At 61.8% G+C, this 57,671-nt stretch carries 52 protein-coding genes, 2 tRNA genes and 1 other RNA gene (1 of these 55 running past the window's edge); 22 read left to right on the top strand and 33 right to left on the bottom strand.

Translation table 11 applies throughout. The annotated features are described in order from the left end of the window. The 9 genes from DMX12_RS18200 to DMX12_RS18160 all read left to right on the top strand — a co-directional run. On the top strand, window positions 1-481 hold the final stretch of the coding sequence (locus tag DMX12_RS18200) for a sigma-54 dependent transcriptional regulator (protein ID WP_054913922.1). It extends 965 nt beyond the left edge of the window; only the last 481 of its 1,446 coding nucleotides appear in the window; its start codon lies off the left edge, out of view; it ends in the stop codon at window positions 479-481. An 829-nt stretch (window positions 482-1,310) separates the two neighbouring features. Further along, window positions 1,311-2,699: a polynucleotide adenylyltransferase PcnB gene (locus DMX12_RS18195; protein ID WP_110679066.1), complete on the top strand. Its 1,389-nt coding sequence runs from the start codon at window positions 1,311-1,313 to the stop codon at window positions 2,697-2,699. Further along, window positions 2,696-3,175 carry a 2-amino-4-hydroxy-6-hydroxymethyldihydropteridine diphosphokinase gene (folK, locus tag DMX12_RS18190; RefSeq protein ID WP_110679065.1) on the top strand — a complete coding sequence of 160 codons (480 nt, stop codon included), beginning with the start codon at window positions 2,696-2,698 and terminating at the stop codon, window positions 3,173-3,175. The genes DMX12_RS18195 and folK overlap by 4 nt, the downstream gene beginning before the upstream one ends. Window positions 3,176-3,437: 262 nt before the next feature. After that, complete coding sequence (panB, locus tag DMX12_RS18185; protein ID WP_009685363.1) at window positions 3,438-4,238, top strand: 3-methyl-2-oxobutanoate hydroxymethyltransferase; 801 nt, start codon at window positions 3,438-3,440, stop codon at window positions 4,236-4,238. Beyond that, on the top strand, window positions 4,235-5,098 hold the full coding sequence (panC, locus tag DMX12_RS18180; RefSeq protein ID WP_054913925.1) for a pantoate--beta-alanine ligase: 864 nt from the start codon (window positions 4,235-4,237) through the stop codon (window positions 5,096-5,098). Before panB ends, panC begins: the two co-directional genes overlap by 4 nt. Before the next feature lie 148 nt (window positions 5,099-5,246). Continuing rightward, window positions 5,247-6,911, top strand: a complete 1,665-nt coding sequence (gene pgi, locus DMX12_RS18175) for a glucose-6-phosphate isomerase (protein ID WP_110679064.1) — start codon at window positions 5,247-5,249, stop codon at window positions 6,909-6,911. A gap of 197 nt (window positions 6,912-7,108) precedes the next feature. Next, entirely contained in the window at window positions 7,109-9,043 is a 1,935-nt protein-coding gene (gene acs, locus DMX12_RS18170; RefSeq protein ID WP_110679063.1) for an acetate--CoA ligase, read from the top strand. 42 nt (window positions 9,044-9,085) lie between these two features. Then, a complete protein-coding gene (locus DMX12_RS18165) occupies window positions 9,086-9,955 on the top strand; it encodes an oxygenase MpaB family protein (protein WP_110679062.1) in 870 nt (289 codons plus the stop codon). A gap of 78 nt (window positions 9,956-10,033) precedes the next feature. Continuing rightward, entirely contained in the window at window positions 10,034-12,970 is a 2,937-nt protein-coding gene (locus tag DMX12_RS18160) for a DUF748 domain-containing protein (RefSeq protein ID WP_110679061.1), read from the top strand. 154 nt (window positions 12,971-13,124) lie between these two features. Here DMX12_RS18160 and DMX12_RS18150 read toward each other — a convergent pair whose 3' ends face one another. Further along, complete coding sequence (locus DMX12_RS18150; protein WP_110679059.1) at window positions 13,125-13,538, bottom strand: VOC family protein; 414 nt, start codon at window positions 13,536-13,538, stop codon at window positions 13,125-13,127. A 60-nt stretch (window positions 13,539-13,598) separates the two neighbouring features. On the opposite strand from DMX12_RS18150, the gene DMX12_RS18145 reads away from it, so the two are divergent. Beyond that, window positions 13,599-13,901, top strand: a complete 303-nt coding sequence (locus tag DMX12_RS18145; RefSeq protein WP_110679058.1) for a putative quinol monooxygenase — start codon at window positions 13,599-13,601, stop codon at window positions 13,899-13,901. A 68-nt stretch (window positions 13,902-13,969) separates the two neighbouring features. Here DMX12_RS18145 and DMX12_RS18140 read toward each other — a convergent pair whose 3' ends face one another. From DMX12_RS18140 to rlmE, 16 genes are all read right to left on the bottom strand, one after another. Further along, window positions 13,970-14,320: a BON domain-containing protein gene (locus DMX12_RS18140; protein WP_110679057.1), complete on the bottom strand. Its 351-nt coding sequence runs from the start codon at window positions 14,318-14,320 to the stop codon at window positions 13,970-13,972. A 264-nt stretch (window positions 14,321-14,584) separates the two neighbouring features. Beyond that, window positions 14,585-16,690 (bottom strand): polyribonucleotide nucleotidyltransferase, encoded by a 2,106-nt coding sequence (gene pnp / locus DMX12_RS18135; protein ID WP_110679056.1) that lies wholly within the window; start codon window positions 16,688-16,690, stop codon window positions 14,585-14,587. A 250-nt stretch (window positions 16,691-16,940) separates the two neighbouring features. Next, window positions 16,941-17,210 (bottom strand): 30S ribosomal protein S15, encoded by a 270-nt coding sequence (gene rpsO, locus DMX12_RS18125; protein WP_009685353.1) that lies wholly within the window; start codon window positions 17,208-17,210, stop codon window positions 16,941-16,943. A gap of 147 nt (window positions 17,211-17,357) precedes the next feature. Continuing rightward, the gene (gene truB / locus DMX12_RS18120; protein ID WP_009685352.1) at window positions 17,358-18,275 is read right to left on the bottom strand and encodes a tRNA pseudouridine(55) synthase TruB; all 918 of its coding nucleotides are present in this window, start codon (window positions 18,273-18,275) and stop codon (window positions 17,358-17,360) included. Window positions 18,276-18,278: 3 nt separating this feature from the next. After that, the gene (gene rbfA / locus DMX12_RS18115; protein WP_009685351.1) at window positions 18,279-18,677 is read right to left on the bottom strand and encodes a 30S ribosome-binding factor RbfA; all 399 of its coding nucleotides are present in this window, start codon (window positions 18,675-18,677) and stop codon (window positions 18,279-18,281) included. Between the two features lie 116 nt (window positions 18,678-18,793). Further along, complete coding sequence (gene infB / locus DMX12_RS18110; RefSeq protein WP_009685350.1) at window positions 18,794-21,322, bottom strand: translation initiation factor IF-2; 2,529 nt, start codon at window positions 21,320-21,322, stop codon at window positions 18,794-18,796. Between the two features lie 27 nt (window positions 21,323-21,349). Further along, window positions 21,350-22,831: a transcription termination factor NusA gene (gene nusA, locus DMX12_RS18105; protein ID WP_009685349.1), complete on the bottom strand. Its 1,482-nt coding sequence runs from the start codon at window positions 22,829-22,831 to the stop codon at window positions 21,350-21,352. A 59-nt stretch (window positions 22,832-22,890) separates the two neighbouring features. Next, complete coding sequence (gene rimP / locus DMX12_RS18100; RefSeq protein WP_009685348.1) at window positions 22,891-23,349, bottom strand: ribosome maturation factor RimP; 459 nt, start codon at window positions 23,347-23,349, stop codon at window positions 22,891-22,893. Window positions 23,350-23,478: 129 nt separating this feature from the next. After that, a tRNA-Met gene (locus DMX12_RS18095) sits at window positions 23,479-23,555 on the bottom strand. Window positions 23,556-23,655: 100 nt separating this feature from the next. Next, a tRNA-Leu gene (locus DMX12_RS18090) sits at window positions 23,656-23,741 on the bottom strand. Window positions 23,742-23,762: 21 nt separating this feature from the next. Then, window positions 23,763-24,164: a preprotein translocase subunit SecG gene (gene secG / locus DMX12_RS18085; protein ID WP_009685347.1), complete on the bottom strand. Its 402-nt coding sequence runs from the start codon at window positions 24,162-24,164 to the stop codon at window positions 23,763-23,765. Window positions 24,165-24,168: 4 nt separating this feature from the next. Then, a complete protein-coding gene (gene tpiA / locus DMX12_RS18080; RefSeq protein ID WP_110679055.1) occupies window positions 24,169-24,924 on the bottom strand; it encodes a triose-phosphate isomerase in 756 nt (251 codons plus the stop codon). 65 nt (window positions 24,925-24,989) lie between these two features. Further along, window positions 24,990-26,330 (bottom strand): phosphoglucosamine mutase, encoded by a 1,341-nt coding sequence (gene glmM, locus DMX12_RS18075; protein WP_009685345.1) that lies wholly within the window; start codon window positions 26,328-26,330, stop codon window positions 24,990-24,992. A 16-nt stretch (window positions 26,331-26,346) separates the two neighbouring features. Next, complete coding sequence (gene folP, locus DMX12_RS18070) at window positions 26,347-27,198, bottom strand: dihydropteroate synthase (protein WP_029885742.1); 852 nt, start codon at window positions 27,196-27,198, stop codon at window positions 26,347-26,349. Between the two features lie 8 nt (window positions 27,199-27,206). Next, a complete protein-coding gene (ftsH, locus tag DMX12_RS18065) occupies window positions 27,207-29,111 on the bottom strand; it encodes an ATP-dependent zinc metalloprotease FtsH (RefSeq protein WP_110679054.1) in 1,905 nt (634 codons plus the stop codon). Window positions 29,112-29,314: 203 nt separating this feature from the next. Continuing rightward, window positions 29,315-29,941, bottom strand: coding sequence for a 23S rRNA (uridine(2552)-2'-O)-methyltransferase RlmE (rlmE, locus tag DMX12_RS18060; protein WP_009685342.1), 627 nt, complete (start codon window positions 29,939-29,941; stop codon window positions 29,315-29,317). Window positions 29,942-30,043: 102 nt separating this feature from the next. Here rlmE and yhbY point away from each other — a divergent pair, with 102 nt between their 5' ends. Next, window positions 30,044-30,352 carry a ribosome assembly RNA-binding protein YhbY gene (gene yhbY / locus DMX12_RS18055; protein WP_009685341.1) on the top strand — a complete coding sequence of 103 codons (309 nt, stop codon included), beginning with the start codon at window positions 30,044-30,046 and terminating at the stop codon, window positions 30,350-30,352. A 159-nt stretch (window positions 30,353-30,511) separates the two neighbouring features. Here the strand turns inward: yhbY and DMX12_RS18050 are convergent, their stop codons facing one another. From DMX12_RS18050 to grpE, 8 genes are all read right to left on the bottom strand, one after another. Continuing rightward, a complete protein-coding gene (locus tag DMX12_RS18050; RefSeq protein WP_110679053.1) occupies window positions 30,512-30,952 on the bottom strand; it encodes an MFS transporter in 441 nt (146 codons plus the stop codon). Beyond that, window positions 30,930-31,412 carry a transcription elongation factor GreA gene (gene greA, locus DMX12_RS18045; protein WP_029885744.1) on the bottom strand — a complete coding sequence of 161 codons (483 nt, stop codon included), beginning with the start codon at window positions 31,410-31,412 and terminating at the stop codon, window positions 30,930-30,932. Before greA ends, DMX12_RS18050 begins: the two co-directional genes overlap by 23 nt. Continuing rightward, window positions 31,409-34,630 (bottom strand): carbamoyl-phosphate synthase large subunit, encoded by a 3,222-nt coding sequence (gene carB / locus DMX12_RS18040; protein WP_110679052.1) that lies wholly within the window; start codon window positions 34,628-34,630, stop codon window positions 31,409-31,411. Before carB ends, greA begins: the two co-directional genes overlap by 4 nt. A gap of 105 nt (window positions 34,631-34,735) precedes the next feature. After that, window positions 34,736-35,872 (bottom strand): glutamine-hydrolyzing carbamoyl-phosphate synthase small subunit, encoded by a 1,137-nt coding sequence (gene carA / locus DMX12_RS18035; RefSeq protein ID WP_003249935.1) that lies wholly within the window; start codon window positions 35,870-35,872, stop codon window positions 34,736-34,738. A 316-nt stretch (window positions 35,873-36,188) separates the two neighbouring features. After that, window positions 36,189-36,992, bottom strand: coding sequence for a 4-hydroxy-tetrahydrodipicolinate reductase (gene dapB / locus DMX12_RS18030; RefSeq protein WP_009685336.1), 804 nt, complete (start codon window positions 36,990-36,992; stop codon window positions 36,189-36,191). Window positions 36,993-37,005: 13 nt separating this feature from the next. Next, window positions 37,006-38,130: a molecular chaperone DnaJ gene (dnaJ, locus tag DMX12_RS18025; RefSeq protein WP_009685335.1), complete on the bottom strand. Its 1,125-nt coding sequence runs from the start codon at window positions 38,128-38,130 to the stop codon at window positions 37,006-37,008. A 196-nt stretch (window positions 38,131-38,326) separates the two neighbouring features. Then, window positions 38,327-40,252 carry a molecular chaperone DnaK gene (dnaK, locus tag DMX12_RS18020; protein ID WP_054912825.1) on the bottom strand — a complete coding sequence of 642 codons (1,926 nt, stop codon included), beginning with the start codon at window positions 40,250-40,252 and terminating at the stop codon, window positions 38,327-38,329. Window positions 40,253-40,353: 101 nt separating this feature from the next. Further along, window positions 40,354-40,911: a nucleotide exchange factor GrpE gene (gene grpE, locus DMX12_RS18015; protein ID WP_009685333.1), complete on the bottom strand. Its 558-nt coding sequence runs from the start codon at window positions 40,909-40,911 to the stop codon at window positions 40,354-40,356. A gap of 193 nt (window positions 40,912-41,104) precedes the next feature. Between grpE and recN the strand changes: the two genes are divergently transcribed. Continuing rightward, complete coding sequence (gene recN / locus DMX12_RS18010) at window positions 41,105-42,778, top strand: DNA repair protein RecN (RefSeq protein WP_110679051.1); 1,674 nt, start codon at window positions 41,105-41,107, stop codon at window positions 42,776-42,778. A 158-nt stretch (window positions 42,779-42,936) separates the two neighbouring features. Here the strand turns inward: recN and fur are convergent, their stop codons facing one another. Further along, the gene (gene fur, locus DMX12_RS18005; RefSeq protein ID WP_009685331.1) at window positions 42,937-43,341 is read right to left on the bottom strand and encodes a ferric iron uptake transcriptional regulator; all 405 of its coding nucleotides are present in this window, start codon (window positions 43,339-43,341) and stop codon (window positions 42,937-42,939) included. Between the two features lie 97 nt (window positions 43,342-43,438). Here fur and DMX12_RS18000 point away from each other — a divergent pair, with 97 nt between their 5' ends. Further along, complete coding sequence (locus DMX12_RS18000; RefSeq protein WP_009685330.1) at window positions 43,439-43,975, top strand: outer membrane protein assembly factor BamE; 537 nt, start codon at window positions 43,439-43,441, stop codon at window positions 43,973-43,975. A gap of 57 nt (window positions 43,976-44,032) precedes the next feature. Here the strand turns inward: DMX12_RS18000 and DMX12_RS17995 are convergent, their stop codons facing one another. Then, on the bottom strand, window positions 44,033-44,467 hold the full coding sequence (locus tag DMX12_RS17995) for a type II toxin-antitoxin system RatA family toxin (RefSeq protein WP_009685329.1): 435 nt from the start codon (window positions 44,465-44,467) through the stop codon (window positions 44,033-44,035). A gap of 163 nt (window positions 44,468-44,630) precedes the next feature. Here DMX12_RS17995 and smpB point away from each other — a divergent pair, with 163 nt between their 5' ends. Beyond that, window positions 44,631-45,113: an SsrA-binding protein SmpB gene (gene smpB, locus DMX12_RS17990; protein ID WP_029887491.1), complete on the top strand. Its 483-nt coding sequence runs from the start codon at window positions 44,631-44,633 to the stop codon at window positions 45,111-45,113. Between the two features lie 169 nt (window positions 45,114-45,282). Here the strand turns inward: smpB and DMX12_RS17985 are convergent, their stop codons facing one another. Then, the gene (locus DMX12_RS17985) at window positions 45,283-46,050 is read right to left on the bottom strand and encodes a GntR family transcriptional regulator (protein ID WP_054881451.1); all 768 of its coding nucleotides are present in this window, start codon (window positions 46,048-46,050) and stop codon (window positions 45,283-45,285) included. A gap of 255 nt (window positions 46,051-46,305) precedes the next feature. On the opposite strand from DMX12_RS17985, the gene DMX12_RS17980 reads away from it, so the two are divergent. From DMX12_RS17980 to DMX12_RS17945, 8 genes are all read left to right on the top strand, one after another. Further along, window positions 46,306-47,976 carry a lactate permease LctP family transporter gene (locus DMX12_RS17980; protein WP_009685324.1) on the top strand — a complete coding sequence of 557 codons (1,671 nt, stop codon included), beginning with the start codon at window positions 46,306-46,308 and terminating at the stop codon, window positions 47,974-47,976. 63 nt (window positions 47,977-48,039) lie between these two features. Beyond that, on the top strand, window positions 48,040-49,185 hold the full coding sequence (gene lldD / locus DMX12_RS17975) for an FMN-dependent L-lactate dehydrogenase LldD (RefSeq protein WP_009685323.1): 1,146 nt from the start codon (window positions 48,040-48,042) through the stop codon (window positions 49,183-49,185). 75 nt (window positions 49,186-49,260) lie between these two features. After that, a complete protein-coding gene (locus DMX12_RS17970; protein ID WP_110679050.1) occupies window positions 49,261-52,071 on the top strand; it encodes an FAD-binding and (Fe-S)-binding domain-containing protein in 2,811 nt (936 codons plus the stop codon). Between the two features lie 274 nt (window positions 52,072-52,345). Further along, entirely contained in the window at window positions 52,346-52,636 is a 291-nt protein-coding gene (locus DMX12_RS17960; RefSeq protein WP_009685320.1) for a hypothetical protein, read from the top strand. A 99-nt stretch (window positions 52,637-52,735) separates the two neighbouring features. Further along, window positions 52,736-53,134, top strand: a transfer-messenger RNA (tmRNA) gene (ssrA, locus tag DMX12_RS17955). Window positions 53,135-53,266: 132 nt separating this feature from the next. Further along, a complete protein-coding gene (locus DMX12_RS29625) occupies window positions 53,267-54,112 on the top strand; it encodes a hypothetical protein (protein ID WP_218187177.1) in 846 nt (281 codons plus the stop codon). A gap of 197 nt (window positions 54,113-54,309) precedes the next feature. Continuing rightward, the gene (locus DMX12_RS29335; protein WP_156089073.1) at window positions 54,310-54,462 is read left to right on the top strand and encodes a hypothetical protein; all 153 of its coding nucleotides are present in this window, start codon (window positions 54,310-54,312) and stop codon (window positions 54,460-54,462) included. Between the two features lie 64 nt (window positions 54,463-54,526). Beyond that, window positions 54,527-55,183 carry an AbiV family abortive infection protein gene (locus DMX12_RS17945; protein ID WP_054881453.1) on the top strand — a complete coding sequence of 219 codons (657 nt, stop codon included), beginning with the start codon at window positions 54,527-54,529 and terminating at the stop codon, window positions 55,181-55,183. Here DMX12_RS17945 and DMX12_RS17940 read toward each other — a convergent pair whose 3' ends face one another. From DMX12_RS17940 to DMX12_RS17920, 5 genes are all read right to left on the bottom strand, one after another. Further along, window positions 55,184-55,468 (bottom strand): hypothetical protein, encoded by a 285-nt coding sequence (locus tag DMX12_RS17940; protein ID WP_054881454.1) that lies wholly within the window; start codon window positions 55,466-55,468, stop codon window positions 55,184-55,186. After that, window positions 55,465-55,842: a hypothetical protein gene (locus DMX12_RS17935; protein WP_054881455.1), complete on the bottom strand. Its 378-nt coding sequence runs from the start codon at window positions 55,840-55,842 to the stop codon at window positions 55,465-55,467. The genes DMX12_RS17940 and DMX12_RS17935 overlap by 4 nt, the downstream gene beginning before the upstream one ends. Next, on the bottom strand, window positions 55,839-56,285 hold the full coding sequence (locus tag DMX12_RS17930; RefSeq protein ID WP_054881456.1) for a structural protein P5: 447 nt from the start codon (window positions 56,283-56,285) through the stop codon (window positions 55,839-55,841). The genes DMX12_RS17935 and DMX12_RS17930 overlap by 4 nt, the downstream gene beginning before the upstream one ends. A gap of 231 nt (window positions 56,286-56,516) precedes the next feature. After that, window positions 56,517-56,747 (bottom strand): hypothetical protein, encoded by a 231-nt coding sequence (locus DMX12_RS17925; RefSeq protein ID WP_054881457.1) that lies wholly within the window; start codon window positions 56,745-56,747, stop codon window positions 56,517-56,519. Further along, on the bottom strand, window positions 56,744-57,493 hold the full coding sequence (locus DMX12_RS17920) for a hypothetical protein (protein ID WP_054881458.1): 750 nt from the start codon (window positions 57,491-57,493) through the stop codon (window positions 56,744-56,746). Before DMX12_RS17920 ends, DMX12_RS17925 begins: the two co-directional genes overlap by 4 nt. Window positions 57,494-57,671: the final 178 nt, after the last annotated feature.

The following is a 57,671-nucleotide window of genomic DNA, read 5'->3' as shown; positions in this document are numbered from 1 at the left end:
GCTGCGCGAGCGCGGCAGCGACGTCAATGAAATCGCCAGTGCCTTCCTGGCCCGCCAGAGTGCGCGCATTGGCCGTGATGACCTGCACTTCTCTGCCGAAGCCGAACAGGCCATTCGTCACTACAGCTGGCCGGGCAACGTACGTGAGCTGGAAAACGCCGTGGAGCGCGCGGTCATTCTCAGCGAGAGCGCAGAAATTTCTGCCGACCTGCTGGGTATCGACATCGAGCTGAGCGACCTGGAAGAAGACGATATTCTCGACAACGCCCTGGCGGTGGCCAGCGCGGCCAATGCCAGCCACGAGCCGACCGAGGACTTGTCCCTGGAAGACTACTTCCAGCACTTCGTGCTCGAGCACCAGGACCACATGACCGAGACCGAACTGGCCCGCAAGCTCGGCGTCAGCCGCAAATGCCTGTGGGAACGCCGCCAACGCCTGGGCATTCCGCGGCGCAAGAGCAACGCCACCAGCGATAACTGACCCGCATGGGTGGGAGGTTCCTCCTACCCCTTCTCTACCAGCCTCACCGGCCTGTTCGCGGGCTTGCCCGCTCCCACAAGCACAGCGCAACCTGGCAGCCACGGTGATCCTGTGGGAGCGGGCAAGCCCGCGAAACGGCCAGCCACCACACCCCAGGTAACACATCCGCCGCCGCAGAAATCTGTTACCCACCCTCTGCGCCGTAACAGTCACCGAGGCGTACGGTAACGAAATTTCCACATTTCGGGCCTGCCACAAACCTGCAGAATCCAGCAAACCATTGATTTTACTGGTTTTTCAGAAGTTGGCACGGCACCTGCTATATCTCTGGTACAAGAACAATAACAAGCACTGCAACTCATAATAAGAACAAGACGAAACGGCTCACGCACAATAAAAACAAGACGGCGGAGGCGCAGCTAACTGATTCTTTTGGAGAGGATGCGTGTTTGGGGCTTGCCCCACGACCAGGCAGAGAACAACAAAAACTGCACTAAAAAGCAGCGCCTGAACTGGTTGGATCAACAGATCAACGTGACATCAGCGGCCAAAGCAATCCGTTTGCTCTTTACCCCCGGTTTGGGGGTCGTCCACAAGCTTCAGGCTTTGTGGGCAGGGCACTCAACAAAAACAAAAAGCCCGGCAAAAAAATAATAAGAGCACGCAACGACACTTCTTGGGGAGCTTAGGCTCCCCTTGTCGTTTCTGCGATTCCCGCAGGCTTCCTGCTACCCGCCTACACCATTCCCTGAGTAAATGCTAGAATCCCCGCCCATCATGCGGCCATTCTCCTATTCTTGGCCGAACATTCCTTCAAACAGTGCATCCCATGCTGAAGAAGCTGTTCCAGTCGTTCCGCCCGCCCGTACCGGGCCAGCACCACAGGCGCACCACGCCTGAGGTGATCAACAAGAGCCAGCACTCGTTGCAGCGCCACCAGTTCAGCCGCCACGCGGTGAACATTGTCGAGCGCTTGCAGGCTGCCGGTTACCAGGCCTACCTGGTCGGTGGCTGCGTCCGCGACCTGATGCTGGGCATTACGCCGAAAGACTTCGACGTTGCCACCAGTGCCACCCCTGAACAGGTCCGTGCCGAGTTCCGTAATGCGCGCATCATTGGCCGCCGCTTCAAGCTGGTCCATGTGCATTTCGGCCGTGAAATCATCGAAGTCGCTACCTTCCGTGCCCCGCATACGGAAGATGACCAGAATGACAGCCACCGTTCGTCGCATAACGCCAGTGGTCGCATCCTGCGTGACAACGTATACGGCACCCTGGAAGAAGACGCGCAGCGCCGCGACTTCACCATCAACGCCCTGTACTACGACCCGGTCAGCGAGCGCATTCTCGATTACGCCAACGGCGTGCACGATGTTCGCAACCGCCTGCTGCGGCTGATCGGCGACCCGACGCACCGCTACCAGGAAGACCCGGTGCGCATGCTGCGCGCAGTGCGCTTTGCGGCCAAGCTGGACTTCGGTATCGAGAAGCATACCTTCAAGCCGATCCGCGAACTGGCCCCACTGCTGCGCGAAATCCCGCCAGCGCGCTTGTTCGAAGAGAGCCTGAAGCTGTTCCTGTCGGGCCAAGGTGCCATCGCCTTTGAAATGCTGGTCGACCTGGAGCTGTTCGAGCCGCTGTTCCCGGCCAGTGTGCACGCGCTGGAAGAGCGCCCGACCTATACCCACACGCTCATCAGCCAGGCACTGAACAACACCGACCTGCGGGTGAAGCAGGGCAAACCGGTAACGCCGGCGTTCCTGTTCGCCGCGCTGCTGTGGCCTGCCCTGCCAGCCCGCGTGCTGCATTTGCAGAGCCAGGGCGTACCCCCGATTCCGGCCATGAATGGCGCAGCCCACGACCTGATCGCCGAGCAATGCGCCCGCATCGCCATCCCCAAGCGCTTCACCCTGCCAATCCGGGAAATCTGGGACATGCAGGAGCGCCTGCCACGCCGCAGCGGCAAGCGCGCCGACATGCTGCTGGACAACCCGCGCTTCCGTGCCGGTTACGATTTCCTGCTGCTGCGTGAAAGCGCGGGCGAAGAAACCGACGACCTGGGGCAATGGTGGACCGATTACCAGGACGCCAACGACAGCGAGCGCCGCGAGATGATCCGCGACCTGGGCAACCGTGACGAAGGCAGCACTGCCGGCCCGCGTAAACGCAAGCGCAGCGGCAGCAAACGCAAGCGCGCTGGCGACGAGGCATTCGAGTGACGACGCGCGCCTACGTCGGCCTGGGCAGCAACCTGGCTGCACCGGCCGAGCAGTTGCGCAGCGCGTTGCAGGCGCTGGACCAGGTCGCGGCCACGCGCCTGGTAGCAGCCTCTGCCTTTTACACCAGCGATTCGCTGTTGCCCGGGCAGCCACGCTATACCAACGCCGTCGCGGCGCTGGACACCCAGCTGGCACCGCTGGCCTTGCTCGATGCCCTGCAAGCCATCGAGAACGACCAGGGCCGGGTGCGTGCCGAGCGCTGGGGCCCACGCACGCTGGATCTGGACATCCTGCTGTTCGGCGACCAGGTGCTCGACGAGCCCCGCTTGAAGGTGCCGCATTACCACATGCATGCCCGCCCCTTCGTACTGTACCCGCTGGCCGAGCTGGTACCGGGCGACTTCCGCCTGGCCGATGGCCGCGCCCTTGCGCAGCTGCTTGAGGCTTGCCCATTCGTCGGCCTGGAGCGCTTGTAAACCGGGTGCTCCAGCCCGTTGCACCGGCCCGGTAACGCCAGTAACACCCTGATCGTAACAATGCGGTAACAGGGTGATTGACTTCCCCCACCTCGCTCACGACTATAGGCGTCCCGTGTGGCAACTGACTGCCGCATACCCGTATTTAGGCCCGGACGGACCTGTGCCCGAACATCACGCGCGATGATGTGCCGCTCCGGAAGATGACTACACGCGTTGAATGCAGTCGTTTTTTACAGCGCCTGAACGAGGAATTTCCTACATGCCTGAAGTAACCCTGACCACCCTGCATGGCCTCAAGGCCAAGGGTGAAAAAATCACCATGCTGACCTGCTACGACGCGACCTTCGCCAAAGTCGCCAGCCAGGCCGGTGTTGAAGTGTTGCTGGTGGGCGACTCGCTGGGGATGGTCCTGCAGGGCCACGACAGTACCTTGCCGGTCACCACGGCCGACATGGCCTACCATACCGCCAGCGTCAAACGTGGCAATGACGGCGCGCTGATCCTGGTAGACCTGCCATTCATGGCCCATGCCACCCCGGAACAGGCCTTTGCCAACAGCGCCACGCTGATGCAGGCAGGTGCCCACATGATCAAGATCGAAGGTGCCGCCTGGCTGGCAGAAACCATTCGCCTGCTGGCTGAGCGTGGCGTACCGGTGTGTGCGCACCTGGGCCTGACCCCGCAGACCGTCAACGTACTGGGCGGCTATAAAGTGCAAGGCCGCCAGGAAGCCCAGGCCCGGCAGATGCGCGCTGATGCCATTGCCCTGGAACAGGCCGGTGCAGCCATGCTGCTGCTGGAGTGCGTACCCAGCGAACTGGCCGCGGAAATCACCAACGCGGTCGGTATTCCGGTGATCGGCATCGGCGCCGGCAGTGCCACCGATGGCCAGGTGCTGGTGCTGCACGACATGCTTGGCCTGTCGCTGAGCGGCCGGGTGCCCAAGTTCGTGAAGAACTTCATGCAGGGCCAACCGGATATCCACAGCGCCCTCGTTGCTTACGTCGAGGCCGTCAAGCAAGTCAGTTTCCCAGGCAGCGAACACGGGTTCAGTGCATGAATACAGTCAAGACCGTCCGCGAACTGCGCGCAGCAGTAGCTCGTGCCCGCGGTGAGGGCAAGCGCATCGGTTTCGTGCCGACCATGGGCAACCTGCACAGCGGCCACGCGGCCCTGGTCACCAAGGCCGCGCAGCGTGCCGATTTCGTGGTCGCCAGCATCTTCGTCAACCCGCTGCAGTTCGGTGCCAACGAGGACCTGGACAGCTACCCGCGTACCTTGGCCGCCGACCAGGAGCGCCTGCTGCAAGCCGGCTGCAACCTTTTGTTCGCACCCAGCGTGGCAGAGATGTACCCCGACGGCATGAGCGTGCAAACCCGGGTCAGTGTTCCCCAGCTTTCCGAAGGCTTGTGCGGCGCCAGCCGGCCAGGGCATTTCGAAGGTGTGGCCACCGTGGTCACCAAGCTGTTCAACATGGTCCAGCCAGACCTTGCGGTGTTCGGTGAAAAGGACTTCCAGCAACTGGCAGTGATCCGCGCCATGGTCCGCGACCTGAACATGCCGATCCAGATCATTGGCGAGCCCACCGTGCGGGCCGACGATGGCCTGGCGCTGTCGTCGCGTAATGGTTACCTCACGCCCGAGCAGCGGGCCACCGCGCCCGCGCTGTACCGTACGCTGCAGCATATCGCTTCGGCCATTGGCCGCGGGCAGCGGGATTTTGCCGCGCTGGTTGCCCAAGGGCAGGCGCAGCTGGTTGCCGCGGGTTTGCGTCCAGATTACCTGGAAGTGCGCCATGCCGTGAGCCTGCGCCCGGCGGTGATCGATGATCGCGACCTTGTGGTGATTGCGGCGGCTTACCTGGGTAACACCCGGTTGATCGACAATCTGTACCTGCATGTGGAAGAGAAAACCGCATAAAGGCCTTGGGGGCTGCTTTGCAGCCCCCTCAAAATCCCCGTCCCACAGCCATTCCCAGCGCGTGACCTTTGCCTATAATGATGCAGCCTGAACCCGGCAATGACTGCCGTGTCCAAGGCCTCACCACGCATTAAGGGAACCCCGCGCAATGGCGTATTACCGTACACCCCACGATGTGACGGCGCTGCCCGCCTGGCAGGCGCTTCAGCAACACCGCGACGCCATGCAGAGCTTCAGCATGCGCGACGCCTTCGCCGCCGATGCCCAACGCTTCGACCAGTTTTCCCTTAGCGCTTGCGGCCTGTTTCTCGATTACTCGAAAAACCTGATCACCGAGCAAACCCGCGATCTGTTGGTCAACCTGGCCAACGAAGTGGGCCTGCAGGACGCTATCAAGTCGATGTTCAGTGGCGAAATCATCAACGCCTCCGAAGGCCGCCCGGTGCTGCATACCGCATTGCGCCGGCCGGTTGGCGACAAACTCAGCGTCAACGGCGTGAACGTCATGCCGGAAGTGCACAAGGTACTCAACCAGATCACTGAACTGGTTGGCCGCATCCATGACGGCCTGTGGCGTGGCTACAGCGAAAAGCCGATCACCGACGTGGTCAACATCGGCATCGGCGGCTCGTTCCTCGGCCCGGAGCTGGTTTCCGAAGCCCTGCTGCCCTACGCGCAGCGCGGTGTACGCTGCCACTACCTGGCCAACATCGACGGCAGCGAGTTCCACGAACTGTCGGCCAAGCTGCGCGCCGAAACGACCCTGTTCATTGTTTCGTCGAAGTCGTTCAACACCCTCGAAACCCTGAAAAACGCCATGGCTGCGCGTACCTGGTACCTGGCCCAGGGCGGTTCGGAGGCCGAGCTGTACCGCCACTTCATTGCGGTTTCCAGCAACAAGGCTGCCGCGGTGGCCTTCGGTATCCGCGAAGAGAACATCTTCCCGATGTGGGACTGGGTGGGGGGGCGCTACTCGCTGTGGTCGGCCATCGGCCTGCCGATCGCCCTGGCCATCGGCATGGCCAACTTCAAGGAGCTGTTGTCCGGCGCCTACACCATGGACCAGCATTTCCAGACCGCGCCGTTCGACAAGAACATGCCGGTACTGCTGGCCCTGCTGGGCGTGTGGTACGGCAACTTCTGGGGCGCCAGCAGCCATGCGATCCTGCCGTACGACCATTACCTGCGCAACATCACCAAGCACCTGCAGCAACTGGACATGGAGTCCAACGGCAAGAGCGTGCTGCAGGACGGCACCCCGGTCAAAGCCGAAACCGGCCCGGTAATCTGGGGTGGCGTCGGCTGTAATGGCCAGCACGCCTACCATCAGTTGCTGCACCAAGGCACCCAGCTGATTCCGGCCGACTTCATCGTGCCGGTCGTGAGCTTCAACCCGGTCGCCGACCATCACCAGTGGCTGTACGCCAACTGCCTGTCGCAAAGCCAGGCCCTGATGCTGGGTAAAACCCGCGAAGAAGCCGAAGCCGAGCTGCGTGGCAAAGGGCTGAACGAAGCAGACATCGAAAAGCTGGCCCCGCACAAGGTGATCCCGGGCAACCGCCCGAGCAACACCCTGGTGGTAGAGCGCATCAGCCCACGCCGTTTGGGGGCGCTGGTGGCCATGTATGAACACAAGGTGTTCGTGCAAAGCGTGGTCTGGGGCATCAACGCCTTCGACCAGTGGGGCGTCGAGTTGGGCAAGGAGCTGGGCAAGGGCGTGTACCAGCGCCTGGTCGGCAGCCTGGACGACAGCGCCGAAGATGGTTCCACCCAAGGCCTGATCAACTACTTCCGCGGCCGTCATCGCGGGTGATCTCAGGCCTGTGCCGGCCGCTTCGCGGGCACGCCCGCTCCCACAGCGATAGCGCCGCCCGCGAGTGGGGCGTAGTACCTGTGGGAGCGGGCATGCCCGCGAAGAGGCCGGCACAATTTGAACACCTCTCCCAGCTACACTGTCCTATCGAATAGCCGTTGCAGTCCCTCGCCCCTTACAAGAGCAGGACCACCGCCATGTTCGATATCCGCAACTATCCCCAGGCCCTGGCCGTCAGCCAGTCCGCCGCCCTCACACCTGACGACTACCAGCGCCTTTACCGCCAGTCGGTAGAAGACCCCGACGCCTTCTGGGCCGAGCAAGCCAAGCGCCTGGACTGGATCAAGCCGTGGTCAAGCGTGCAGCAGTGCGACCTGCGCTCCGGCGAGGCCCGCTGGTTCGACGGCGCACAGCTCAACGTCAGTTACAACTGCATCGACCGCCACCTGGCCCAGCGCGCTGAGCAGACGGCCTTGCTGTGGGAAGGCGACGACCCTAAAGATGCCAAAGCCATCAGCTACCGCGAACTGCACCGCGAAGTCTGCCGCCTGGCCAACGCCCTGAAGGCGCGCGGGGTGAAGAAAGGCGACCGCGTGTGCATCTACATGCCGATGATCCCCGAAGCAGCGTTCGCCATGCTGGCCTGCACCCGCATCGGCGCTATCCATTCGGTGGTGTTCGGTGGCTTCTCGCCGGACGCCCTGCGTGATCGTCTTCTCGATGCCGACTGCCGTACGGTGATTACCGCCGATGAAGGCGTGCGCGGCGGCAAGCGTATCCCGTTGAAGCAGAACGTCGACAAAGCCCTGGCCAGTTGCCCGGCCGTCAGCAGCGTCTTCGTGGTACGCCGTACCGCAGGCGCGGTGGACTGGGCCGAGGGCCGCGACCTCTGGTACCACGAGGCAACCGAACACGCCGGCGACGACTGCGCCCCCGAGCCCATGGCAGCCGAAGACCCGCTGTTCATCCTCTACACCTCTGGCAGCACCGGCAAACCCAAGGGCGTGCTGCACACCACCGCCGGCTACCTGTTGCAGGCAACCCTGACCTTCAAGGTGGTGTTCGATTACCGCGACGGCGAAGTATTCTGGTGCACCGCGGATGTGGGCTGGGTGACCGGGCACAGCTACATCGTCTACGGCCCATTGGCCAACGGCGCCATCTCGCTGATGTTCGAAGGGGTACCGAACTACCCAGACACCTCGCGCTTCTGGCAGGTGGTGGACAAGCACCAGGTCAATATTTTCTACACCGCGCCGACCGCGCTGCGGGCACTGATGCGCGAGGGCTCCGGGCCACTGCAGGGCACCTCGCGCAAAAGCCTGCGCCTGCTGGGCAGTGTCGGCGAGCCGATCAACCCGGAAGCCTGGGAGTGGTACTTCGAAGAGGTCGGGCAAAAGCGCTGCCCCATCGTCGACACCTGGTGGCAGACCGAAACCGGCGGCATCATGTTGACCCCCCTGCCCGGCTCGACCACGTTCAAGCCGGGCTGTGCCACCCAGCCCATGTTCGGCGTACAGCCCGCCCTGCTGGATGAAAAGGGCGAGGTGATAGACGGGCCGGGTGCCGGCCTGCTGGTGATCAAGGCCAGCTGGCCCGGGCAGATCCGCAGTGTCTATGGCGACCACCAGCGCATGGTCGACACGTATTTCAAACCCATGCCCGGTTACTACTTCACCGGCGATGGCGCCCGCCGTGATGCCGACGGCGACTACTGGATCACCGGGCGTATTGACGACGTGATCAATGTGTCAGGGCACCGTATCGGCACGGCCGAAGTGGAAAGCGCACTGGTGTTGCATGATCGCGTCGCCGAAGCTGCCGTGGTCGGCTACCCGCATGACCTCAAGGGCCAGGGCGTGTACGCCTTCGTCACGGCCATGAATGGCGTTACACCGGACGAAGCGCTCAAGGCCGAGCTACTCGCCATGGTCAGTAAGGAAATCGGCAGTTTCGCCAAGCCCGAGCTGATCCAGTGGGCCCCGGCACTGCCCAAGACCCGCTCCGGCAAGATCATGCGGCGTATACTGCGCAAGATCGCCTGCAACGAACTGGACAACCTGGGCGATACTTCGACGCTGGCCGACCCCGCCGTGGTGCAGGACCTGATCGACAAACGCCTCAACCAGTAACCGGCGGCCGCTGCTGATGGCCGCCCTGTATCGCAGGTCGCCATGGAAGCCCTACGCCGCCGTATCGAAACCCAGGTCATGAGCCTTACCGGGCTGGCCCTCGGCCAGCTCGACCTGGAGTCCCCCAAGGGTGACCCAGGGCTGTTCGGCCCGCACAGTGTCAGTTGGCAGGTGCATGGCGATTTTCCGAGCATGCTGGTCGGCGGCATCAGCGCACTCATGCTGCAGCTATTGCATCCGCTGGCCCTGGCCGGCGTGTGGGACCACTCCAACTTCCGCGAGGACTTGCTCGGCCGCCTGCGGCGCACCAGCCAGTTCATCTCCGGTACAACCTTCGGCGCGACCGGTGATGCCGAGTGGCTGATCGAGAAAGTGCGCACCATCCACCTGCAAGTGACCGGCACCGCGCCGGATGGCCGGCCCTACGCGGCCAGCGACCCAGCTTTGCTGACCTGGGTGCATGTGGCAGAGGTCAGCAGCTTTCTGGCCGCCCACTTGCGCTACCGTAACCCGCACCTGCCGCGCAGCGAGCAAGATGCCTACTACAATGAAATCGCCTTGATCGCCGAGCGCCTTGGCGCCCGTGACGTACCACGCTCGTGCCAGCAGGTGGATGCCTACCTGCAAGCCATGCGCCCGCAACTGCACTGTGATGCGCGCAGCCGGGAGGTCATGCGGATTCTGCTCGACGCCCCTGCCCCCAGCCGCCTGGCTCAACCGGTGGGCAAACTGATGCTGCACGCCGGCATCGACCTGCTGCCTGGCTGGGGCCAGAGCCTGCTTGGCCTGCAGCACCGGCCCTGGCAGCAGCGCCTGATCCGCCTGGGCCTCAAGCCCACGGCAGCGCTGCTGCGCTGGGCAATGCGCGACGGCTCCGCGCACCGCGCCAGGCGGCGCATGGGCATCGAGTGAGGGCAACAGGTCGCGCCTGCGGAACTGATTTAACGTGCCATACTCCAAGCACTCCTGCTCAGACCGACGAAGCGACACATGTACAAAGGATTGACTCGCGCCGCTGGCGCCATCGTGGCCCTGGTAGCCCTCTACAGCCTGCTTGGGTTCCTGATTCTTCCCGGCGTGGCGCTGCGTATCGCCAATCAGCAATTGGCCAAGTACGCTACCGTGCCCGCGCACCTTGAACGCATCGAACTCAACCCCTTCAGCCTCGAGCTGACCCTGTGGGGCCTGCAGCTTGGCGAGCCTGGCAAGGAGCAGATCGGTTTCGACCGGTTGTACGCCAACCTGTCGCTCGACAGCCTGTGGAGCAAGGCCCTGCACCTGGAAGCGGTCGAGCTCGACAAGCCCCGCAACCAGGTCCTGTTCGCCAAAGACGGCACACTCAACCTGACGACGTTGTTCAAGCTGCCGCCGAGCGAAGCCAAGCCCGACGAGCCACCCAGCGACCCCTTCCCGCTGCGTATCGGCAGCATCAAGCTCAAGCAAGGCTTGCTGCACTTCCAGGACATGCGCCCGAGCGAACCCATCGAGTTCCTCTACGACAACATGAACCTGGAGCTGAAGAACCTCAGCACCTTGCCTGACGACAACGCCGACATGACCCTGGTGGCCAACGGCCCCAACGGCGGGCGCATCGACTGGAACGGCACCCTCAGCCTATCGCCGATCGCCTCGCAAGGCACGCTGAAAGTCACCGACGCCAAGATGAAGCTGTTCTGGCCCTACGTGCGCGATGCCGTGCCCCTGGTGCTGCAGGACGGGCTGGTCAGCCTTCAGACCCAGTACAAGCTCAACCTCGCCAAGCAGACCGAGCTGCTGCTGGACAACGCCACGCTGCGGGTGGCCCCGTTCGCCATCAACGCGCCAGACGGCCGCCCGTTGGCGCGCCTGGCCAACCTGGAGGTGAGCGAGACGACCGTCGACCTGGTCAAGCAACAGGTCAGTGTGGGCAAGCTGCGCAGCGACAAGCTGGAAACCTGGGCTGCACTGGAAAAGGACGGCCAGCTCGACTGGCAGAAGCTGTTCGCCAGCCAACCGGCCAAAGCCACGCCGAAAGAAAAGGCCGAACCGGCTGCCGCCGGCCCTGCGCCTGAGCCGCAATCGGCCAACGAACCGGCCAAGCCTTGGCAGGTATTGCTCAAGGACGTGCAACTGCGCAACTACCTGGTGCACCTGGCAGATCGCAGCCAGAAAGAACCGGTAGCGCTCGATGTCGGCCCGCTGGATGTCGACCTGCAAGGCTTCGACAGCCTCAACCAGTCCCCCTTCACCCTCAAGCTCGATACCGGCGTAGGCAAGCAAGGCAAGCTGCAGGCCGCCGGCCAGGTGAACCTGGCGCCCATCCAGGCCAAGCTCGACGTCAGCACCCGCGACATCGACCTGCGCGTGGCCCAGGCCTACGTCAGCCCGTTCATCCTGCTGGAACTGCGCAGCGGCATGCTCGACAGTGACCTCAAGGTCGACCTGAAGAACACCACGCCACTGGCCTTCACGGTCACCGGCAAGGCCCAGGTCAGCCAACTGCATACGTTGGACACCATCAAGAGCCGGGACTTTGTGAAATGGCAACAGGTCAACGTAGACGGCTTGTCGTATGTGCACGGTGATGCCCTGTCGATCGACAAGGTGACCCTGCAGGAGCCCTACGCGCGCTTCATCATCAACGAAGACCGCACGACCAACGTCAATGACCTGTTGATCCCGCAACCGGCCGGCGCCAAGCCAAGCAGCCCGGCCACAACGGCCCCCGCCAGCAGCAACAAGCCGCTGGGCATTCATATTGGCCAGGTCGACATCAAGAACGGCTCGGCCAACTTTGCCGACCTGTCCCTTACCCCCAACTTCGCCACCGCCGTGCAGCAACTCAACGGGCAGATCGGCACCATCGACAACCGCAAGCCGGTGCCTGCCAAGGTGGATGTGAAAGGCAAGGTCGACCGCTACGCGCCGGTTACCATCAAGGGCGCCCTCAACCCGTTCAACCCGCTGGCCAGCCTGGACATCGCCACCAGCTTCAAGCGCGTCGAGCTGACCACCTTGACGCCCTATTCCGGCAAATTCGCTGGTTACCGCATTCGCAAAGGCCGGCTCAACCTCGACTTGCACTACCTGATCACCAATGGCCAGCTCAAAGCCGAGAACAAGGTAGTGGTGGAGCAACTGCAGTTAGGTGAGAAAGTCGACAGCCCGGATGCGGTCGACCTGCCGATCCGCCTGGCGGTGGCGTTGTTGAAGGACACTCAAGGCAAGATCTCGATCGAGCTGCCCGTGTCGGGCGACCTCAACAACCCGCAGTTCAGCGTGATGCCGATCGTCTGGCAAACCCTGCGCAACCTGGTGCTGCGGGCAGCCCAGGCGCCCTTCAAGTTCATCGGTGGGCTGATCACTGGCGGCGGTTCGCAAGACCTGGGTAACGTCGCCTTCGCCCCCGGTTCCAGTACCCTCAGTGGCGATGCCCAGGCGGCGCTGGACAAGCTGGCTTCCGCGCTTAAAGAACGCCCGGAGTTGCGCCTGGAAATCGAGGGCACCAGCGCCCAGGCCAGCGATGGCCCACTGATTGCCCAGCAACGCCTGGAACGTGAGTATCAGGCCACCTGGTACAAGATATTGCAGCGTCGCGGCGACAAGGTGCCTGCCAATGCCTCTATGCTGGTGGTCGACGACAGCGACAAACCCGCGATGCTCGAAGGCATCTACCGTACACGCCTGAAGCAACAACCGCCGGCCGAATGGGAGCAACTAAGCCGTGACGAACGCACGGCCAAGTTGCGCGATGCGGTGATCAAGTCGTGGGCGGAGAGTACTGCATTGTTGCGCACGCTGGGTCAGGAGCGGGCCAGCAGCATCAAGGATTACCTGGTCGACAAAGGCAAGCTGGAAGATGACCGGGTGTACTTCATCGACACCAGCCTGGGCCAGCCCGAGAAAGACGGCCGGGTGGTCACCCCGATGCATCTGGATGCTGAATAATTAGCAAGCCTGACGCGCACCTGTGGGAGCGGCCTTGTGTCGCGAAAGGGCCGCAAAGCGGCCCCAGCAATTGATAAATCGCTGCTGAAACCCTGGGGCCGCTGCGCGGCCCTTTCGCGACACAAGGCCGCTCCCACAGAGGCAGGCGCAGGCTTCAGACCAACCGCTGCCCCGACACCGCCGGGTGATACAGCGGCTGCACCTTGTTCCCCGCCGGGTCCAGCAGGTGGAAGCTGCGCGCGCCATCACCATGGTTGAAAGGCCGGTCGAGCAAGGTCACCCCTCGGGCCTTGAAGTACGCATACCAGGCCTCCAGTTCCTCGACGCTGTCCACGATGAACCCGTAATGATCCAAGGTCTGCAACCCGTTGGTAGCCCCTGCCCCGCGCCCCAGCGACATGTTGTCATTACCGCAGGTCAGGTACACCAAGTCTTCATTGGCGCGGCTCAGTACTTCCATACCCAGCACATCGACGTAAAAGCGTTCGCACTCCTCAAGGTTGGGTACCAGCAAGGCAATATGGCGCAGGCCATTCAGGCGGCCAGGACGGGCAGGCAATTCAGACATTGGCTAGGCTCCTTTTTTGTATACAATTCATCATTGAATTTAAAACAAAAGGAGCGCTTTGTGTATAGCCTGTTCATCAAGACCCGCGTGAAGCCCGGGTGTGCCGATGCTTTCCTTAGCGCGATCAAAGTCAATGCCGCTGCTTCGGTGGCCAGCGAGGCGGGTTGCCTGGTGTTCGATGTGTCGCAGGACAGGGTCGATCCGGATGTGATCTACCTGTATGAGATCTACCGCGATGATGCGGCGTATGAGGCGCATACCCAGACCGCCCATTTTCGAGATAGCCGGCCCCTGGTCGAACCGCTGATCATTGAGCAGGAATGCTTCGAGAGTGATGTGGTAGCGAGTAATCCGGCTTATTAAATAAAAGGGGCCGCGAAGCGGCCCTACAGCATTTGGTGGCCAAATCCGTTTGGCCGACGGGACATTCCTTATTCGGCTTTCAGGCCGTCAGCCGAAACGGCCTGTACGCCTTTGATCTTCTTGGCAATGCTGACTGCCAATTCTTTCTGGGTGTTAGTCACTTTCACGTCAGACGACAGCGAAACCACGCCTTTGTTGGTTTCTACCTTGATGTCGCTGCCTGGTACGCCTTTCTCGGTCATCAGGTCAGCCTTGACCTTGGTGGTGATCCAGGTATCGGAGGTAGCTTCCTTAGCTTTGGTCACCTCACCGGCCGCCAGCATCATCGGGGCCTGGGTGGTCTGTTGGGCAAAAGCCGCGTTAGCCATGGTCAGGGTCAGAGCGGTAGCAGTAGCGGCAGCAATGGCGAACTTCTTCATGTGGGTCACTCCTGTTTTTCGAAAGGTCTGCGCCGTGTGTCCTGGCGTCAGGTATGAAGGTAGTTGCATGCGCTGTGCCAGGTTTTGATTTTCTATTAAAACCTTATAAATCAGTACCTTAGCGATTAAGCGAAACGGCCGTAGTCATGCATTTTGCAATCTGCACCTGCAACCTGCATGCAAGATGCAAGTCCGCAAAAGGTTCCCGCCCCGGTCAAAAAAAAAGAGCCCCGAAGGGCTCTTTCATTGCTGCGTAGCGGTCGCTTAAACGCCCGAGGCCTTGGCCGCGGCTACGTCCTTGATCGACAGCTTGATACGGCCGCGGTTGTCCACGTCCAGCACCAGTACTTCAACTTCCTGGCCTTCCTTGAGGATGTCGGTGACTTTCTCGACGCGCGCATCGCTCAGCATGGAGATGTGCACCAGGCCGTCTTTGCCAGGCAGGATATTGACGAAGGCGCCGAAGTCGACGATACGCTCGACCTTGCCGACGTAGATCTTGCCGATCTCGGCCTCGGCGGTGATGCCCAGGATGCGCTGCTTGGCAGCATCTGCCGCTTCCTTGGTTTCGCCGAAGATCTTGATCGAGCCGTCGTCTTCGATGTCGATCGAAGCCTTGGTCTCTTCGCAGATGGCGCGAATGGTGGCGCCGCCTTTACCGATCACGTCACGGATCTTGTCGGTGTCGATCTTCATCGAGATCATGGTAGGCGCGTTGGCCGACAACTCGGTACGCGACTGGCCAATGACCTGGTTCATCTGGCCGAGGATGTTCAGGCGCGCTTCCAGGGCTTGGCCCAGGGCGATTTCCATGATCTCTTCGGTGATGCCGTTGATCTTGATGTCCATCTGCAGCGCAGTGACGCCTTTGGCGGTACCGGCTACCTTGAAGTCCATGTCGCCCAGGTGGTCTTCGTCACCGAGGATGTCGGTCAGGACCGCGAACTTGTCGCCTTCCTTCACCAGGCCCATGGCGATACCGGCCACTGGCGCCTTCATCGGCACACCGGCGTCCATCAGCGCCAGCGAAGCACCGCAGACCGAAGCCATGGAGCTGGAACCGTTGGATTCGGTGATTTCCGAGACCACGCGGATGGTGTACGGGAACACGTCGGCGGCAGGCAGCATGGCCTGGACCGAACGACGGGCCAGACGGCCGTGGCCGATTTCACGACGGCCAGCGCCGCCCATGCGGCCACACTCACCTACCGAGAACGGTGGGAAGTTGTAGTGCAGCATGAAGGGGTCTTTCTTCTCGCCTTCGAGGGTGTCCAGCAGCTGGGCGTCACGGGCAGTACCCAAGGTCGCAACCACCAGGGCCTGGGTTTCACCGCGGGTGAACAGCGCCGAACCGTGGGTTTTCGGCAGCACGCCCACTTCGATGTTCAGCGGGCGAACGGTCTTGGTGTCGCGGCCGTCGATACGTGGCTTGCCGTTGACGATGTTTTCGCGAACGGTGCGGTATTCGATTTCGCCGAAGATGTCTTTTACTTCAGCAGCCGAAGGCTGGCCTTCTTCACCGGAGAACTTGGCAACCGCCTGGTCACGCAGCTCGCCCAGGCGCGCATAGCGGTCGGCCTTGACGGTGATGGTGTAGCCTTGCGAAACCGCTTCGCCGAACTCGGCACGGATGGCGTTGAACAGCTCGGTGTTGGCCACCGCAGGTTTCCAGTCCCAGGTTGGCTTGCCCGCTTCGGCAGCCAGCTCTTTCACGGCCTGGATCACGGCCTGGAACTCGTCATGGGCGAACAGTACCGCGCCCAGCATCTGGTCTTCGGTCAGCTCCTGGGCTTCGGATTCAACCATCAGCACGGCGTCGGAAGTACCGGCAACGACCATGTCCAGGCTGGAGGCAGCCAGTTGCTCGTAAGTCGGGTTCAGCAGGTAGCCGGTGCTTTCGTGGAAGGCCACGCGCGCGGCGCCGATCGGGCCTTCGAACGGAATGCCGGAAATGGCCAGGGCAGCCGAGGTACCGATCATCGCAGCGATGTCCGGGTCAGTCTTCTTGCTGGTGGAAACCACGGTGCAGACGACCTGCACTTCGTTCATGAAGCCTTCCGGGAACAGCGGGCGGATCGGACGGTCGATCAGGCGCGAGGTCAGCGTCTCTTTCTCGGAAGGACGGCCTTCACGCTTGAAGAAGCCACCTGGGATCTTGCCAGCGGCGTAGGTCTTTTCCTGGTAGTGAACCGACAGCGGGAAGAAGCCCTTGCCTGGATCAGCCTGTTTGGCGCCTACCACAGTCACCAGCACGGTGACGTCGTTATCGACGGTAACCAGCACGGCGCCGGTTGCCTGACGGGCAATACGGCCCGTTTGGAGAGTGACGGTCGATTGACCGAACTGGAAAGTCTTGATTACCGGGTTCACGGTTTCCTACCTTTTTCAGTGGCTCTTGGGGGAACTGGTTTCTTGCGAATTCTTGGGCAGAACGGGGAATCGGCCCCATTGACCGTCCAGATACAACACGAGGCTGGGAGCCTGGCCGCTGCGCGGTAAACCGCTCAGCTGAACCAGGCTGCCAACCTCGGAGATACGCGTGGCGTGCCCGACGACCCTGCTGCGAAACAGCAAAGCCGAAGCCTGCGACACGCCATGCACACCACTGACCAGGCCGCTATTAGCGACGCAGGCCCAGGCGACCGATCAGGGCGCTGTAACGAGTGGTGTCTTTGCCCTTCAGGTAGTCCAGCAGCTTACGACGCTGGTTAACCATACGGATCAGACCACGACGGGAGTGGTGGTCTTTATCGTTGGCCTTGAAGTGGCCTTGCAGCTTGTTGATGTTGTGGGTCAGCAGAGCAACCTGCACTTCCGGGCTACCGGTATCGCCGGCGGCTTGCTGATATTCGGCAACGATCTTAGCTTTTTCTTCAACGCTGAGGGCCATTTGGCTTCTCCTGATAACGGATCCCGCATGCGGGGTCCAATAGGCCAGGGACAAATCCCTGTATTAATAAAAAAGGTGTGACCGTGCCTACTGACAGCCACCCTTGCTGCCGTGGGGTTCGGCAATTGCCTGGCCCCGCGGTTTCGGTCATTCCGACCGAATAAGCCGACGCGGCGCGATGCGCCCGTCTTCGCTCACTTCACCGATACCGATGAAGCGCGCATTATGATCCTGTACCCGGACCATGCCAAATTGTGGCGCGTCCGGCGCGCGTACCGCCTGCCCATGCAGCCAGTAGAACGCACTGTGTTCGGACAGGCTGACCATTGGCCAGTCCTGCAGGCCGCTGTCCGAGGGCATCAGGAAGCGGTCCAGCGCTTCGTTGCCGCCTTCGGCGTGAGCCTGTTCGAGCGCTTCGAGGGTCACCGTCTGTGCCAGCGCGAAGGGCCCGGCCTGGGTCCTGCGCAGCTCGGCAACATAGGCGCCGCAGCCCAGGGCCTCGCCAATATCCTCCACCAGGGTGCGGATATAGGTGCCTTTGCTGCAACCTACGCTCAACCGTGCACGGGTACCTTCGCACTCGAGCAACTCCAAGCGGCCAATAGTAACAGAACGCGCCTCGCGCTCCACTACCTCTCCTGCACGTGCCAGCTTGTACAGTGGCTGGCCATCACGCTTGAGTGCCGAGTACATCGGCGGTATCTGGCTGATGGGGCCGCGAAAACGCGGCAGCACCGCCTCGATATCGGCGCGACCAACGGTCACCTCACGGGTCTGCAGAACCTCACCTTCGGCGTCGCCGGTGTTGGTAGTCTGCCCCAGCTGCATGACCGTTTCGTAGCCCTTGTCGGAGTCGAGCAGGTACTGCGAAAACTTGGTCGCCTCGCCAAAGCACAAAGGCAGCACGCCCGTTGCCAGCGGGTCGAGGCTACCGGTGTGGCCGGCCTTTTCCGCATTCAGCAGCCAGCGCACTTTCTGCAGGGCGGCATTGGAGGTGAAGCCCAGCGGCTTGTCCAGCAGGATGATGCCGCTGACGTTGCGGCGGATACGTTTGACCTGGGCCACCGCTTACTCCTTGGTGTCCGGCTCGTCGGCTTCCTTGTGCATGCGGTCTTCGGCCACTGCACGCTCGATCAGCGCCGACAGGTGCACACCGCGGCTGACACTTTCATCGAAGTGGAAGTGCAGTTGCGGCACGCTGCGCAGTTGCATCGAACGCCCCAGGTGCAGGCGCAGGAAGCTGGCAGCGCTGTTGAGTGCCTTGAGCGACTGCTGCACGGCGTCCGGGGTTTCTTCGCCCATGACGGTGATGAACACCTTGGCATGGCCCAGGTCGCGGCTCACGTCCACGGCGGTGATGGTCACCAGGCCGACACGCGGGTCCTTGACTTCGCGACGGATCAGCTCGGCCAGCTCGCGCTGCATCTGATCGCCAATACGTTGGGTACGGCTATATTCTTTGGCCATTCTTGCTACCTGTAACTTAAAGCGGCAAACGCCCGGGCAGACCTGAGCCTGACCGGGCGCTACCTGAAGAGGTACCGCAAGCCGCCCTGCAAGGGGCGCTTGCGGCTCGCTCGCCCTTAAAGGGTACGAGCCACCTGGACTTTCTCGAAGACTTCGATCTTGTCGCCGACCTTGACGTCGTTGTAGCTCTTGACGCCAATACCGCACTCCATGCCCGAACGCACTTCGGAGGCGTCGTCCTTGAAGCGACGCAGCGATTCCAGCTCGCCTTCGAAGATCACAACGTCGTCGCGCAGTACGCGGATCGGACGGTTGCGGTACACGGTACCCTCGATGACCATACAGCCAGCGATGGCGCCGAACTTCGGCGAACGGAACACGTCACGCACTTCGGCAACACCCAGGATGTTCTCGCGAACATCGCTGCCGAGCATGCCGGTCAGGGCCTTCTTGACGTCTTCGATGATGTCGTAGATCACGTTGTAGTAACGCATATCCAGACCTTCCTGCTCGACGATCTTGCGCGCACCGGCATCGGCACGCACGTTGAAGCCGAACAGTACAGCGTTCGAAGCCAGCGCCAGGTTGGCATCGCTCTCGGTGATACCACCGACGCCACCACCAATCACGCGCACTTGCACTTCGTCGTTGCCCAGGCCGCCAAGCGAACCCTGCAGCGCCTCGAGAGAACCACGCACATCGGTCTTGAGCACGATGTTGAGGGTTTTCTTCTCTTCCTGACCCATGGTCTCGAAGATGTTTTCCAGCTTGCCGGCGTGAGCGCGGGCCAGCTTGACCTCGCGGTACTTGCCTTGACGGAACATGGCAACTTCGCGGGCTTTCTTCTCGTCGGCAACCACGGACAGCTCGTCACCGGCTTCCGGGGTACCGTCCAGGCCAAGGATCTCGACCGGGATCGACGGGCCGGCTTCTTTCACAGGCTTGCCGTTCTCGTCGAGCATGGCACGCACGCGGCCATAGTTGGAACCGCAAAGCACCATGTCGCCCTGACGCAGCGTACCGTCCTGAACCAGGATGGTCGCGACCGGGCCGCGGCCCTTGTCCAGGCGCGATTCGACGACCACGCCACGACCAGGTGCAGTCGGGGTAGCAGTCAGCTCGAGGATCTCGGCCTGCAGCAGCACGGCTTCGAGCAGCTCGTCGACACCGGTACCCATCTTCGCCGATACCTTGACGAATGGCGTGTCACCACCCCAGTCCTCGGAGGTAACGCCTTCGACGGCCAGTTCGTTACGGATACGATCGAGGTCAGCACCCGGCTTGTCGATCTTGTTCACTGCAACCACCAGCGGAACGCCAGCTGCCTTGGCATGCTGAACCGCTTCGCGGGTTTGCGGCATTACGCCGTCGTCCGCCGCCACCACCAGGATGACGATGTCGGTCGCCTTGGCACCACGGGCACGCATCTGGGTGAACGCAGCGTGGCCCGGGGTATCGAGGAAGGTGACCATGCCGCGGTCGGTTTCCACGTGGTAGGCACCGATGTGCTGGGTAATGCCACCGGCTTCGCCAGCAGCAACCTTGGCACGACGGATGTAGTCGAGCAGCGAGGTCTTGCCATGGTCAACGTGACCCATGACGGTAACCACCGGCGCGCGGGACTCGGCCTGGCCTTCGAACTTCAGCGATTCGGCCAGGGAATCTTCCAGCGCGGTGTCGCTGATCAGCGTGACCTTGTGGCCCAGCTCTTCAGCGATCAGCTGGGCAGTTTCCTGGTCGAGCACCTGGTTGATGGTGACCGGAGTACCCATCTTGAACATGAACTTGACCACTTCAGCGGCCTTGACCGACATCTGCTGGGCCAGTTCGGAGACGGTGATGGTCTCGCCGATGGTCACGTCACGGATGACTGGACCGGTCGGGTTCTGGAAGCCGTGCTGGTTACGCTTCTTCAGCTTGCTCTTGCCACCACGACCACGACGGGCGCCGTCGCTCTCTTCATCGGTGGTACGCGGAGCGGCACGTGGCGTTGGAGCCTTTTCCTTCTCCTTGACCTTGACCTTGATCGACACACGAGGGGCTTCGCCACGACGACGGTCGTCATCACGGGTACGGCTCTCGTTGCGACGGGTCTCGTCCTTCTTGCGCTCGGCAGCACGGGCTGCAGCGTCTTCGGAGGCTGGCGCGTCGGCGACGACCGGGGCCGGGGCAGCGGCAGGAGCCGGCTCTGGCTTGGCGGCAGGCGCCGGGGCTGCTGTTGCGGTATCGGCAGCCTGACGGCGAGCCTGTTCCTCGTTGCGCTGGCGAACTTCGGCCTCGACCTTGTCGCGCGCGGCGTTTTCGGCCGCACGGCGCTCTTCCAGCTCACGCTTCTGCTCAGCCTGGATTTCTTCCGGGCTGCGCTGCACGAAAACTTTCTTCTTGCGTACTTCTACGCTGATGCTCTTGCTACCGGCGACACGCAGGGTGCTGGTGGTTTTGCGCTGCAAGGTAATCTTGCGCGGCTCTTCCGCCTTGCTCTTGTGGCTGCTTTTCAAATGAGTCAGCAGGGTCTGCTTCTCATTGTCGGTCACTACCTGACCGGCGTCGGTGTGCGGCAGACCTGCCTCACGCATCTGCTGCAGCAGGCGCTCTACCGGTGCCTCGACCTCTTGGGCCAGTTCTTTCACCGTGACTTGCGTCATGCACTTCTCTCCTCAGGCCGCGCCTAATTACTCGAACCAGTGGGCTCGGGCGGCCATGATCAACTTGCCGGCACGCTCTTCGTCGATGCCGTCGATGTCGAGCAGATCGTCGATCGACTGCTCGGCCAGGTCTTCGCGGTTAACCACGCCGCGCACCGCCAGTTCAGCCGCCAGGTCCTTGTCCATGCCCTCAAGGGAGAGCAGGTCTTCGGCCGGGTGGGCGTCTGCCAGTTTTTCTTCGGTAGCGATGGCCTTGGTCAACAAACGGTCCTTGGCTCGAGCGCGGAGCTCATTGACGATATCTTCGTCAAAGCCATCGATGTTGAGCATTTCTTCCAACGGTACGTAGGCAATTTCTTCGAGGCTGGTGAAGCCTTCGTCGACCAGCACTTGGGCCAGCTCCTCGTCGACTTCCAGTTCATCGATGAAATTGCGCAGGATGTCACCGGTTTCGGCCTGTTGCTTGGCCTGGATGTCCTTCTCGGTCATCACGTTCAAGGTCCAGCCGGTCAACTGACTGGCAAGACGAACGTTCTGACCGCCACGGCCAATGGCCTGGGCCAGGTTGTCCTCGGCGACGGCGATGTCCATGGCATGGGCATCTTCATCAACGATGATCGCCGCGACTTCAGCCGGCGACATGGCGTTGATGACGAACTGCGCCGGGTTATCGTCCCACAGGACGATATCCACACGCTCACCACCCAGCTCCCCGGATACAGCCTGGACGCGCGAACCACGCATGCCGATACAGGCACCTTGCGGGTCGATACGCTTGTCCTTGGAGCGGACGGCGATCTTGGCTCGCGAACCCGGGTCACGGGAAGCAGCCATGACTTCGATCAGGCCCTCGGCAATTTCCGGCACTTCAATGCGGAAAAGCTCGATCAGCATCTGCGGCGCGGTGCGCGACAGGATCAGCTGAGGGCCACGGTTTTCAGTGCGAATTTCCTTCAGCAGCGCACGCAGGCGCACGCCAACACGGAAGGTTTCGCGGGGAATGATGTCTTCGCGGGCCAACAGGGCCTCGGCGTTGTTGCCCAGGTCAACGATGACGTTGTCGCGGGTAACCTTTTTAACGGTACCGGAGATGATTTCGCCAACGCGTTCGCGGTAGGCATCGACCACCTGGGCACGCTCGGCCTCGCGGACCTTCTGCACGATGACCTGCTTGGCGGTCTGGGCGGCGATGCGACCAAATTCGATGGACTCGATCTTCTCTTCGATCACGTCACCTACCTTGGCTTCAGGGTGGGTGTCCTTGATCTTGTCCAGCCAGGTCTCGATCGCCGGATCGTCCAGATCGGCTTCATCGACCACGGTCCAGCGACGGAAGGTCTCGTAGCTACCGGTGTGGCGGTTGATTTCCACACGCAGATCGACTTCGTCTTCAAAACGTTTTTTGGTTGCAGTGGCCAGGGCCACCTCCAGCGCTTCGAAAATGACGCCGGGCGGTACACCTTTTTCGTTGGATACCGATTCAACAACCAGCAGTACTTCTTTGCTCATCGTACGCCTCGCCTTGCGCAAGCCATTGGGCCCGGATAGTCCGCCGGGCCCGGCACGTCTCAGTCAAAACTGGGAATAATATTGGCCTTGTCGATCGAATCGATCGGCAGAAGGAATTCCTGGTTGTCCACCTGGACCACCACGTCCTGCTCCTCCACACCGCGGAGAAGGCCCTGGAAGTTACGACGACCCTCGAAGGGTGAGCGCAGCTTGATCTTCACTTGTTCGCCGGCATGCGAGGCAAACTGTTCCAGAGTGAACAGTGGGCGATCCATGCCTGGGGAAGACACCTCGAGGGTGTATTCACTGCTGATTGGATCTTCCACATCGAGGATTGCGCTGGCCTGACGGCTGACTGCTTCGCAATCGTCCACCAGAATACCGCCTTCCTTGTCGATGTAGATGCGCAATACCGAATGCTTACCCTGGGAAACGAACTCGATCCCCCAGCATTGATAGCCCAGACCCTCGACAACCGGGGCCAACAAGGCCTGCAACTGTTCTAGCTTGCTCGACACCTGAACCCCCTCGTGCATGCTGTGCAAATAAAAAATGGGCAAAGCGCCCATCCCTGAAAGCGCCGTTGGACAACGACGCCGAAACTGTTCGGTTAGCAAAAAGCCCCTGAAAAGGGGCTCCGCTGAAGCTGGTTGCGGGGGCTGGATTTGAACCAACGACCTTCGGGTTATGAGCCCGACGAGCTACCAAGCTGCTCCACCCCGCGACAAAGCTGGGGCGAAAGTATAAGACCGAACCCTGCTGAGGGTCAAATCCAAACCTTCACCTGCAAGAAAGCCCGCTAAAGCGGGCTCTCAAGCTTCAATTGGTACCGAGAAGGGGACTCGAACCCCTACACCCTATGGGCACAACCACCTCAAGGTTGCGTGTCTACCAATTCCACCACCTCGGCAATACTACTACTTGAAACCCGTTACTTCTGCTCTTCTGCCGGAGGAGGTACATCACCCGTATTAGGAGTGGCTTCGCTCTTCTGCTGCTGTTGGAGCACCGGTACATCATCATTGACTGCCGGTTTTTGCGGCTCTTTCACTTCTAGCACTGCTGGATCTGGAAGACCTGCTTGGCTAAGCTGGTGAGCTTGTTGCTTCGCGAAGTATCCTAACCCAAGTGCTGTCAAAAAGAAAGTGGCAGCGAGTATAGCAGTTAATTTACTTAGGAACGTTGCAGAGCCTTGGCTCCCGAACACGGTATTAGAAGCACCCGCGCCGAAAGATGCACCTGCTTCAGCACCTTTACCCTGTTGCAACAGTACCAGCACTACTAGCGAAAGCGCTGCCAACAGATGAAAAACAACGATGACTGTTTCCAGCATTTGTTCAGTTTCCTGCGGCGCGACAAATTGCACCGAATTCGTCTGCGTTCAGGGACGCTCCACCAATGAGCCCCCCATCGATATCCGGCATGCCGAACAGTTCGGCCGCATTGGCCGCCTTCACGCTGCCGCCGTAGAGCAACTGCACCTTCGCAGCCACTTCAGCATCTTCTGCCGCCAGCTGGCCGCGGATGGCGGCGTGCACATCCTGGGCCTGCTGTGGCGTGGCCGTAAGGCCAGTGCCGATGGCCCATACAGGCTCATAGGCAATTACTGCATCGGCAAAAGCCTTAACACCGAATGCTTCGATGATACTGCTTAGTTGACGCCCAACAACTTCGAGCGTTTTGCCTGCCTCGCGCTCTTCCAGGGTTTCCCCTATGCAAAGCACTGGCTTCAAACCTTTGGCCTGGGCCGCTGCAAACTTGCGATTCAGCACTTCGTCGGTTTCACCAATGATCTGGCGACGCTCGGAATGGCCAATCAACACCAACTTGCAACCTGCTTCAACCAGCTGCTCGGGAGCAACTTCCCCGGTCAGCGCACCCTGTTCGGGTTGTACAGCAGAATTCTGTGCACCGACAGTAATTTCTTTACCCGCCAGGCCATCGATCACTTGATTGATGAACAAGGCCGGTGGAAATACTGCGACTTCCACTCCGCTCGGCAAGGCGAGATTGCACAAGCCTTCGGTCAGCTCAGCGACGCTAGCGCGGGTACCGTGCATCTTCCAGTTACCAGCTACCATAGGGCGACGCATGCTTTACCTCGTCGGTCAAAGTGGGCGCAGATCTTACCCAACCAGATCTGCGCTGGCAAGCGCCTTCAGACACAAACTTCGCCAACCAGTTTGGCCAGGGCTTCGGCATGGCCACGCACCTGCGCTTCGTCCTCGCCTTCGACCATTACCCGCACCAGCGGCTCGGTACCGGACTTGCGCAACAGCACACGCCCGCGCCCCGCCAGCGCCTCGGTGACCTTGGCGCTGGCTTCCTGCACGGCCGGGTGCTGCAGCGGGTCGACCTTGCTGCCGCCAAAGCGCACATTGATCAGCACCTGCGGGCATTTGCGCAGGGCCTGGCGGGCCTGGGCCAGGCCTTCGCCGCGGCGCTTGAGCGCCATCAGCACCTGCAACGCGGCAATGATCGCGTCACCGGTAGTGGTGTAGTTGCAGCACACCACGTGGCCCGAGTTCTCGCCGCCCACCAGCCACTCACGCTCAAGCAGCTCGGCCATCACATAACGGTCACCGACCTTGGCCCGCACGAAGGGGATATCCAGGTCCTTGAGCGCCAGCTCCAGGCCCAGGTTGCTCATCAGCGTACCCACTACCCCGCCCTGGAGCTTGCCACGCTCCTGCAGGTCGCGGGCAATGATGAACAGCAACTCGTCGCCATCGACGATCGCCCCGGTGTGATCGACCATCAGTACGCGGTCACCGTCACCGTCGAAGGCAATGCCGAGGTCGGCATGCCCGACCAGCACCGCAGCCTGCAGCGATTCGATATGGGTCGAGCCGCAGTTTTCGTTGATGTTCAACCCGTCGGGCTGGGCATGCAGCACAGTGACATCGGCACCCAGCTCGCGGAACACGCTTGGCGCAACCTTGTAAGTGGCACCATGGGCGCAATCGACCACCAGCTTGAGGCCTGCGAAACTGGTGCTGCTCGGTACGCTGCTCTTGCAGAACTCGATGTAGCGGCCAGCAGCATCGTTGATACGCGACACCTTGCCCAGCTTGCTCGACTCGACCACGGTCATCGGCTGATCGAGCAGTTCCTCGATCATCAGTTCGACGTCGTCCGGCAGCTTGGTGCCCTGGCCCGAGAAGAACTTGATGCCGTTGTCGTCATGCGGGTTGTGCGAGGCACTGATGACGATACCGGCTTCGGCGTGGAAGGTACGTGTAAGGTAGGCGATGGCCGGTGTCGGCATCGGCCCCAGCAGCATCACGTCGGCGCCTGCCGCCGACAGGCCGGCTTCGAGGGCAGACTCGAACATATAGCCGGAGATACGCGTGTCCTTGCCCACCAGCACCCGGCAGTGGCCGAGCTTGCGGAAGGCCATGCCGGCCGCCCAACCCAGCTTCAGCATGAAGTCCGGGGTGATCGGGTATTCGCCGACGCGGCCACGAATGCCGTCGGTACCAAAGTATTTTCTGCTCATAGGGACTCCAATGTTCTTATTCGGCGCCTTGTACCGCAGCGATCATGCGCACCACATCGACCGTTTCGGCCACGTCGTGGACACGCAGGATGCTCGCGCCCTTGGTCATGGCCAGGGCCGCCAGTGCCAGGCTGCCGTACAGGCGCTCGTCGACCGGACGTTCCAGCGTCAGGCCGATCATGCTCTTTCGCGAGACGCCCACCAGGAGTGGGCGCCCAAGACGATGGAGCGTTTCCATGTGCTTGAACAGGCTCAGGTTGTGCGCCAGCGTTTTGGCGAAACCGAAGCCCGGGTCAAGGATGATGCGTTGTTCATCAATACCGGCCGATGCGCAGGCCGCCATGCGCTGCTGCAGATACCGGGCAACATCGGCAGTCACGTTCTCGTAGTGCGGGTCGTCCTGCATGTTGCCCGGCTCGCCACGCATGTGCATCAGGCACACCGGCAGGCCGGTGGCGGCAGCGGCATCCAGGGCGCCGTCGCGCTCCAGGCCACGCACGTCGTTGATCAACCCGGCGCCAAGGCGCGCAGACTCACGCATGACGGCCGGGGTCGAGGTATCGACGGAAATGACCACGTCCAGGCGACTGTTGATGGCCTCGACCATCGGCGCCACACGCTCGAGCTCCTCGGTGACCGAAACGGCGCGCGCCCCAGGCCGGGTGGACTCACCACCGATGTCGATCAGAGTGGCACCGGCGGCAACCATGGCTTCGGCATGGCGCAAGGCCTCGTCGCGCTGGTTGAAGCGCCCGCCATCGGAGAAGGAATCGGGGGTGATATTGAGAATACCCATGACATGGGTACGTGACAAATCAAGAACCCGGTTGCCGCAAGGCAACCGGGTCGGGTACTGCACTGAGCTCATAGATGCCCTTAGTGTTGAGCTGCCGGGCCGCCAATCGGCGATTCCGGACGATCGTTCTGGGCAGCAGGCGTGCCCGAATCCGTATCATCGTCCCAGTCACGCGGCTCGCGCGGCGTACGCCCAGCCATGATGTCGTCGATCTGATCGGCATCAATGGTCTCATACTTCATCAGCGCTTCGGTCATTGCTTCGAGCTTGTCGCGGTTTTCAACCAGCAACTGCTTGGCCGTGGCGTAGCACTGGTCAATGATGCTGCGCACCTCGGAGTCGATCAGACTGGCGGTTTCGCCGGAAACGCTGGCGTGCTGGCTGGCAGCGCTGCGGCCCAGGAACACCTCGCCGTCTTCTTCGGCATACATCAACGGACCGAGTTTTTCGGACAGGCCCCACTTGGTCACCATGTTTCGTGCGATCTGGCTGGCACGCATGATGTCGTTGGAAGCGCCGGTGGTAACCCCGTCGAAGCCCAGGGTCATCTCTTCGGCAATACGACCGCCGTACAGCGAGCAGATCTGGCTGATCAAGGCACGCTTGGACAGGCTGTAACGGTCCTCTTCCGGCAGGAACATAGTCACACCCAGGGCACGACCACGCGGGATGATCGAAACCTTGTAGACCGGGTCGTGCTCAGGCACCAGGCGGCCGACGATGGCGTGGCCTGCCTCGTGGTAGGCAGTGTTACGTTTTTCTTTCTCGGACATGACCATGGTCTTGCGCTCGGCGCCCATCATGATCTTGTCCTTGGCCAGCTCGAACTCCTTCATCTCCACCAGGCGCTTGTTGGAGCGGGCGGCAAACAGGGAAGCTTCGTTGACCAGGTTGGCCAGGTCGGCACCGGAGAAGCCCGGCGTACCCCGCGCGATAACGGCCGGGTTGACGTTCTCGCTGACCGGCACCTTGCGCATGTGCACCTTCAGGATCTGCTCGCGGCCGCGGATGTCCGGCAGGCCGACCACCACCTGGCGGTCGAAACGGCCGGGGCGCAGCAGCGCCGGGTCGAGTACGTCCGGGCGGTTGGTGGCGGCGATGACGATGATGCCATCGTTCATCTCGAAGCCGTCCATTTCCACCAGCAACTGGTTCAGGGTTTGCTCACGCTCGTCGTGACCACCGCCCATGCCGGCACCACGGTGGCGACCCACGGCGTCGATCTCGTCGATGAAGATGATGCACGGTGCATGCTTCTTGGCCTGTTCGAACATGTCGCGCACACGGCTGGCACCGACACCGACGAACATTTCAACGAAGTCCGAACCGGAAATGGTGAAGAACGGGACTTTTGCCTCACCGGCAATGGCCTTGGCCAGCAGGGTTTTACCGGTACCGGGTGGGCCTACCATCAGCACGCCCCGCGGAATACGGCCGCCCAGGCGCTGGAACTTGCCCGGGTCACGCAAGAACTCGACCAGCTCGCCAACTTCTTCCTTGGCCTCATCGCAACCGGCGACGTCGGCCAGGGTCGTCTTGACCTGGTCTTCGGACAGCAGGCGCGCCTTGCTCTTGCCAAAGCTCATGGGCCCCCCTTTACCACCGGCACCGCCCTGCATCTGGCGCATGAAGAACATGAACACGGCGATGATCACCAGGATCGGGAAGCTTGCTACCAATAGCTGCGTCCAGATGCTCTGCTGCTCAGGCTGCTTGCCTTCGACCACTACGTGGTTGTCGACGAGGTCGCCGATCAGGCCGTTATCGGTGATGGCCGGGCGCACGGTCTTGAAGCTGTCGCCATCGGAGCGCTTGCCGGTAATGATGTAGCCGTCGACGGTCACACGCTCGACCTTGCCATCCTTGACCTGCTGGATGAAGTCGGAGTAGTTGAGGGTCTGCGGCTCGTTAGGGCTGGAGAAGTTGTTCATCACTGTCACCAGGACAGCTGCGATGATCAACCACAGGATCAGATTCTTTGCCATGTCGTTCAATTCGCTACCCTCTGAGGCCGGCGCACGACGCAGCCGTGCCTCGCATGATATTCATCGCCCTAACTTACTACATTACCTACGCAGCCGCAGGCACCGTCTGTAACCCTTTGTGAAAGCTAGACTACACGAAGTTCGGACGATCCTGACGCCGCGGCCGATTGGAAATAACTATCGGCCGCCGCGCTTCACGCCTTTCAAGCGCCTTTGAAACCTTTGCCCAACAGGTACTGTTCACGCGAGCGGTCCCGCGATGAAGAAGGCTTGCGCATCTGCACCTTGTCGAACTTGGTGCGCACGTCCTTCAGGTACATGTCGAAACCTTCGCCCTGGAAAATCTTGATCAGGAAATCCCCGCCAGGCTTGAGCACGCGGGTTGCCAGGTCCAGGGCCAGCTCGCAGAGGAACATGGCACGTGGCATGTCCACTTCGGGCGTACCACTCATATTGGGGGCCATGTCGGAAATCACAAGGTCCACGTGCGAATCACCGACCGCGTCGAGGATTTGCTGGAGCACGGCGTCTTCGGTGAAATCGCCCTGGATAAAGGTAACGTCGGGGATCGAGTCCATTTCCAGGATATCCGAAGCGATCAGCCGGCCCTGGCCGCCAATCAGACGACTGGTCACCTGCGACCACCCGCCCGGGGCCGCACCCAGGTCGATTACGCTCATGCCGGGGCGGATCAGGCGGTCCTTCTCCTGGATCTCCAGCAGTTTGTAGCTCGCACGCGAGCGGTAGCCGTCCTTCTGTGCCTGTTTCACAAAAGGATCGTTGAAATGCTCTCGCAGCCAGTTTGCGCTGCTTTTGGAACGTTGTACCACGGGGCACCTCGATGATATGCGTCGTGATTGACTGGGCGGAGCCGGTGGCCCTCGGGTAAAATGCCGGTCAATTTTACAGAATCAGACGGAAAGGGTCAGATTATGCCGCTCAATAACGAGCAGAAGAAGCAATACAAGTCCATTGGTCATGACCTGAAGCCGGTCCTGATCGTTGCTGGCAATGGTTTGAATGAAGGCGTGGTCGCCGAGCTGGAACGCGCACTGGTCGATCATGAACTGATCAAGGTCGAGATTCGCTCGGAAGACCGCGAAGAACGCGCCGAGACCATCGCCGAGCTGTGCAAGGCCGGCCGCGCCGAACTGGTGCAGACCATCGGCAAGAAAGCCCTGATCTACCGCAAGAACCCACAACCGAACAAGCAGCTGTCCAACATTCACCGTTACAAGTAACGGAAAGGATAGCGCGACTCCTGTGTAGGAGCGGCCTTGTGTCGCGATGGGCTGCGAAGCGGCCCCCTGCAATATCTTTGGTTAAGCTGATATCTGGGGGCTGCTTCGCAGCCCATCGCGACACAAGGCCGCTCCTACAAGGGACTGCAACAGCCTGGGCTAGCGCCGGGCTTTGACCGGCACCGGCTGGGCCACCAGCACGATGCCGGAGAAGCCCAGCACCAGGAAGCAGAACATCTGCCAGCGCTCGCCAACGGAAATGCCGTAACGCAGGGTGTAGTACCCCACACACGCACCGAAGCCGAGCAACAGCATCTGGCCGCGAAACTGCCGCCACCAGGCCGCCAGGCCTTCCACCCTTGCCAGCACAGCCAGCTGGGCCAACAAGCCAAGCAACGCCACGCCGATCAACCAGCGGTCGATCTGCCCGGCGATATCCTGCACCAGCAGCGGCGCCAGGCCACTGACCTTGAGCGCAGGCACCAGCCCCACATGGAACACCCACAGGCCACCGACCCAGAACACCTGGGCCAGTTGCCAGAGGATCCCCTCGAGGGATGGCGCCCGCAGGCGCCGGTCAGATGTGTTTGACTTCGACAATCTCGTACTCGACCGTACCGTTAGGCGTCTTGACGACAACGGTATCCCCTTCTTCCTTGCCAATGATGGCACGGGCAATCGGGGCGCTGTTCGACAGCTTGCCTTTCTTCACATCGGCTTCATCTTCGCCAACGATCTGATAGGTCACTTCTTCATCGGTTTCGGTGTTGGCCAGCACCACGGTGGTGCCAAAAATCACCTTGCCGGTGTGAGCGATGGTGGTGACGTCGATCACCACCGAGTTCTGCAGGCGGCCTTCGATATCGCGGATACGCGCCTCGACCATGCCCTGCTCTTCACGCGCGGCATGGTATTCGGCGTTTTCCTTGAGGTCGCCCAGCTCACGCGCTTCACCAATGGCTTGGCTCAGGCGCGGGCGCTCGGTCTTGCTCAGGAAGGTCAGCTCCTCTTCCAGGGCGCGAGCGCCCTGGACGGTCATCGGGTATTTGGTAATGCTCATGCTTTGAGTCCTGCATGCAGATCCTGCAGGCGACGAACAGTCTTCTCTGGACCGAATTTCAACGCCTCGCAGATGGCTTCACCAGCCGCAATGGTAGTGGTGCAGTAAATCTTGTGCTGCAGCGCATTGCGACGAATCGAGTAGGAGTCGGCGATCGACTGGCGGCCTTCGGTGGTGTTGATGATCAGCGACACTTCGTCGTTCTTGATCATGTCGACCACGTGCGGGCGGCCTTCGGTCACCTTGTTCACGCGGCGCACTTTCAGGCCAGCCGCCTCGATAACCTTGGCGGTGCCGGCAGTAGCAACCACTTCGAAGCCCAGGCCGATCAGGTCACGGGCAACGCCAGCCACTTGTGGCTTGTCGTCGTCACGCACGCTGATGAACGCGGTGCCGCCAGTAGGCAGCACTTCGCTGGCACCCATCTGGGCCTTGGCGAAGGCTTCACCGAAGCTGTCACCAACACCCATGACCTCACCGGTCGATTTCATCTCAGGGCCGAGGATCGGGTCAACCCCTGGGAACTTGGCGAACGGGAAGACGGCTTCCTTGACGCTGTAGAAGTTCGGGATGATTTCCTGGGTGAAGCCCAGCTCTTTGAGGGTTTTGCCAGCCATGACGCGGGCCGCGATCATGGCCAGGGAAGTGCCGATGCACTTGGACACGAACGGCACGGTACGCGATGCACGCGGGTTGACTTCGATCACGTAGATCTTGTCGCCCTGCAGGGCCAGCTGCACGTTCATCAGGCCGACCACGCCCAGCTCCAGGGCCATTTTCTTGACCTGTTCGCGCACTTCGTCCTGCACGCCCTTGCTCAGCGAGTAAGGTGGCAGCGAGCATGCCGAGTCACCGGAGTGAACGCCGGCCTGTTCGATGTGCTGCATGATCGCGCCGATGACCACGTCGGTACCGTCGCACACCGCATCCACGTCCATTTCGATGGCGCAGTTGAGGAAGTGGTCGAGCAGTACCGGGCTGTCGTTGGAAACCTGAACAGCCTCACGCAGGTAGCGCTTGAGCTCGTCCAGTTCGTAGACGATCTCCATGGCACGGCCACCCAGTACATAGGATGGGCGCACGACCAGCGGGTAGCCGATGCTGCCGGCGGCACGAATGGCCTCTTCTTCGCTGCGCACGGTCGCGTTTGGCGGCTGCAGCAGGTTCAGGCGCTGGACCATCTGCTGGAAGCGCTCGCGGTCTTCGGCGCGGTCGATGGCGTCCGGGCTGGTACCGATGATCGGCACACCGGCCTCTTCCAGGGCGCGCGCCAGTTTCAGCGGGGTCTGGCCGCCGTAGTGCACGATCACGCCTTTGGGCTTCTCGACGCGGCACACTTCCAGCACGTCTTCCAGGGTCAGCGGCTCGAAGTACAGGCGGTCGGAGGTGTCGTAGTCGGTGGAAACGGTTTCCGGGTTGCAGTTGACCATGATGGTCTCGTAACCGTCGTCACGCAGCGCCAGGGCCGCGTGTACGCAGCAGTAGTCGAACTCGATACCTTGGCCGATACGGTTCGGGCCACCGCCCAGGATCATGATCTTGTCACGGGTCGACGGGTTGGCCTCGCACTCTTCCTCGTAGGTGGAGTACAGGTAGGCGGTGTCGGTGGCGAACTCGGCGGCGCAGGTGTCGACGCGCTTGTACACCGGGAACACTTCGAGCTTGTGGCGGTGGCGGCGCAGGTTCTTGTCGGTAATACCCAACAGCTTGGCCAGGCGCTGGTCAGAGAAGCCCTTGCGCTTGAGGCGCAGCATGTAGTCCTTGTCGATGGCCGACAGGGCCAGGGTCTTGACCTTCTCTTCTTCTTTGATCAGGTCTTCCATCTGCACCAGGAACCACATGTCGATGCCGGTCAGATTGAAGATTTCTTCGCAGGTCATGCCCGAACGCATGGCGTCGGCGACATACCAGATACGCTCGGCACCCGGCACGGTCAGCTCGCGCTTGAGGATGCTGGCAGCTTCCGGGCTGGCCAGGTCGACTTTCGGGTCGAGGCCGCAAGCGCCGACTTCCAGGCCACGCAGGGCTTTCTGCAGCGACTCCTGGAAGGTACGGCCGATGGCCATGACTTCACCCACGGACTTCATCTGGGTGGTCAGGCGGGCGTCGGCCTTGGGGAATTTCTCGAAGGCGAAGCGCGGCAGCTTGGTGACCACGTAGTCGATCGACGGCTCGAAGGAGGCCGGGGTACGGCCGCCGGTGATGTCGTTCTGCAGCTCGTCGAGGGTGTAGCCGATGGCCAGCTTGGCGGCGATCTTGGCGATCGGGAAGCCGGTAGCCTTGGACGCCAGTGCCGAGGAACGCGAAACGCGCGGGTTCATCTCGATCACGACCATGCGGCCGGTGTTCGGGCAGATACCGAACTGCACGTTGGAACCGCCGGTTTCCACACCAATTTCACGCAGCACCGCCAGCGAGGCGTTGCGCATGATCTGGTATTCCTTGTCGGTCAGGGTCTGCGCCGGGGCAACCGTGATCGAATCACCGGTGTGCACGCCCATCGGGTCGAAGTTCTCGATGGAGCAGACGATGATGCAGTTGTCCTTTTTGTCGCGGACCACTTCCATCTCGTACTCTTTCCAGCCGATCAGCGATTCGTCGATCAGCAGTTCCTTGGTTGGCGACAAGTCCAGACCACGGGTGCAGATTTCTTCGAATTCTTCACGGTTGTAGGCAATACCGCCGCCAGTGCCGCCCATGGTGAACGACGGGCGGATGATGCAAGGGAAGCCCAGCTTCTCCAGCACCGCATTGGCCTCTTCCATGCTGTGGGCGATACCCGAACGCGGGCACTCCAGGCCGATGTCCTTCATGGCCTTGTCGAAGCGCGAGCGGTCTTCGGCCTTGTCGATGGTGTCGGCGTTGGCACCGATCATCTCTACGCCGAACTTTTCCAGAACGCCGTGGCGCTCCAGGTCCAGGGCGCAGTTCAGTGCAGTCTGGCCACCCATGGTCGGCAGCACGGCGTCTGGGCGCTCTTTCTCGATGATCTTGGCCACCGACTGCCACTTGATCGGCTCGATGTAGGTGGCGTCGGCCATGGCCGGGTCGGTCATGATGGTGGCTGGGTTGGAGTTCACCAGGATGACGCGGAAACCTTCCTCGCGCAGGGCTTTGCAAGCCTGGGCGCCGGAGTAGTCGAATTCACAGGCCTGGCCGATCACGATCGGGCCAGCGCCGAGAATCAGGATGCTTTTGATGTCTGTACGTTTTGGCATGGTGGTCACTCAAATCCGGGGTCAGTCGGCAAGCCGCTTTGAACAATCTGGGTCAGGCGCTGCCGGGCGCGGCGTGTGCCGGCCCGGGGCCTTGAAGCAGGATGCTCAGCGGCGCTTGGCCATGGCATCGGTGAAACGATCGAACAGTGGCGCGACGTCGGTCGGGCCTGGGCTCGCTTCAGGGTGGCCCTGGAAGCTGAACGCGCTCTTGTCGGTACGCTCGATACCCTGCAGGGTGCCGTCGAACAGCGACTTGTGGATGGCGCGGACATTGCCCGGCAGGGTGGCTTCGTCAACGGCAAAGCCGTGGTTCTGGCTGGTGATCATGACCACGCCGGTGTCCAGGTCTTGCACCGGGTGGTTGGCACCGTGGTGGCCATGGCCCATTTTCACTGTCTTGGCACCGGAGGCCAGCGCCAGCAACTGGTGGCCCAGGCAGATGCCGAATACCGGAATCTCGGTTTCGAGGATTTCCTTGATGGCCTGGATGGCGTAGTCGCACGGCTCGGGGTCGCCAGGGCCGTTGGACAGGAACACGCCGTCCGGGTTGAGCGCCAGCACTTCGCTGGCCGGGGTCTGGGCCGGCACCACGGTCACGCGGCAGCCACGGGCAACCAGCATGCGCAGGATGTTCAGCTTGACGCCGTAGTCGAAGGCCACCACGTGGTAGGGCAGGTCGGCCGCGTCGATGGTCGGGTGGCTGTCGGTTTTCAGCTCCCACACGCTGGAGCGCCACTCGTAGCGTTCCTTGGTGGAAACCACCTTGGCCAGGTCCATGCCCTTGAGGCCCGGGAAACCGCGGGCAGCGGCGATGGCCGCCTCTTCGCTGATGTTGTCACCCGCCAGGATGCAGCCGTTCTGGGCGCCCTTCTCACGCAGGATGCGGGTGAGGCGACGGGTGTCGATGCCGGCGATGGCAACCACATTGTTGGCCTTGAGGTACTCCGGCAGCGACTGGGTGTTGCGCCAGTTGCTGGCCAGCAGCGGCAGGTCACGGATGACCAGGCCGGCGGACCACACGCGGTTGGACTCGGCGTCTTCCGGGGTGGTACCGGTGTTGCCGATGTGCGGGTAGGTCAGGGTGACGATTTGCTGCGCGTAGGAAGGGTCTGTAAGGATTTCCTGGTAGCCGGTCATAGCGGTGTTGAATACCACCTCACCAACGGTCTGACCGTCGGCACCAATGGCTTCACCGCGAAAAATACTGCCGTCGGCAAGGGCGAGTATGGCTGGCTTTGTCAAGAAGACCTCCCGTAAATCAAGCATGAAAGGGCGATCGCAGGTTGCAAAAAAGCGGAGTGACGTATGGACACGTCACCCCGCTTTCATGTGCTGAATTCAATTCGCTGCGCGCTTTTAGTGGACACACTAAAGCTGTAGCTTACAGAAAAGTGCGTTTTCGGTCTACCGCATATGTGCCTCTAAAACACATCGATGCGACAGGCTGACTATTGTGTTGGCTTCTTCGCGGGCTTGCCCGCACCCACAGGGCTTGGGCCTTGCACAAAACCTGTAGGAGCGGGCAAACCCGCGAATAACCCAACACAGCCCTCACTGCTTAACGCAGATCAAGCACATCTTGCATGTCGTACAGGCCAGGCTCACGCCCGTCGAGCCACAGCGCCGCACGCACCGCGCCCTTGGCGAAGGTCATGCGGCTGGAGGCCTTGTGGGTGATCTCCAGGCGCTCGCCTTCTGCAGCGAACAGCACGGTGTGATCACCGACCACATCGCCGGCACGTACAGTGGCAAAGCCGATCGTCTTGCGGTCGCGCGCGCCAGTCTGCCCTTCACGGCCATACACGGCCACTTCCTGCAGGTCGCGGCCCAGCGCGTTGGCAACCACTTCACCCATGCGCAACGCCGTACCCGAAGGGGCATCGACCTTGTGGCGGTGGTGCGCCTCGATGATTTCGATATCCACATCATCGCCCAGCACGCGCGCCGCCATGTCGAGCAACTTCAGGCTCAGGTTGACGCCAACGCTGAAGTTGGCAGCGAACACGATTGGAATGTCCTTGCCCGCCTCGGCCAGCAACTGCTTTTCTTCGACGGTGAAACCGGTGGTACCGATGACCATGGCCTTGCCGTGCTTGCGGCAGAACGCCAGGTTCTTCAGGGTGACCGACGGGTGGGTGAAATCGATCAGCACGTCGAACTCGTCCACCACCTTGGCCAGGTCGTCGGACAGCAGCACACCAATGCGCCCCAGGGCCGCCAGTTCACCGGCATCGGCGCCGACCAGCGAGCTGTCCGGGCGGTCGACCGCCGCCGTCAGCCCGGCGCCGGGTTGCTGCTGCACGGCCTCGATGAGGGTCTTGCCCATACGCCCTGCCGCGCCCATCACTGCAATACGTCGCATAGCCTTTTCCTTGTCAGAGATCGCCGAAGAAGCGCTTCACGCCATCGAACCAGCCACTGGCCTTGGGCGAGTGCGAGCTGTCGCCTTCCAGCGAATCACGCAGCTCTTCGAGCAGTTCGCGCTGGCGGCGGCTGAGGTTGACCGGGGTTTCCACCGCCACACGGCACAGCAGGTCACCGGCACCACCACCGCGCACCGGCGCCACACCCTTGCCGCGCAAGCGGAACTGCTTGCCGGTCTGGGTGCCTTCCGGAATACGCAGCTTCACGCGGCCATCGAGGGTCGGCACTTCCAGCTCGCCGCCCAGGGCAGCATCGGTGTAGCTGATCGGCACTTCGCAGTACAGGTGCTTGCCGTCACGCTGGAAGATCTCGTGCTCACGCACACTGATCACCACATACAGGTCGCCGGTCGGGCCACCATGGGTGCCGGCCTCGCCTTCACCCGACAGGCGGATGCGGTCACCGGTATCGACACCGGCCGGCACCTTGACCGACAGGGTCTTGTATTCCTCGACGCGGCCTTCGCCGTGGCACGAGGTGCAAGGGTCGGTGATGATCTTGCCCTGGCCATGGCAACGCGGGCAGGTTTGCTGCACCGAGAAGAAGCCCTGCTGCATGCGGACCTGGCCGATGCCACCACAGGTGGGGCAGGTCGACGGGGTGGAGCCCTTCTTGGCGCCGGAGCCATCGCACGGCTGGCAGTTGACCAGGGTCGGCACACGGATGCTGACCGTAGTGCCGCGCACCGCTTCTTCCAGGTTCAGCTCCAGGGTGTAACGCAGGTCGCTGCCACGCTGGGCGCCACCGCGTCCGCCACCGCGGCCACCGCCGAAGAAGTCGCTGAACACATCGCCGAAGATGTCGGAGAAGTTTGCGCCACCGAAACCAGGGCCGCCGCCACCCATACTCGGGTCGACACCGGCATGGCCATACTGGTCGAACGCCGCGCGCTTGCTGGCATCAGACAGCACTTCGTAGGCCTCGTTGGCCTCTTTGAACTTGTCTTCGGACTCTTTATCGCCCGGGTTGCGGTCCGGGTGGTATTTCATCGCCAGACGGCGATAAGCCTTTTTGAGGTCTGCCTCGGTGGCGCCGCGCTCGACACCCAGAACCTCATAATAATCACGCTTGGACATAGGTCATTTGCACCTTGTTGGGCGTGTGGCATCTGCGCCACGCCATCAGCACCTGCGCTCGCCCACCGGGGCCGCTGACAGATGCTGTAAAAATTCTCGAATTCCAGATACGCCAACGCGGGAGCAAGCCCCCGCGCGGCGACATCCTACCAGTTCACCGACAAACCACGGTGAACTGGCCGACAACATGCAACGATTACTTCTTGTCGTCGCCTTTGACTTCTTCGAACTCGGCGTCAACCACGTCATCGTGCTTGGCTTCCGGCTCGGCCTGCTGCGCGCCACCCTGAGGCTGTTCGGCCGACTGCTCGGCGTACATCTTCTGGGCAACCGGGGCAGAGACCTTGGACAGCTCTTCGACCTTGGCGTCGATGGCGGCCTTGTCGTCGCCTTTGACAGCGGCTTCCAGGGCAACCACGGCAGCCTCGATGGCGGTTTTCTCTTCAGCGGTAACCTTGTCACCGGCGTCAGCGACCATCTTGCGGGTCGAGTGAACCAGCGCATCACCCTGGTTACGGGCAGCAGCCAGCTCTTCGAACTTGCGGTCTTCCTCAGCGTTGGCCTCGGCGTCACGCACCATGCGCTCGATTTCTTCGTCCGACAGGCCGGAGTTGGCCTTGATCACGATCGACTGCGACTTGCCGGTGGCCTTGTCTTTGGCGCTGACGTGCAGGATGCCGTTGGCGTCGATGTCGAAGGTCACTTCGATTTGCGGCACACCGCGTGGCGCTGGCGGAATGTCGGCCAGGTCGAACTTGCCCAGCGACTTGTTCTGCGCAGCCTGCTTACGCTCACCCTGCAGCACGTGAATGGTCACAGCGCCCTGGTTGTCGTCGGCAGTCGAGAACACCTGCGACTTCTTGGTCGGGATGGTGGTGTTCTTCTCGATCAGCGAAGTCATCACGCCGCCCATGGTTTCGATACCCAGGGTCAGCGGGCTGACGTCCAGCAGCAGCACGTCTTTCACGTCACCTGCCAGTACCGCACCCTGAATGGCAGCACCCATGGCCACGGCTTCGTCCGGGTTGACGTCCTTGCGGGCTTCTTTACCGAAGAAGTCAGCAACGGCCTTCTGCACCAGCGGCATACGGGTCTGGCCACCGACCAGGATCACGTCGTCGATCTTGCTGGCGTCGATGCCGGCGTCTTTCAGCGCTACGCGGCATGGCTCGATGGTACGGGTAACCAGGTCTTCGACCAGCGACTCCAGCTTGGCGCGGGAGATTTTCACGTTCAGGTGCTTCGGACCGGTGGCATCTGCAGTGATGTACGGCAGGTTGACGTCGGTCGACTGAGCGGACGACAGCTCGATCTTGGCTTTTTCAGCAGCTTCTTTCAGACGCTGCAGGGCCAGTGGATCGTTCTTCAGGTCCATGCCCGACTCTTTCTTGAACTCGTCGACGAGGTAGTCGATCAGGCGCATGTCGAAGTCTTCGCCACCCAGGAAGGTGTCGCCGTTGGTAGCCAGTACTTCGAACTGGTGCTCGCCGTCGACTTCGGCAATTTCAATGACCGACACGTCGAAGGTACCACCACCCAGGTCATAGACGATGACGGTGTGGTCGCCCTTGGCCTTGTCCATGCCGTAGGCCAGTGCAGCGGCGGTCGGCTCGTTGATGATACGTTTTACGTCCAGGCCCGCGATGCGGCCGGCGTCTTTGGTAGCCTGGCGCTGGCTGTCGTTGAAGTAGGCCGGCACGGTGATTACCGCTTCGGTCACGGCCTCGCCGAGGTAGTCTTCGGCGGTTTTCTTCATTTTCTTCAGCACTTCAGCGCTGATTTGCGGCGGTGCCATGTCTTTGCCGCCCGCTTGTACCCAAGCGTCACCATTGTTGGCCTTGACGATTTTGTAGGGCACCAGCTTGATGTCTTTCTGCACGACGTCTTCTTCGAAGCGGCGGCCGATCAGGCGCTTCACGGCGAACAGGGTGTTGTGCGGGTTGGTGACGGCCTGGCGCTTGGCCGACTGGCCAACCAGGATTTCGCCATCGTTGGCGTAGGCCACGATCGAAGGGGTAGTACGCGCACCCTCGGCGTTTTCGATGACTTTGACGTTACCGTTTTCCAGAATAGAGACGCACGAGTTGGTGGTCCCCAGGTCGATACCGATGATCTTGCCCATGTTAACTCTCCCGAAACTTGAATTTGGTAGCAGCGACTAATTTGGCCAACTGCGGTAATACTTGAAGGCTTGACACCTAGATGGGGATGCCCCGACGGATTTCAAGCCTTTTCATTGATCGAGGGTTGCGCCGCGCTCGGCGCCTTGCTGACCACCACCATGGCGGGGCGCAGCAGGCGGCCGTTGAGCAGGTAGCCCTTCTGGAACACGTTCAACACGCTGTTAGGCTCTACGTCAGCGCTTTCCTGCATGGCCATGGCCTGGTGGTGCTCAGGGTTGAACGGCTGGCCATGCGGGTCGACCGCTTCGAGGTTGTAGCGCTTGAGGGTGTCCTGGAACATTTTCAGGGTCAGCTCCACGCCTTCGCGGATCTGCTTGACGTTTTCATCCTCGGCGCTGGAGTGGGCCAGGGCCAGCTCCAGGCTGTCGATCACCGGCAGCAGGTCGCTGGAGAACTTCTCCAGGGCGAACTTGTGGGCTTTCTCGACATCCTGCTCGGCGCGGCGGCGCACGTTCTGCAAGTCGGCCACGGCGCGCAGCGATTGGTCCTTGGCGGCGGCCAGCTGTTCCTCGAGTTCCAGAACACGGGCATCCGCAGTGGCTTGGGCACCGGTTTCTTCAACATTAAGGTCTTTTTCGTTCAGCTGTTCGTCAGCCATGGGGTCTCTCCTGCGCAATTTTGTGGACTGCGAGCCAGGCTCGCCTTGGTTGTCGGCTATATGGGGCCGGAAAAACCAGCTTCAAGGGGCAAGCGGGTTTTCAGGCACAAACAGAATCCGCCAAGAGGCATTGGCAGGCCCGAAAAAAGTACTGTATAAATAACCAGACCTGACTTTTCGGGAGCCGCCCCCCATGCTGGTGCACCTGTCCATTCACAACTACGCCATCGTCGAACACCTCGACCTCGAAATCGCCCGCGGCATGTCCGTCATCACGGGCGAAACCGGCGCTGGCAAATCGATCATGCTCGACGCCCTCGGCCTGGCCCTGGGCGACCGGGCCGACAGCGGCGTGGTGCGCCCTGGCACCGACAAGGCCGATATCCTGGCCACCTTCGACCTGGTGGACATCCCCGAGGCGCACAGCTGGCTGGCCGAGCGCGACATGGATAGCGACGGTCTGTGCATTTTGCGCCGGGTCATCACCGCCGAAGGGCGCAGCCGGGGCTACATCAACGGCACCCCGTGCCCGCTCGGCGACCTCAAGGCCCTGGGCGAACTGCTGATCGACATCCACAGCCAGCATGAGCACCAGTCGCTGCTGAAAACCGACACCCACCGCCGCCTGCTAGACGAGTACGCCGGTGCTGTCGACCTGGCCCGCCAGGTGCAACTGGCCGCCAAACGCTGGCAGCAAACCCGCCTGGAACTGGAGCGCCTGTCCAACTCCGGTGACGAGCAGCGCGCCCGCCATCAACTGCTCAGCTACCAGCTGGAAGAGCTGGACAACCTCGCCCTCGGCGAGCACGAGCTGGAACAGCTGGAGCAGGAACACAAGAACCTGACCAGCGCCGAAGCCCTGTTCGGTATCTGCCGCCAGGTCATTGACCAGTGCAGCGAAAGTGATTCGGGCAATGTGCTCAGCGCCCTCACCGCCAGCCTCAACCGCCTCGGCGCCGCCACCCAGTCGCCCAAGGCGCTGACCGAGGCGGCCAACCTGATCGCCAGCGCGCAGATCCAGGTTGAAGAAGCGGTGGGTGAGCTCAACCGCTTCCTGGACAACTTCGATGCCGACCCGATGCGCCTGCAGGCACTGGAGGAGCGCCTCGACACCATCTATACCCTGGCGCGCAAACACCGTGTGCACCCGACCGAGCTGCCCCACCTGCAGCAGCAACTGATGGAAGAGCTGGAAGGCCTGAACGCCAGCGATGAATCGATTGAACAGCTGGGCGAAGAGCTGGCTGCGTACGCCCAGCACTATAAAGAGCGGGCCAGCGAACTCAGCGCCCTGCGCCGGCAGGCCGCCCAGCAGTTGGCGGTGGCGGTGGAACAGGAAATCCAGCGCCTGGGCATGCCTGGCGGGCGCTTCCGTATCGAGCTGACCCCGCACGAGGGTACGGAACTCTCGCCGCATGGCCTGGAGCAGATCGAGCTGCTGGTCAGCGCCAACCCGGGGCAACCCCTCAAGGGCCTGGCCAAGGTTGCGTCGGGTGGCGAACTGTCACGCATCAGCCTGGCGATCCAGGTGATCACGGCACAGACCTCGCGCATTCCCACGCTGGTATTCGACGAAGTGGATGTGGGTATCGGCGGGCCCACCGCGGAAATCGTCGGCCAGTTGCTGCGCCGGCTGGGTGAACGCGGCCAGGTGCTGACCGTGACCCACCTGCCGCAGGTGGCAGCGCAGGGGCACCACCACCTGTTCGTGCACAAGGTGCGCAACAGCGACACCACCCACACCGCCGTGGCCAGCCTGGGCAAGCGCGAGCGCGTGGAAGAAGTCGCACGCATGCTGGGCGGCATCGACCTCACGAAGGAATCCCTGGCGCATGCGCGCAAGATGGTGGTCACCAGCAAGGCTTAATGCCGCCATACAAGCCCGGCGCGCGCCTTGTTAGGAGCGGCCTTTTCGCGACACAAGGCCGCTCCCACAAGGGCCAGCGTCGCCCTCAAAACCTCAAGACCCCAAAAAGCACAAAGGCGACCCGAAGGTCGCCTTTGCTGTCCATAACGATTGAATCGTTACTTCTTCTTACGCACGTACAGGACCAGATTGTGGTCCACCAGCTCGAAACCGTGTTCCTCCACGATTTCACGCTGACGCTTCTCGATGGCGGCGTCCATGAACTCGATGACTTCACTGGTATCCACGTCGACCATATGGTCGTGGTGACCGCCATCGGCCAGTTCGAATACCGCATGACCGCCGTCGAAGTTGTGGCGAACCACCAGACCCGCCGCTTCGAACTGGGTCAGTACGCGGTACACGGTAGCCAGGCCAACGTCCTCGCCAGCCTCCATCAGCGCCTTGTAGACATCCTCGGCGCTCATGTGACGCTGCTCGGCAGAGTCGAGCATCTGAAGGATCTTGACTCGAGGCAGGGTTACCTTGAGACCGGCTTTGCGTAATTCGCTATTTTCAACCATGGTCAGCTTTCTCGCCGATGCTGCTTCGCAGCTTCTCTTAATACGGGTATGATCGGGGTTTACGTTGTCCAGCCAAGATAGTGGAAGTCGCCCACCGATGCAAAACACCAAGCTCTTGCTAAACAGCCTCGCCCTCGCGGGACTGCTCGCACTCGCCGGTTGCTCGTTTCCCGGGGTTTACAAAATCGACATCCAGCAGGGCAATGTCGTCACGCAGGACATGATAGACCAATTGCGCCCGGGAATGACCCGACGGCAAGTGCGGTTTATCATGGGCAACCCGCTGATTCAGGACACTTTCAACACCAACCGTTGGGATTACCTGTACAGCCTGCAGCCTGGTGGCGGCCAACGCCAGCAGGAGCGCATGAGCATTTTCTTCAACGACAGCGACCAACTGGTCAGCCTGTCTGGCGACTTTATGCCAGGCGTTAGCCGCGACCAGGAAATTCTGGGTGGCAGCAGCGATACCACGGTCAGCCCCGGCACCGAGCCAGGCCAAACCGAGCAGCCCGCCACGCAACCGGCGGAGCAACCCGCCAAGCCTGGTTCGACCGAAGAGGCCATCCAGCGCGAAATCGATACCATCGAGACCACCCCGGTGCCTACGCCAGCACCGCTGGAAACCCGGTAATCGAAAGCAACAAAAAAGCCCGGACTTGTTCCGGGCTTTTTGTTGCTGCCTGCCTGATCAGCCGTTCAACTGCTTGGCACGCTGGCAGAACGCATCGACCAGGGTATTCGCCGCCTGGTTGAACAGCGGCCCCAACGTGGCACGCACAATGGGCCCGGCATAGTCGAACGACAGGTCCAGGCTGATTTTGCAGGCCTTCTCGCCCAAAGGCTTGAACACCCACACCCCATGCAACTGGGTAAAGGGGCCTTCCTCCAGGTTCATTTCGATGGACTGCCCGGGCACCAGCACGTTGCGCGTCACAAAGTGCTGGCTCATGCCGCCCTTGGCCACTTCGAGCTTGGCACGCATGTGCGTTTCGCTGCTGTCGATCACCGTCGCGGCCGAGCACCACGGCAGGAACTGCGGGTAGCTGGCCACGTCGTTGACCAGATCGTAGAGCGCCTGGGCGGGGTATGGCAGCAGGGCGGAGCGTTGAATATGGGTAGTCATCCAGGCGTCACTTCCAAGGCTGGGTGGCGGCGCTTCGCAGCGTGCCAAAAACAGATTCTGTCGGCAGGACAGGGCTTGTATTGTCCGGTATTCATTGCGGTGGCTCAAGCACACCGAAATCCCATAGCGAACGACGCACGGTCTTGCCTATAATGCCGGCCCTATGGCTAAACAAAAGAAACATCCGACCGGGACCATCGCGCAGAACAAAAAAGCGCGACACGATTACTTCATCGAACACAAGTTCGAGGCCGGGCTGGTCCTGTCCGGTTGGGAAGTAAAAAGCCTGCGAGCCGGCAAGGCGCACCTCGTCGACAGCTACGTGCTGCTCAAGGACGGTGAGGCCTGGCTGTTCGGCAGCCACATCACCCCGCTGACCACGGCCAGCACCCACGTGATCGCCGACCCGATGCGCACGCGCAAGCTGCTGCTGAACAAGCGCGAGCTTGAGCGCCTGGAAGCGGCGGTGGCGCAAAAGGGTTACACCTGCGTGGCGTTGTCGCTGTACTGGAGCAAGCACCTGATCAAGTGCGAAATTGCACTGGGCAAGGGCAAGAAGGAATTCGACAAGCGCGACACCGTGCGCGAACGCGATTCCAACCGCGAGCTGCAGCGGGCGGTGCGCAACAAGGGCAAGGAAGACTAAAACCTTCTTTGTCATCAGCGCGGTCAGTGTAGGAGCGGCCTTGTGTCGCGATGGGCTGCGAAGCAGCCCCAGCAATCTCGGCTCATTGCCGAAGCCCAGGGGCCGCTTCGCAGCCCATCGCGACACAAGGCCGCTCCCACATTAACCGCACATGCATGAAGAGACCGAGTCAGCGCCCGCTACGCCGCTCCGCCCGCGCCACCCGCTGCGCCTCCTCATGCGCTTCTTCCAGCACTTCCTGCACATACAGAATGTGCCGGCTGGACACCTCTCGCGCCTCCTCCGCCCTGCCTTCGACAATCGCCAGGTACAGCTCGCGGTGCTGGCTGATCAGCATGTCGCGGGTCTCGGTCCGCTGCTGGTACATGCCACCGATGTTGGTCACCACGTTGCGCTTGAGCAGGTCGAACAGGCCACGAATGGTGTGCAACAGCACCGCGTTATGGCTGGCCTCGGCAATTGCCAGGTGGAAGCGCGCATCGGCCGCGCCCTCCTCGGCCCGGGTCACCTCATCGACCCTGGCGTAGCAGTCCTGCAGCGTGTCGAACGCCGCCTTCAGCCGCGCCCGGTCTGGCTCGGTAGCGCGCTGCGCCGCGTAATACGCACAGGACGCCTCCAGCGTATGGCGGAACTCGAGCAGGTCGCGCTGGGCCTCGGGGCTGTGCTCCAGCAACTGCAACAGCGGGTCACTAAAGGTGGACCCCAGCGACTCGGCGACAAAGTTGCCGCCCCCCTGCCGGCTGACCAACAAGCCCTTGGCCACCAGCTTCTGGATCGCCTCACGCAGTGACGGGCGCGACACGCCGAACTGTTCGGCAAGCGCACGCTCGGCGGGCAGCCGCTGCCCCGACGTGAGGGTGCCCTCCAGAATCATCGCTTCCAACCGATCGACAATGTCGTCGGACAGGCGCCGTTGGCGAACCTGATCAAAAACCATCACATGCTCTCCACAAACCCCGGCACACACCCGGGGGTGCCTATTCTCGCCGATCCAGCGCGCGCGAACACCCACCAGGCCACGATTTTCCCGGCACATCAGCTGCCCGCTCATCGGCACGCGACCAAAGTTTTGCACGGGACAAATTGACACACCCACGACAGCGCTTTTAACCTAGCGACCAGCCATTGTAAATTGGTCTTACCAATTATCCAATGCCAGCGCCTGACCAACAACAATTAGGGGCCACCCCATATGCAAACCTGGCAACAACTCTATAGCCCGCTTGGTAGTCTTGGCCTGTCCGCACTGGCGGCGGTCATTCCCATCGTGTTCTTCTTCCTTGCCCTCGCCGTGTTCCGCCTGAAGGGCCACGTGGCGGGTAGCATTACCCTGGCCTTGTCGGTACTGGTGGCCATATTCGCCTTCCAGATGCCGGTCGACATGGCGCTGGCTGCCGCAGGTTACGGCTTCCTTTACGGCCTTTGGCCAATTGCCTGGATCATCGTTGCCGCGGTGTTCCTGTACAAACTCACGGTCAAGAGCGGCCAGTTCGAAGTGATCCGCAGCTCGGTGCTGTCGATCACCGACGACCAGCGCCTGCAGGTACTGCTGATCGGCTTCTGCTTCGGCGCGTTTCTGGAAGGTGCAGCAGGCTTCGGCGCGCCGGTGGCCATCACCGCCGCACTGCTGGTCGGCCTGGGCTTCAACCCACTGTACGCCGCCGGCCTGTGCCTGATCGCCAACACCGCACCGGTCGCCTTCGGCGCCCTGGGCATCCCGATCATCGTGGCCGGCCAGGTGACCGGTATCGACGCCTTCCACATCGGCGCCATGACCGGCCGCCAGCTGCCGCTGCTGTCGCTGTTCGTGCCGTTCTGGCTGGTGTTCATGATGGACGGCCTGCGCGGTGTGAAAGAAACCTGGCCTGCGGCCCTGGTCGCCGGCCTGAGCTTTGCCGTGACCCAGTACTTCACCTCGAACTTCATTGGCCCCGAGCTGCCAGACATCACCTCGGCCCTGGCCAGCCTGATCTGCCTCACCCTGTTCCTGAAAGTGTGGCAACCCAAGCGCGCGTTCGGCGAAGCCAAGGCCAGCGTGGGTGCCGCCGTGGTGCAGCCAAGCGGCAGCCAGCCAAGCCCTTACAGCTTTGGCGAAATTTTCAAGGCCTGGTCGCCGTTCCTGATCCTGACCGTGCTGGTTACCATCTGGACCCTGAAACCGTTCAAGGCAGCCTTCGCCCCGGGCGGCGCGATGTACAACTTCGTGTTCAACTTCGCCATCCCGCACCTTGACCAACTGGTGATCAAGACCGCACCGATCGTGGCCGCGCCAACCGCCATGCCCGCAGTGTTCAAGCTGGACCCGATCTCCGCCACCGGCACCGCGATCTTCCTCTCGGCGCTGATCTCCATGGCGGTGCTGAAAATCAACTTCAAAACTGGTCTTACCACTTTCAAAGAGACCTTCTGGGAGCTGCGCTGGCCCATCCTGTCGATTGGCATGGTGCTCGCCTTCGCCTTCGTCACCAACTACTCGGGCATGTCGTCGACCATGGCCCTGGTGCTGGCCGGCACTGGCGCGGCGTTCCCATTCTTCTCGCCGTTCCTTGGCTGGCTGGGTGTGTTCCTGACCGGGTCGGACACCTCGTCCAACGCCCTGTTCAGCTCGCTGCAGGCCACCACCGCCCACCAGATCGGGGTCAACGACACCCTGCTGGTAGCAGCCAACACCAGCGGCGGCGTGACCGGCAAAATGATATCGCCGCAATCGATCGCCGTGGCCTGCGCCGCCACCGGCCTGGTCGGCAAGGAATCCGACCTGTTCCGCTTCACCGTCAAGCACAGCCTGTTCTTTGCCACCATCGTCGGCCTGATCACCCTGATCCAGGCTTACTGGCTGACCGGCATGCTGGTTCATCACTAGAGTGAAAGGGGCCGGGCGCCATCGGGCGCCTGGCATACCCCCCAAGCAACGCTGCGAGAATCCATGATCATTTCTGCCTCTACCGACTATCGCGCCGCGGCCCAACGCAAGCTGCCTCCTTTCCTGTTCCACTATGCCGACGGCGGTGCCTACGCCGAGCACACGCTGCGCCACAACGTCGCCGACCTGGCGAGCATTGCCTTGCGCCAGCGCGTGCTGAAGAACATGTCCGAGCTCAGCCTGCAGACCACGCTGTTCGGCGAAACCCTGAGCATGCCCGTGGCCCTGGCCCCGGTCGGCCTCACCGGCATGTACGCCCGCCGTGGCGAAGTGCAGGCGGCGCGGGCGGCGGCGGCCCATGGCATCCCGTTCACCATGTCTACGGTGTCGGTGTGCCCGATCGAAGAAGTGGCGCCAGCCATCGACCGCCCCATGTGGTTCCAGCTGTACGTGCTCAAGGACCGCGGCTTCATGCGCAACGCCCTGGAGCGGGCCAAGGCGGCCGGGGTCAAGACCCTGGTATTCACCGTGGACATGCCCGTGCCCGGCGCCCGCTACCGCGACGCCCACTCTGGCATGAGCGGCAAGCACGGCCCGCTGCGCCGCGTGCTGCAAGCCATGACACACCCCGAGTGGGCCTGGGACGTGGGCGTGATGGGCCGCCCGCATGATTTGGGCAACATCTCCAAGTACCGGGGCAACCCCACCGGCCTGGCCGACTACATCGGCTGGCTGGGCAACAACTTCGACCCGTCCATTTCCTGGAAGGACCTGGAGTGGATCCGCGAGTTCTGGGATGGCCCGATGATCATCAAAGGCATCCTGGATGCCGATGATGCCCGCGATGCGGTCAAGTTCGGTGCTGACGGCATCGTCGTGTCCAACCACGGTGGCCGCCAGCTCGACGGCGTGCTGTCCAGCGCCCGCGCCCTGCCGGCCATTGCCGATGCGGTGAAAGGTGACTTGAAGATTCTCGCCGACTCCGGCATTCGCAGCGGCCTGGATGTGGTACGCATGATCGCCCTGGGTGCCGACACCGTGCTGATTGGCCGCGCCTTCCTCTATGCGCTGGCCGTGCATGGCCAGGCCGGGGTGAAAAACCTGCTGGAGCTGTTCGAGAAGGAAATGCGCGTAGCCATGGTGCTGACCGGCGCCAAGACCATCAGCGAAATCACCCGCGACTCGCTGGTACGCGAACTGGGCGCCTGAGCGCCTGCACCAACGACCGCCTGATAGACCCGGGGCATGTGGCACGCAGAGGCCACAGCCCCGCGAGGAGACTGCATGAGCCTGCCCGCCGCGTTTCTGCGTGATGCCGAGCGCCTGATCCCCGCCGCACGCCGCTTCGACGACCCCACCTCGACCCTGGCCTTCGGCACCGACGCCAGCTTCTACCGGCTGATCCCCAAGCTGGTGGTGCGCGTCGAGTCCGAAGACGAAGTGGTCGGCCTGATCAAGCTGGCCCAACGCGACCGGGTGCCGGTCACCTTCCGCGCCGCCGGCACCAGCCTGTCTGGCCAGGCCATCAGCGACTCGGTGCTGATCGTGCTGGGCGATAACTGGAACGGCCGCGAGATCCGTGGCCAAGGCGAACAGATCCGCCTGCAGCCCGGGGTGATCGGCGCCCAGGCCAACGCCTGGCTGGCCCCGTTCGGGCGCAAGATCGGCCCCGACCCGGCCTCGATCAACGCCTGCAAGATCGGCGGTATCGTCGCCAACAACGCCAGCGGCATGTGCTGCGGCACCGCCCAGAACACCTACCACACCCTGGCCGGCCTGCGCCTGGTGCTGGCAGACGGCACCCGCCTGGACAGCGAAGACCCGGCCAGCGTGGCGGCCTTTGAAGCCAGCCATGCCGAGCTGCTGCAAGCGCTGGCCCGGCTGGGCCGCGAAACCCGCGCCAACACGGCATTGGCCGAACGCATCCGGCACAAGTACCGGCTGAAGAACACCACCGGCCTGTCGCTGAACGCGCTGGTGGACTACGACCAGCCGCTGGATATTCTGCAGCACTTGCTGGTCGGCTCCGAAGGCACCCTGGGCTTTATCAGCGCTGTTACCTACAACACCGTGCCCGACCACCCGCACAAGGCCAGCGCCCTGCTGGTGTTCCCCAGCGTGGAAAGCTGCTGCCGCGCGGTGCCGGTACTCAAGCGCCAGCCGGTGTCGGCCGTGGAACTGCTCGACCGCCGCAGCCTGCGCTCGGTGCAGGACATGGCCGGCATGCCGCTGTGGGTAAAAGGCCTGTCGGCCAACGCCTGCGCCCTGCTGATCGAGTCACGCGCGGCCAGCCAGAGCTTGCTGCACGAGCAACTGCAGCAGGTAATGGCCTCGATCGCCGACTTCCCGCTGGAGCAGCGCGTGGACTTCAGTGAAGACCCGGCGGTGTACAACCAGCTGTGGAAAATCCGCAAAGACACCTTCCCCGCCGTCGGCGCCGTGCGCCAGACCGGCACCACCGTCATCATCGAAGACGTGACCTTCCCGGTCGAGCAACTGGCCGAGGGCGTGAACCGCCTGATCCAGCTGTTCGACAAGCACCGTTATGACGAAGCGATCATTTTCGGCCACGCCCTGGAAGGCAACCTGCACTTCGTTTTCACCCAAGGGTTCAACAGCGCCGAAGAGGTTGCCCGTTACCAGGCATTCATGGACGACGTGGCGCAGTTGGTGGCCGTGGAGTTTGGCGGTTCGCTGAAGGCCGAGCACGGCACCGGGCGCAACATGGCACCGTTCGTGGCGCTGGAGTGGGGCCACGACGCCTACCAACTGATGTGGCAGCTCAAGCGCCTGCTCGACCCCAACGGCATCCTCAACCCCGATGTGGTGCTGAGTGACGACCCGGCCATCCACCTGAAAAACCTCAAGCCACTGCCCGCCGCCGACGAAATCGTCGACAAGTGCATCGAGTGCGGCTTCTGCGAACCCGTGTGCCCGTCCAAGGGCCTGACCCTCAGTCCACGCCAGCGTATCGTGATGTGGCGGGACATCCAGGCCAAGCAACGCGCCGGCATCGACACCCGCGAGCTGATGCGCACCTACCAGTACCAAGGCATCGACACCTGCGCTGCCACCGGCCTGTGCGCCCAGCGCTGCCCGGTGGGCATCAATACCGGCGAGCTGGTGAAAAAACTGCGCAGCCAGGCTGCCGACCACGGCAACACCGCCAACTGGCTGGCCGAGCACTTCCCCACCGCACTGGGCGGCGCCCGCCTGACCCTGACCGCAGCCAACAGCGCGCGCAAGCTGCTCGGCGCCCCACGCCTGGGCCGCCTGAGCGCCACCCTGCGCAAAGCCAGCAACGGCCGCCTGCCGCAGTGGACGCCCGCCATGCCCCAACCGCTGCGCCCGGTCGCCTTCGGCCAGGCCAGCAACGACGCCCGCCCACGGGTGGTGTACCTGGCGGCTTGCGTGTCCAGGGTAATGGGCCCGGCCTATGCCGACCGCGAGCAAAGCCCGCTGCTGGACAAGACCCGCGCCCTGCTGGAAAAGGCCGGCTACCAGGTCGTGTTCCCCGACAACGCCGACAGCCTGTGCTGCGGCCAGCCGTTTGCGTCCAAGGGTTACCCCGAGCAGGCCGAACACAAGCGCCAGGAGCTGATCAACGCCCTGCTGCACGCCAGCCGCGGCGGCCTTGACCCGATCTACTGCGACACCAGCCCCTGCACCCTGCGCCTGGTACAAGACCTGGGCGACACCCGGCTGGACCTGTACGACCCCGTGCGCTTCATACGCACGCACCTGCTCGAACGCCTGGAGTTCACCCCCCAGGATGAGCCAGTGGCCGTGCACGTGACCTGCAGCACCCAGCACCTGGGCGAAAGTCAGGCCCTGATCGACCTGGCCCGGCGCTGCAGCAAGCAGGTAGTCATCCCGGAAGGCATTCATTGTTGCGGGTTCGCTGGCGACAAGGGCTTCACCACCCCCGAGCTCAACGCCCACTCGCTGCGCAGCCTGAAGGATGCCGTGCAGTACTGCAGCGAAGGCATTTCCACCAGCCGCACCTGCGAAATCGGCTTGAGCAGCCACAGCGGCATCGACTACCACGGCCTGGTCTACCTGGTGGACCGCGTCACCCGCCCCCGCAGCCTCTGAAGCCTGCGCGGTCCATTGTGGGAGATAACGCAGCCCAACGGGCTGCGCTGTCGCGAAGAGAACTCAATCCGTAAGCGCGACGCGCCCTGTGTGGGAGCGGGCGTGCCCGCGAAGAATCCAGCGCGGTGCCTGGCACCGGCTACGCCGGTGTTCGCGGGCAACCCCCCTCTCGCAAACAACCCCGCCCCCGAGGCACGAACAAGATTGAACCCTTGCAAAACTGCCAAGGTCCATCCTTTAGGCCCACCTTCCCGAGGCCCCAGAGGAGACTCCCATGAAAGGTACCGCGCTTTCGGCCCTGTTCGCGGCCGCTACCCTGCTGGCTTCGCCGGTGTTCGCTGCTGACGACCTGTGCGCCATCAACCTGCAAAAAATCGACGACAGCATGGCCACCGCCGGCGCCACCTCCGAAGGCCTGGACAAAGCCGTGACCGAGCACGTCGACAAAGCCAAGGCTGCCCAGGCCTCGGGTGACACCAAGGAATGCATCGCCATCACCAGCAAAGTGCTGGAGCGCCTGGAAAAAACCGAGAAAGGCAGCGGTTCGGGCAGCGGCGGCGCCTAAGCCCTGGGCGGGCGACAGGACCAGCTGTCGACGTCGCCCGCACAATGGCGTATACTCCTGCTCACGTGCCGTAAGGTGCGTTAGCCAAGAGCTAGTGTAGGGGCCGATTAGGATTCGACGCCGGTAGCGAAACTCTAGGTGCATGCCGAGTTGGTAACAGAACTCGTAAATCCACTGTTGCAACTTCTATAGTTGCCAATGACGAAACCTTCGGCGCGGAGTACAAGCTGGCTGCGTAAGCAGTCCTCTTGACCCGTTGCTTCTGGTAGCTTCGGCTCCAGCAATCACTAGGGGATGCCTGTAAACCCGAACTGATTGTCATACAGAACAGGATCGTCGCGTAGCACGTTGTGGGCGAAGTGACTAAAACTTACACAACTCATCCAAAGCACCCTGCCCGTCGGGCGGCTGCGGATTAAATCAGTAGACACGGCTAAGCATGTAGTACCGACAGCGGAGTACTGGCGGACGGGGGTTCAAATCCCCCCGGCTCCACCAAATTATCCTTACAAATCAGGCACTTAGCGATAATCGCAAGTGCCTTTTTTGTGTCAAATTGGGCTGTTTTGGCTGAGAAATGCCAGTGTTATGACAGCCTTCATAGCAGCGGCGAGTGGGCAGGAGGCAGGCTTGTATAATCTCTTGGTGCGGTACGGCGGCTGGAGCGGCCGTCGAGATGCGGTAACTCACGACCGTGTCTACATAGACGCAGCTGACCATGCGTTGAGGCTTGCTGATGGATCTATAAATTTTGACCTCCTGACCCGCATTCCTGCTTTGTTCGTCGAGGAAACGAGACGGGACGAGGCTCAGTTCGCCAGGGTCGGTACCATCACAGCTGTCACCAGATCCGGTCGGGATTTGAGCATCCAATACCATTACGAACCGAACGTACCTCCCATTCCTCATGAGGAGGTGGTACGTCTCGCTGCAGAACTTGACATTCCCATGCCTACACGCGGCTTCACGCCATTTGAGCACAGCCATTGGCGGGTACCGAGAGCAGATCTCTATAAGGTTGTGGCAACGGAAGTCAACAGGCCCGACCGTACACCCAAAGTATTCCAATTACGCGCACCTCAAATTGTAGAGCAGGATCTATTAAGCGCGATGATGCCGTTTGCTGGATTCGGCGGGGTCTACAATGCGATTCAGACTGCTGCGTCTAACAACCAGATGCGCTGCCACCGAGCGGATGATATTTGGGAAAATCACGCAATCATCCAGGACGTTGTTGACCTGATCGACAGATCTTCAATTGTGGTCTGCGACTGTACGAACCGAAATCCTAATGTGTTCTACGAAATCGGGGTGGCTCATGCGCTGGGAAAAGAGGTTATCCTGATCACACAAAGTGGCGGGGACGTGCCATTCGACCTAGCGCACATCCGGCATATTAGGTATTTCGCAAATGACCTCCATCAATTGACAGCCGATCTCGCTGCACGGATTCAGGCCATTCAAGCGAGAAGATGATCGACAGCCGGCGCGGCTTACTGATATCGTCGCGCCATTGCAAGATGCCAGGATGCGAAGCCTTGCTTTGCCCTGCAACCGTCCAGTTGGGACGCTGCCGCCGGACTCTGGTGAAAAGAAACAACAGGCAGCGAAGTCTGAACCTCCTCGCCAACTGCTACATGAGACCTGGAGAAACAGCTAGAGGAGGACGCCCTATGGGTGTTATGAATCAGGCTGGTTCAGCAGCTTTACCTAAACGCCTCACGGCGTTTGGTGGCGTAGTCTGGGGGCTTTGCTCCTTCGGGCTCGATCCGGTGACCGCTGTTGTGCTGGGTCTCATCGCCGCTATCGTTTTAGCGAAGGTGTAAAGCTAGGCCGCCGGGCGCGTGCGATTCCGGCAGCCGGACCTTAACAGCCAAAAGGAGCGGTTTCATGGCATTTTCACTTGAGCAAATCGATGCCTACATCGACGCGCTTCTAACTAATGCCGCCTCTCTCATCAGAGAGTCTCAGATCCTTTATGACAACGAGGCTAATGCTCGCGCGTTCGCGCTTGCGCATCTTGCGCGTGAAGAAATAGCTAAAACGCTCATGTTGCAGGCGGCCGGCACAAGAATACTTGCCGGGCATCCCGTAGATTTCAAAAAACTTGAGCGAAGATTGCGAGATCACAAACAGAAGCTGATCGCCGAGACGATAAACAGTATCGTTTTCTGCGCTGGCTTTGATCCGAACGCGGCGGAGAGCATGATCGGTGCAGCTGGAACAGCCCCCGACTTCCGGAATGACCTGAAAAATAACTCTCTATATGTCGGGTTCAAAAATGGAATTGTGAGTCAACCGACCCAGAGCTTTTCAGCTGAGCGGGCGTTACGCACTATCACGCTGGCTTGGGACGCGCTTCAGAATCAGCTATCGATACTAAAGCTATTAGGGCCATTCGCGAACCGAGCTCCTATGAGCATTCCCGAAGTACATCCAGAAGACGTAAAATTTGATCGCGAAACGATAGAAGCGCTTGGCAACGTATACGCGAAAGCCCTTTTGCAAACCAAAAAGCAGGCTAACGCTGATCAATCAGAAGAGTGATCAGCGGCATGCTGCATTAGCAGCCACGATCTCCCGCTCGTACCCGATCCGCTGCCGCCGCTCCGCCAACAGCGCCCTCACTTTTACCTCTAAGCTGTCGGTCTTGCGCAGGCTGGTAGCCGCCCAGGCCGGAACCGCCACCTCCGGCGCTCGGCACGGCACCTGCACTGGCACCTCGACGCGCACGGTGCGCACCTCTGGCTCGACATGGCTTGCGCAGCCTGCAAGCAGGAGAAAGCCTGCGAGCACCCCCGCCCCTTGCAGGGATCGGCTTACAATGGTCATAAGCCAAGCTCCTTGTCGATGATCGAGGTGGCAGCCGTGCACTGGTCGCCTCCGGTGCGCTCCTGCTGCAGCCGGTTGGCGGCTTGGTAGTCGGCCTGGGCGCTGGCACGCGCATCGGCTACAGCCTTTTCGGCGGCGGCCTGGCGTTGCCTGATCGCCAGCTGCAGGTCGCCCAGCGCCTTGCCTTGCTCAGTCGTCAGGGCAACCAGGTTGTCTCGGGCCGCCTGGCAAGCACCTGCCTCCTCGGCCAAAGCCGCGACATCGGCGCGAGCATCCTGTATCTGGCCGTGCTGCCACCAGATTACGCCGGCGGCGGCCAGGGCCAGCACCAGCCACAGCGGTATGGCCTTCAGCGCTACAAGCGCGGCGTTCATGCCAGGGCCCGCCTGATGCCCTCATCGATCAGCGTCGACGGATACGGATTGGTGCCGTTCTCGTGCACGATGATGCCCACCACCAGCTCGCGCAGGATCTGCGGCTTGGAGATATCGATCGAGTCGCGCACGCCGACTCCCAGGCGCTTGGCGATGGCTTGGGCATAGGCATTGGTGTCGTTCTCACTCGCCGGCGCCCACCGGTTGATGAACTCCAGCGGGGTGTCGATACCAGCCCGACCAACGCCGGGCATCCCATCCTTACCCCGGTAGTTGAGCAGCAGCTTGCCCAGGGCGCGAATGCCGTTCTCTGGATGGTCGAAGCGGGCGAAGCGCGGCTTGGCTACGCCTACCTCGAGGCCCAGTTGCCCCTGCCAGGCGTTGCGCGGGTTGTAATCGATGTTCCCTGGGTTGTTATTGCGGACGCCGCGGGGTGTGGTCATAGGTTTTCTCCAGGCGAAAAAAAGCCCGCGCTGGGCGGGCTGGAGACTAGGGCGAGTTGCATTCATGGCAGTGGCCTGCTTAGTGCGATTTGCTCGCAACAGGTGCGTCGGTCCGACCTGTAGCATTCCATCATCAGGTCACGGAACGGATCACCAGGACGGCACAGGCGGATGGCTGCGCGTCGGTTTGCCTGCCGCTCCATGATGCTTGCGCAGCGAGCGCGTGCCCGGCTACCCGGGCGCATGTTCAGCCAACCAGGCTTGGTAAAGAGTCTGAACTGCCGCGTTCAGGTACTCGCCGTTGCTGGCATCCCGCAGGAATTGAGGTAGTGCCAGCTTTCTTTGCTTGAGCTGGCCCTTGAGCCATTTTTCGAACGGTAGGTTGATCGGTTCCTTGACCGCATCGGCCGCTTGACCTTCGCTCAACGGCGTAGCGGCCAACTCCCAAAGCGACATGCTCATACTCTGATCCCCTTGCGTGCAGCGTAGGCGCGCAGGTCAGCAACGGTCAGGGCCTGCTCTTCTGCGGTCAGAACGGCAGAGTGCAACTGAACAGCGGCGATATCGCACGACCCGGTGAATCCGCTCGGGGTGAACAGGCTGCCGATGCGGATCTTATTCGTAGTAGGTCGGCGCGGCAGGCCGCCGGTGGCGGATTGCGTAGTGGTACGATTGTTGGTCAGGTCGCTGAAGACGATACCGGCGGCACTGATCACGGCGCTGTAAAGCGCCCAGTTGGCAGCGTCCTGGGAGACAAGCGTCGCCCGCGGGAAAACTTTGTCCGAAGCGGTGTTGCCGTAGCAGGCGTTGACCGAAATTGCATTGGCTCCGCTGAAAAACAGCGCAAAACCGTCGGATGCGCCGCCGTCAGCCGCAAGGCCATCGAAGGTTCCCAGAAATCCAGGACGCGTAGCGCCGCTGGTATTCGAATCACCAGACCTTGCGATCATGAAGAAGGTGATTGCGGATGGCTCTTGGATGCCCGACTGGATGAAGTTGGTCAGGCCGTTGCAGGTGATGCGGTCAGCTGAGGCCACAGGCGCCCCCACAACAATGCCCTGCGCCTTGCCGGGCGCATAGTTGCGTGCAGCCTTGGACTGACTGACGTTGGTGAAGTGGATCATTTCCAGCGCGCGGCGAACAGGCGCCGAGTATTCCGTCGCGTATGCCTCGGCATCGACGTCTTTTGCGATCAGGCGAACGCCCATATTTGAATCCTCTCGGTTTAGAAGCCGGTTGCGCGGCTGTACTGGAACATCACGCACGGGTTGTGCAGAGCGAAGGTGTTGCCCAAGGGCGATACGGCGGTGTCTTGCAGGCCATGCGAGTCGCGAAGGTTTCCGCGCGGGCCTACCACAGGACCGGACTTGTTGGGGTCGGTTGGGC

Source organism: Pseudomonas sp. MB-090624 (assembly GCF_003205245.1).
Classification (GTDB): Bacteria; Pseudomonadota; Gammaproteobacteria; order Pseudomonadales; family Pseudomonadaceae; genus Aquipseudomonas; species Aquipseudomonas juntendi.
Note: the sequence above shows the minus strand (reverse complement) of the source record. Positions and strands in the feature narration are given on the sequence as shown.

Bases quoted from the DNA above. Each gene is read 5' to 3' on its own strand.
- fur (WP_009685331.1), bottom strand. From the start codon at position 43,341: ATGGTTGAAAATAGCGAATTACGCAAAGCCGGTCTCAAGGTAACCCTG.
- acs (WP_110679063.1), top strand. From the start codon at position 7,109: ATGTTCGATATCCGCAACTATCCCCAGGCCCTGGCCGTCAGCCAGTCC.
- DMX12_RS18195 (WP_110679066.1), top strand. From the start codon at position 1,311: ATGCTGAAGAAGCTGTTCCAGTCGTTCCGCCCGCCCGTACCGGGCCAG.
- nusA (WP_009685349.1), bottom strand. From the start codon at position 22,831: ATGAGCAAAGAAGTACTGCTGGTTGTTGAATCGGTATCCAACGAAAAA.
- DMX12_RS17930 (WP_054881456.1), bottom strand. From the start codon at position 56,285: ATGACCACACCCCGCGGCGTCCGCAATAACAACCCAGGGAACATCGAT.
- ftsH (WP_110679054.1), bottom strand. From the start codon at position 29,111: ATGGCAAAGAATCTGATCCTGTGGTTGATCATCGCAGCTGTCCTGGTG.
- grpE (WP_009685333.1), bottom strand. From the start codon at position 40,911: ATGGCTGACGAACAGCTGAACGAAAAAGACCTTAATGTTGAAGAAACC.
- recN (WP_110679051.1), top strand. From the start codon at position 41,105: ATGCTGGTGCACCTGTCCATTCACAACTACGCCATCGTCGAACACCTC.
- DMX12_RS17925 (WP_054881457.1), bottom strand. From the start codon at position 56,747: ATGAGCATGTCGCTTTGGGAGTTGGCCGCTACGCCGTTGAGCGAAGGT.
- panB (WP_009685363.1), top strand. From the start codon at position 3,438: ATGCCTGAAGTAACCCTGACCACCCTGCATGGCCTCAAGGCCAAGGGT.
- DMX12_RS18165 (WP_110679062.1), top strand. From the start codon at position 9,086: ATGGAAGCCCTACGCCGCCGTATCGAAACCCAGGTCATGAGCCTTACC.
- DMX12_RS18140 (WP_110679057.1), bottom strand. From the start codon at position 14,320: ATGAAGAAGTTCGCCATTGCTGCCGCTACTGCTACCGCTCTGACCCTG.
- DMX12_RS17960 (WP_009685320.1), top strand. From the start codon at position 52,346: ATGAAAGGTACCGCGCTTTCGGCCCTGTTCGCGGCCGCTACCCTGCTG.
- DMX12_RS17920 (WP_054881458.1), bottom strand. From the start codon at position 57,493: ATGGGCGTTCGCCTGATCGCAAAAGACGTCGATGCCGAGGCATACGCG.
- DMX12_RS18160 (WP_110679061.1), top strand. From the start codon at position 10,034: ATGTACAAAGGATTGACTCGCGCCGCTGGCGCCATCGTGGCCCTGGTA.
- DMX12_RS17980 (WP_009685324.1), top strand. From the start codon at position 46,306: ATGCAAACCTGGCAACAACTCTATAGCCCGCTTGGTAGTCTTGGCCTG.
- greA (WP_029885744.1), bottom strand. From the start codon at position 31,412: ATGAGCATTACCAAATACCCGATGACCGTCCAGGGCGCTCGCGCCCTG.
- smpB (WP_029887491.1), top strand. From the start codon at position 44,631: ATGGCTAAACAAAAGAAACATCCGACCGGGACCATCGCGCAGAACAAA.
- glmM (WP_009685345.1), bottom strand. From the start codon at position 26,330: ATGAGCAGAAAATACTTTGGTACCGACGGCATTCGTGGCCGCGTCGGC.
- carB (WP_110679052.1), bottom strand. From the start codon at position 34,630: ATGCCAAAACGTACAGACATCAAAAGCATCCTGATTCTCGGCGCTGGC.
- panC (WP_054913925.1), top strand. From the start codon at position 4,235: ATGAATACAGTCAAGACCGTCCGCGAACTGCGCGCAGCAGTAGCTCGT.
- pgi (WP_110679064.1), top strand. From the start codon at position 5,247: ATGGCGTATTACCGTACACCCCACGATGTGACGGCGCTGCCCGCCTGG.
- folP (WP_029885742.1), bottom strand. From the start codon at position 27,198: ATGAGCTCAGTGCAGTACCCGACCCGGTTGCCTTGCGGCAACCGGGTT.
- rbfA (WP_009685351.1), bottom strand. From the start codon at position 18,677: ATGGCCAAAGAATATAGCCGTACCCAACGTATTGGCGATCAGATGCAG.
- DMX12_RS17945 (WP_054881453.1), top strand. From the start codon at position 54,527: ATGGCATTTTCACTTGAGCAAATCGATGCCTACATCGACGCGCTTCTA.
- DMX12_RS18150 (WP_110679059.1), bottom strand. From the start codon at position 13,538: ATGTCTGAATTGCCTGCCCGTCCTGGCCGCCTGAATGGCCTGCGCCAT.
- rpsO (WP_009685353.1), bottom strand. From the start codon at position 17,210: ATGGCCCTCAGCGTTGAAGAAAAAGCTAAGATCGTTGCCGAATATCAG.
- DMX12_RS17940 (WP_054881454.1), bottom strand. From the start codon at position 55,468: ATGACCATTGTAAGCCGATCCCTGCAAGGGGCGGGGGTGCTCGCAGGC.
- yhbY (WP_009685341.1), top strand. From the start codon at position 30,044: ATGCCGCTCAATAACGAGCAGAAGAAGCAATACAAGTCCATTGGTCAT.
- lldD (WP_009685323.1), top strand. From the start codon at position 48,040: ATGATCATTTCTGCCTCTACCGACTATCGCGCCGCGGCCCAACGCAAG.
- DMX12_RS17985 (WP_054881451.1), bottom strand. From the start codon at position 46,050: ATGGTTTTTGATCAGGTTCGCCAACGGCGCCTGTCCGACGACATTGTC.
- DMX12_RS17970 (WP_110679050.1), top strand. From the start codon at position 49,261: ATGAGCCTGCCCGCCGCGTTTCTGCGTGATGCCGAGCGCCTGATCCCC.
- dapB (WP_009685336.1), bottom strand. From the start codon at position 36,992: ATGCGACGTATTGCAGTGATGGGCGCGGCAGGGCGTATGGGCAAGACC.
- secG (WP_009685347.1), bottom strand. From the start codon at position 24,164: ATGCTGGAAACAGTCATCGTTGTTTTTCATCTGTTGGCAGCGCTTTCG.
- dnaJ (WP_009685335.1), bottom strand. From the start codon at position 38,130: ATGTCCAAGCGTGATTATTATGAGGTTCTGGGTGTCGAGCGCGGCGCC.
- DMX12_RS17935 (WP_054881455.1), bottom strand. From the start codon at position 55,842: ATGAACGCCGCGCTTGTAGCGCTGAAGGCCATACCGCTGTGGCTGGTG.
- DMX12_RS17995 (WP_009685329.1), bottom strand. From the start codon at position 44,467: ATGACTACCCATATTCAACGCTCCGCCCTGCTGCCATACCCCGCCCAG.
- DMX12_RS29335 (WP_156089073.1), top strand. From the start codon at position 54,310: ATGGGTGTTATGAATCAGGCTGGTTCAGCAGCTTTACCTAAACGCCTC.
- DMX12_RS18000 (WP_009685330.1), top strand. From the start codon at position 43,439: ATGCAAAACACCAAGCTCTTGCTAAACAGCCTCGCCCTCGCGGGACTG.
- tpiA (WP_110679055.1), bottom strand. From the start codon at position 24,924: ATGCGTCGCCCTATGGTAGCTGGTAACTGGAAGATGCACGGTACCCGC.
- dnaK (WP_054912825.1), bottom strand. From the start codon at position 40,252: ATGGGCAAGATCATCGGTATCGACCTGGGGACCACCAACTCGTGCGTC.
- infB (WP_009685350.1), bottom strand. From the start codon at position 21,322: ATGACGCAAGTCACGGTGAAAGAACTGGCCCAAGAGGTCGAGGCACCG.